At 49.7% G+C, this 57671-nt stretch carries 54 protein-coding genes and 1 pseudogene (2 of these 55 running past the window's edge); 18 read left to right on the top strand and 37 right to left on the bottom strand.

Annotated elements, in window-relative coordinates:
* A protein-coding gene (locus MJ611_RS03540; protein WP_250428041.1) for a T9SS type A sorting domain-containing protein crosses the window boundary here: on the top strand, positions 1 to 268 show its 3' end. Its footprint begins 1235 nt before the window's first position; 268 of the gene's 1503 nt are visible here — the last part of the coding sequence; its start codon lies beyond the left edge, outside the window; its stop codon occupies positions 266 to 268.
* Positions 269 to 336: 68 nt separating this feature from the next.
* Here the strand turns inward: MJ611_RS03540 and MJ611_RS03535 are convergent, their stop codons facing one another.
* From MJ611_RS03535 to MJ611_RS03445, 19 genes and pseudogenes are all read right to left on the bottom strand, one after another.
* A complete protein-coding gene (locus MJ611_RS03535) occupies positions 337 to 1182 on the bottom strand; it encodes a geranylgeranylglycerol-phosphate geranylgeranyltransferase (RefSeq protein WP_250428040.1) in 846 nt (281 codons plus the stop codon).
* A gap of 79 nt (positions 1183 to 1261) precedes the next feature.
* Positions 1262 to 1939: a hypothetical protein gene (locus MJ611_RS03530; protein WP_250428039.1), complete on the bottom strand. Its 678-nt coding sequence runs from the start codon at positions 1937 to 1939 to the stop codon at positions 1262 to 1264.
* 129 nt (positions 1940 to 2068) lie between these two features.
* Positions 2069 to 2263 carry a cold-shock protein gene (locus MJ611_RS03525; protein ID WP_250428038.1) on the bottom strand — a complete coding sequence of 65 codons (195 nt, stop codon included), beginning with the start codon at positions 2261 to 2263 and terminating at the stop codon, positions 2069 to 2071.
* A 115-nt stretch (positions 2264 to 2378) separates the two neighbouring features.
* Positions 2379 to 2876 (bottom strand): KdsC family phosphatase, encoded by a 498-nt coding sequence (locus tag MJ611_RS03520; RefSeq protein WP_250428037.1) that lies wholly within the window; start codon positions 2874 to 2876, stop codon positions 2379 to 2381.
* A 92-nt stretch (positions 2877 to 2968) separates the two neighbouring features.
* The gene (gene iscX / locus MJ611_RS03515) at positions 2969 to 3211 is read right to left on the bottom strand and encodes a Fe-S cluster assembly protein IscX (protein WP_250428036.1); all 243 of its coding nucleotides are present in this window, start codon (positions 3209 to 3211) and stop codon (positions 2969 to 2971) included.
* A gap of 123 nt (positions 3212 to 3334) precedes the next feature.
* Positions 3335 to 3664 carry a 2Fe-2S iron-sulfur cluster-binding protein gene (locus MJ611_RS03510; RefSeq protein WP_250428035.1) on the bottom strand — a complete coding sequence of 110 codons (330 nt, stop codon included), beginning with the start codon at positions 3662 to 3664 and terminating at the stop codon, positions 3335 to 3337.
* A gap of 91 nt (positions 3665 to 3755) precedes the next feature.
* Positions 3756 to 4583, bottom strand: a pseudogene (locus MJ611_RS20670) (Rossmann-like and DUF2520 domain-containing protein); the annotation flags it as partial.
* 103 nt (positions 4584 to 4686) lie between these two features.
* Entirely contained in the window at positions 4687 to 7278 is a 2592-nt protein-coding gene (gene ccsA, locus MJ611_RS03500; protein WP_250428033.1) for a cytochrome c biogenesis protein CcsA, read from the bottom strand.
* Positions 7279 to 7349: 71 nt separating this feature from the next.
* A complete protein-coding gene (locus tag MJ611_RS03495; RefSeq protein ID WP_250428032.1) occupies positions 7350 to 7787 on the bottom strand; it encodes a cytochrome c maturation protein CcmE domain-containing protein in 438 nt (145 codons plus the stop codon).
* 171 nt (positions 7788 to 7958) lie between these two features.
* Positions 7959 to 8243 carry a CcmD family protein gene (locus MJ611_RS03490; RefSeq protein ID WP_250428031.1) on the bottom strand — a complete coding sequence of 95 codons (285 nt, stop codon included), beginning with the start codon at positions 8241 to 8243 and terminating at the stop codon, positions 7959 to 7961.
* Entirely contained in the window at positions 8230 to 8895 is a 666-nt protein-coding gene (gene ccsA, locus MJ611_RS03485) for a cytochrome c biogenesis protein CcsA (protein WP_250428030.1), read from the bottom strand. The genes MJ611_RS03490 and ccsA (MJ611_RS03485) overlap by 14 nt, the downstream gene beginning before the upstream one ends.
* Before the next feature lie 195 nt (positions 8896 to 9090).
* Positions 9091 to 9732: a heme exporter protein CcmB gene (locus MJ611_RS03480; RefSeq protein ID WP_250428029.1), complete on the bottom strand. Its 642-nt coding sequence runs from the start codon at positions 9730 to 9732 to the stop codon at positions 9091 to 9093.
* Between the two features lie 726 nt (positions 9733 to 10458).
* Positions 10459 to 11193 carry a phosphate signaling complex protein PhoU gene (phoU, locus tag MJ611_RS03475; protein ID WP_250428028.1) on the bottom strand — a complete coding sequence of 245 codons (735 nt, stop codon included), beginning with the start codon at positions 11191 to 11193 and terminating at the stop codon, positions 10459 to 10461.
* 61 nt (positions 11194 to 11254) lie between these two features.
* On the bottom strand, positions 11255 to 12019 hold the full coding sequence (pstB, locus tag MJ611_RS03470; protein ID WP_250428027.1) for a phosphate ABC transporter ATP-binding protein PstB: 765 nt from the start codon (positions 12017 to 12019) through the stop codon (positions 11255 to 11257).
* A gap of 6 nt (positions 12020 to 12025) precedes the next feature.
* On the bottom strand, positions 12026 to 12883 hold the full coding sequence (pstA, locus tag MJ611_RS03465) for a phosphate ABC transporter permease PstA (RefSeq protein WP_250428026.1): 858 nt from the start codon (positions 12881 to 12883) through the stop codon (positions 12026 to 12028).
* The gene (gene pstC, locus MJ611_RS03460) at positions 12876 to 13751 is read right to left on the bottom strand and encodes a phosphate ABC transporter permease subunit PstC (RefSeq protein WP_250428025.1); all 876 of its coding nucleotides are present in this window, start codon (positions 13749 to 13751) and stop codon (positions 12876 to 12878) included. The genes pstA and pstC overlap by 8 nt, the downstream gene beginning before the upstream one ends.
* Before the next feature lie 77 nt (positions 13752 to 13828).
* Positions 13829 to 14836 carry a PstS family phosphate ABC transporter substrate-binding protein gene (locus tag MJ611_RS03455; RefSeq protein WP_250428024.1) on the bottom strand — a complete coding sequence of 336 codons (1008 nt, stop codon included), beginning with the start codon at positions 14834 to 14836 and terminating at the stop codon, positions 13829 to 13831.
* Positions 14837 to 15053: 217 nt separating this feature from the next.
* Entirely contained in the window at positions 15054 to 16238 is a 1185-nt protein-coding gene (locus tag MJ611_RS03450; RefSeq protein ID WP_250428023.1) for a porin, read from the bottom strand.
* 355 nt (positions 16239 to 16593) lie between these two features.
* The gene (locus tag MJ611_RS03445) at positions 16594 to 17880 is read right to left on the bottom strand and encodes a porin (RefSeq protein ID WP_250428022.1); all 1287 of its coding nucleotides are present in this window, start codon (positions 17878 to 17880) and stop codon (positions 16594 to 16596) included.
* Positions 17881 to 18262: 382 nt separating this feature from the next.
* Here MJ611_RS03445 and MJ611_RS03440 point away from each other — a divergent pair, with 382 nt between their 5' ends.
* Positions 18263 to 21067, top strand: a complete 2805-nt coding sequence (locus MJ611_RS03440; protein WP_250428020.1) for a TonB-dependent receptor — start codon at positions 18263 to 18265, stop codon at positions 21065 to 21067.
* A gap of 39 nt (positions 21068 to 21106) precedes the next feature.
* Positions 21107 to 22456, top strand: coding sequence for a T9SS C-terminal target domain-containing protein (locus tag MJ611_RS03435; RefSeq protein WP_250428019.1), 1350 nt, complete (start codon positions 21107 to 21109; stop codon positions 22454 to 22456).
* A 145-nt stretch (positions 22457 to 22601) separates the two neighbouring features.
* Here MJ611_RS03435 and MJ611_RS03430 read toward each other — a convergent pair whose 3' ends face one another.
* The 5 genes from MJ611_RS03430 to MJ611_RS03410 all read right to left on the bottom strand — a co-directional run bounded on the left by MJ611_RS03430 (position 22602) and on the right by MJ611_RS03410 (position 26644).
* Positions 22602 to 22772 carry a hypothetical protein gene (locus MJ611_RS03430; protein ID WP_250428018.1) on the bottom strand — a complete coding sequence of 57 codons (171 nt, stop codon included), beginning with the start codon at positions 22770 to 22772 and terminating at the stop codon, positions 22602 to 22604.
* 144 nt (positions 22773 to 22916) lie between these two features.
* Positions 22917 to 23909, bottom strand: coding sequence for an AAA family ATPase (locus tag MJ611_RS03425; RefSeq protein ID WP_250428017.1), 993 nt, complete (start codon positions 23907 to 23909; stop codon positions 22917 to 22919).
* Between the two features lie 159 nt (positions 23910 to 24068).
* On the bottom strand, positions 24069 to 24506 hold the full coding sequence (locus tag MJ611_RS03420; protein ID WP_250428016.1) for a hypothetical protein: 438 nt from the start codon (positions 24504 to 24506) through the stop codon (positions 24069 to 24071).
* A 332-nt stretch (positions 24507 to 24838) separates the two neighbouring features.
* Positions 24839 to 25225 carry a hypothetical protein gene (locus MJ611_RS03415; RefSeq protein WP_250428015.1) on the bottom strand — a complete coding sequence of 129 codons (387 nt, stop codon included), beginning with the start codon at positions 25223 to 25225 and terminating at the stop codon, positions 24839 to 24841.
* A 324-nt stretch (positions 25226 to 25549) separates the two neighbouring features.
* Positions 25550 to 26644: a hypothetical protein gene (locus MJ611_RS03410; protein WP_250428014.1), complete on the bottom strand. Its 1095-nt coding sequence runs from the start codon at positions 26642 to 26644 to the stop codon at positions 25550 to 25552.
* Between the two features lie 35 nt (positions 26645 to 26679).
* Between MJ611_RS03410 and MJ611_RS03405 the strand changes: the two genes are divergently transcribed.
* From MJ611_RS03405 to recO, 4 genes are all read left to right on the top strand, one after another.
* Positions 26680 to 27012, top strand: a complete 333-nt coding sequence (locus MJ611_RS03405; RefSeq protein WP_250428013.1) for a 2Fe-2S iron-sulfur cluster-binding protein — start codon at positions 26680 to 26682, stop codon at positions 27010 to 27012.
* Positions 27013 to 27180: 168 nt separating this feature from the next.
* Positions 27181 to 27774, top strand: a complete 594-nt coding sequence (locus MJ611_RS03400; protein ID WP_250428012.1) for a thymidine kinase — start codon at positions 27181 to 27183, stop codon at positions 27772 to 27774.
* Positions 27775 to 27793: 19 nt separating this feature from the next.
* On the top strand, positions 27794 to 30133 hold the full coding sequence (porZ, locus tag MJ611_RS03395) for a type IX secretion system anionic LPS delivery protein PorZ (RefSeq protein ID WP_250428011.1): 2340 nt from the start codon (positions 27794 to 27796) through the stop codon (positions 30131 to 30133).
* On the top strand, positions 30134 to 30844 hold the full coding sequence (recO, locus tag MJ611_RS03390; RefSeq protein WP_250428010.1) for a DNA repair protein RecO: 711 nt from the start codon (positions 30134 to 30136) through the stop codon (positions 30842 to 30844).
* A 71-nt stretch (positions 30845 to 30915) separates the two neighbouring features.
* Here recO and MJ611_RS03385 read toward each other — a convergent pair whose 3' ends face one another.
* Genes MJ611_RS03385 through MJ611_RS03375 form a run of 3 tightly spaced genes read right to left on the bottom strand, consistent with a single transcriptional unit; the run spans position 30916 to position 33492 of the window.
* Entirely contained in the window at positions 30916 to 31458 is a 543-nt protein-coding gene (locus tag MJ611_RS03385) for an FKBP-type peptidyl-prolyl cis-trans isomerase (protein WP_250428009.1), read from the bottom strand.
* Positions 31459 to 31489: 31 nt separating this feature from the next.
* Positions 31490 to 32446 (bottom strand): FKBP-type peptidyl-prolyl cis-trans isomerase, encoded by a 957-nt coding sequence (locus MJ611_RS03380; protein WP_250428007.1) that lies wholly within the window; start codon positions 32444 to 32446, stop codon positions 31490 to 31492.
* 23 nt (positions 32447 to 32469) lie between these two features.
* Positions 32470 to 33492: a DHH family phosphoesterase gene (locus MJ611_RS03375; protein ID WP_250428006.1), complete on the bottom strand. Its 1023-nt coding sequence runs from the start codon at positions 33490 to 33492 to the stop codon at positions 32470 to 32472.
* A gap of 259 nt (positions 33493 to 33751) precedes the next feature.
* Here MJ611_RS03375 and MJ611_RS03370 point away from each other — a divergent pair, with 259 nt between their 5' ends.
* On the top strand, positions 33752 to 34171 hold the full coding sequence (locus MJ611_RS03370) for a nucleoside-diphosphate kinase (protein ID WP_250428005.1): 420 nt from the start codon (positions 33752 to 33754) through the stop codon (positions 34169 to 34171).
* 99 nt (positions 34172 to 34270) lie between these two features.
* The gene (locus MJ611_RS03365; RefSeq protein ID WP_250428004.1) at positions 34271 to 35533 is read left to right on the top strand and encodes an energy transducer TonB; all 1263 of its coding nucleotides are present in this window, start codon (positions 34271 to 34273) and stop codon (positions 35531 to 35533) included.
* 73 nt (positions 35534 to 35606) lie between these two features.
* Here the strand turns inward: MJ611_RS03365 and MJ611_RS03360 are convergent, their stop codons facing one another.
* Complete coding sequence (locus MJ611_RS03360; RefSeq protein WP_250428003.1) at positions 35607 to 35915, bottom strand: LysM peptidoglycan-binding domain-containing protein; 309 nt, start codon at positions 35913 to 35915, stop codon at positions 35607 to 35609.
* Between the two features lie 224 nt (positions 35916 to 36139).
* Here MJ611_RS03360 and MJ611_RS03355 point away from each other — a divergent pair, with 224 nt between their 5' ends.
* The gene (locus tag MJ611_RS03355; protein WP_250428002.1) at positions 36140 to 36559 is read left to right on the top strand and encodes a lipocalin family protein; all 420 of its coding nucleotides are present in this window, start codon (positions 36140 to 36142) and stop codon (positions 36557 to 36559) included.
* A gap of 76 nt (positions 36560 to 36635) precedes the next feature.
* Here the strand turns inward: MJ611_RS03355 and MJ611_RS03350 are convergent, their stop codons facing one another.
* The 3 genes from MJ611_RS03350 to dxs all read right to left on the bottom strand — a co-directional run bounded on the left by MJ611_RS03350 (position 36636) and on the right by dxs (position 41351).
* A complete protein-coding gene (locus MJ611_RS03350; protein WP_250428001.1) occupies positions 36636 to 37799 on the bottom strand; it encodes an MFS transporter in 1164 nt (387 codons plus the stop codon).
* Positions 37800 to 37963: 164 nt separating this feature from the next.
* Positions 37964 to 38749 carry an alpha/beta fold hydrolase gene (locus tag MJ611_RS03345; protein WP_250428000.1) on the bottom strand — a complete coding sequence of 262 codons (786 nt, stop codon included), beginning with the start codon at positions 38747 to 38749 and terminating at the stop codon, positions 37964 to 37966.
* A 685-nt stretch (positions 38750 to 39434) separates the two neighbouring features.
* Positions 39435 to 41351 carry a 1-deoxy-D-xylulose-5-phosphate synthase gene (gene dxs / locus MJ611_RS03340; protein ID WP_250427999.1) on the bottom strand — a complete coding sequence of 639 codons (1917 nt, stop codon included), beginning with the start codon at positions 41349 to 41351 and terminating at the stop codon, positions 39435 to 39437.
* Positions 41352 to 41746: 395 nt separating this feature from the next.
* Between dxs and MJ611_RS03335 the strand changes: the two genes are divergently transcribed.
* The 6 genes from MJ611_RS03335 (at position 41747) to chrA (ending at position 47729) form a co-directional block, all read left to right on the top strand.
* Positions 41747 to 42517: a segregation and condensation protein A gene (locus tag MJ611_RS03335; protein WP_250427998.1), complete on the top strand. Its 771-nt coding sequence runs from the start codon at positions 41747 to 41749 to the stop codon at positions 42515 to 42517.
* 112 nt (positions 42518 to 42629) lie between these two features.
* Positions 42630 to 43700 carry a lysylphosphatidylglycerol synthase transmembrane domain-containing protein gene (locus MJ611_RS03330; protein ID WP_250427997.1) on the top strand — a complete coding sequence of 357 codons (1071 nt, stop codon included), beginning with the start codon at positions 42630 to 42632 and terminating at the stop codon, positions 43698 to 43700.
* Positions 43701 to 44141: 441 nt separating this feature from the next.
* Positions 44142 to 44267: a hypothetical protein gene (locus MJ611_RS20525; RefSeq protein ID WP_262921581.1), complete on the top strand. Its 126-nt coding sequence runs from the start codon at positions 44142 to 44144 to the stop codon at positions 44265 to 44267.
* A gap of 172 nt (positions 44268 to 44439) precedes the next feature.
* Positions 44440 to 44922: a hypothetical protein gene (locus MJ611_RS03325; RefSeq protein WP_250427995.1), complete on the top strand. Its 483-nt coding sequence runs from the start codon at positions 44440 to 44442 to the stop codon at positions 44920 to 44922.
* A 195-nt stretch (positions 44923 to 45117) separates the two neighbouring features.
* Positions 45118 to 46260 (top strand): FAD-dependent monooxygenase, encoded by a 1143-nt coding sequence (locus MJ611_RS03320; RefSeq protein WP_250427993.1) that lies wholly within the window; start codon positions 45118 to 45120, stop codon positions 46258 to 46260.
* A 116-nt stretch (positions 46261 to 46376) separates the two neighbouring features.
* Positions 46377 to 47729 (top strand): chromate efflux transporter, encoded by a 1353-nt coding sequence (gene chrA / locus MJ611_RS03315; RefSeq protein ID WP_250427991.1) that lies wholly within the window; start codon positions 46377 to 46379, stop codon positions 47727 to 47729.
* A 95-nt stretch (positions 47730 to 47824) separates the two neighbouring features.
* On the opposite strand, the gene MJ611_RS03310 is transcribed toward chrA, so the two are convergent.
* The 4 genes from MJ611_RS03310 to MJ611_RS03295 form a co-directional block, all read right to left on the bottom strand.
* The gene (locus MJ611_RS03310) at positions 47825 to 48517 is read right to left on the bottom strand and encodes an SH3 domain-containing protein (protein WP_250427990.1); all 693 of its coding nucleotides are present in this window, start codon (positions 48515 to 48517) and stop codon (positions 47825 to 47827) included.
* Between the two features lie 85 nt (positions 48518 to 48602).
* On the bottom strand, positions 48603 to 49232 hold the full coding sequence (locus MJ611_RS03305) for a hypothetical protein (RefSeq protein ID WP_250427989.1): 630 nt from the start codon (positions 49230 to 49232) through the stop codon (positions 48603 to 48605).
* Between the two features lie 423 nt (positions 49233 to 49655).
* On the bottom strand, positions 49656 to 50645 hold the full coding sequence (locus MJ611_RS03300; protein WP_250427988.1) for an aspartate-semialdehyde dehydrogenase: 990 nt from the start codon (positions 50643 to 50645) through the stop codon (positions 49656 to 49658).
* Positions 50646 to 50776: 131 nt separating this feature from the next.
* Positions 50777 to 50986 carry a hypothetical protein gene (locus MJ611_RS03295; RefSeq protein ID WP_250427987.1) on the bottom strand — a complete coding sequence of 70 codons (210 nt, stop codon included), beginning with the start codon at positions 50984 to 50986 and terminating at the stop codon, positions 50777 to 50779.
* Positions 50987 to 50997: 11 nt separating this feature from the next.
* On the opposite strand from MJ611_RS03295, the gene MJ611_RS03290 reads away from it, so the two are divergent.
* Positions 50998 to 53685, top strand: a complete 2688-nt coding sequence (locus tag MJ611_RS03290; protein WP_250427986.1) for a lamin tail domain-containing protein — start codon at positions 50998 to 51000, stop codon at positions 53683 to 53685.
* A 162-nt stretch (positions 53686 to 53847) separates the two neighbouring features.
* Here MJ611_RS03290 and MJ611_RS03285 read toward each other — a convergent pair whose 3' ends face one another.
* The gene (locus MJ611_RS03285) at positions 53848 to 55050 is read right to left on the bottom strand and encodes a lipase family protein (protein WP_250427985.1); all 1203 of its coding nucleotides are present in this window, start codon (positions 55048 to 55050) and stop codon (positions 53848 to 53850) included.
* Between the two features lie 351 nt (positions 55051 to 55401).
* Between MJ611_RS03285 and MJ611_RS03280 the strand changes: the two genes are divergently transcribed.
* The gene (locus tag MJ611_RS03280; protein ID WP_250427984.1) at positions 55402 to 56220 is read left to right on the top strand and encodes a sulfite exporter TauE/SafE family protein; all 819 of its coding nucleotides are present in this window, start codon (positions 55402 to 55404) and stop codon (positions 56218 to 56220) included.
* An 827-nt stretch (positions 56221 to 57047) separates the two neighbouring features.
* Here MJ611_RS03280 and MJ611_RS03275 read toward each other — a convergent pair.
* Positions 57048 to 57671, bottom strand: partial view of a TolC family protein gene (locus MJ611_RS03275; RefSeq protein ID WP_250427983.1) — the 3' portion only. The gene runs 798 nt beyond the window's last position; the window shows 624 of its 1422 coding nt (coding positions 799-1422); its start codon lies beyond the right edge, outside the window; the stop codon is at positions 57048 to 57050.

Genomic DNA, 57671 nt, shown 5'->3' with positions numbered 1-57671 from the left:
AACCGGGGTTACAGCCGTGAAAGATGAGATCGAGAACACGCGCATCAGAGTATACCCTACCCTAGCTAACGGTGCAGTAACCGTAGACCTGGGCACGGTGCGCAACGCGCAGGTAACGGTGGTAGATGCCTTAGGCAGAACAATGGTAGCGCTTGATAAAGTAGATGAGAAGGCTGAGATCAACACGACTGCCTTTGCGAAAGGCTTATACTTTGTCAGAATAGTAAAAGGAGGCGAAGTGGCCATCAGCAGATTTATCGTCAGGTAACAAGTATACTTTTATACCTTTTGGAAGAGGCCTGGGCAAATGCAGTTCAGGCCTCTTTCTTTTTATACTTACCCGATCAGCAGCATCGAAAGTATACCAAACAGCATGATGACCTTGCACACGTTGCTCAGGTACGTAAAGTCGCGTTTACGGTCGGCACGTACCAGTTTAACGACAAGGTATATACTGGGCAGCAGCACCAGCAGCAGCATGTATACATCGAACAGGAGGGAGGTACGCGGATGCGCCACCACTACCAGCAGAAATGCCTGAAAAGCAGCAATGATCGGGTAGAGTACGTACTTGGTGCGACGCAGTCCGGCCACGATCGGCAGCGTGCGGCAGTCAAAAGACTCATCGCCTTTTACATCTTCTATGTCCTTGATGATCTCCCGGATCAGTGAAATGAGGAAGGCAAAAACAGCATACCCCAGCGTAATGTTGTTCAGCACATCGGCGTAAACCGCTACCACTAGCAACATGGAGGCAGAAAGTAGTGCGATGGTTACGTTGCCCACCAGCAGCATCTTTTTAAACCGTGCCGAGTAGCCCCACAGCAACAATACAGCCCCTAAATTGATCAGCCCTACCGGTATCGAAAGCAGCAAGCCTATGGCCACACCCAGAAAGGAGAGCAGCAGATGCGACACCATGGCCGGGCGGCGGCGTATGGCTTTGCCCACCACCACGCGGTGCGGCTTGTTGATGGCGTCGATCTTGATATCGTAGTAGTCGTTGATGATGTAGCCTGCGGCGGCCACGCAAACCGTAGAGAAAGTTAGCGCCAGAAAGCGCGGCTCCAGCACACTGCTCCAGTCGATGCCTGCAGCCAACAGGCATGCCTGCACCAGCGCCTGACAAACAACGATCAGGAGCAGGTTAGGAAAGCGTATGAGGTTTAAAAAGTCTTTCACAGTGAGAACGGATTGGTGTATACCCTGTGCGAGGCGTAGCCGAAGCATAAGGTATAATCTGTATTGAGTATAGTTGTTTTTATTTCAGTCTATACTTCTTTGACCACTCTTCCACGCTTAGCGGCTTTGACTCGTTATTCGGGAAAGTGAGTTTTATATACTGGTACTGTTCCTGCGTTAGGAAAACCGCTTCTCCTTCATTACCGCCTGACATGAGGTAGAGCCGTTCTGGTGATTTACTTCTTTTCAATATGTCATTCACCATTTCAGCGTACCGTTTTGCTGCCACGCCCCAAGAGTTAGCACTTCCTTGGTCATTTCTGAAGATGACATACTCTTTGCCGTTCACCCAAATGATGTGGTTTAATCCCCCGTTCTGAGTGTATTCTTCTATTTCATTCTCTATCTTCAGATTTACATTTAGCTTTTTAAAGGTCCTGTCCATATCAGACAGGTAACTTCTAAAACCACCTTCTTCATACAAGGTCTCTCCGTCAAGCCCATACAGCCTATAATCGGATGATTCAAACCTAGGCATTTCATAAGAGGTCACAAGTGCGCCATGTGTGGCGTAGCCTTCGGCAAGTGCTTTTTTTAGTTCAGCTATTTTGCTTGAATGGGCATACTTGAAATAACCAAGCGTCTCAAGTTTTTGAACAACTTCTTTGCCTGAAGGCTTTTTCTGGAAAATGTTCTTGAAACTAAACAGCATAACTATCGAAGAAAGGCATAGGGTGAAAAGTAGGACCTTTTTCATTGATTACAATTTTACTCAACAGCTGGCTAACGCAAAGTTACGGAGGGCAGGTATGAGGCGCAATGTAAATAGCAGGCATAAAAAAGCCCCTGCAGGGAGGGGCTTTTTTATGTAACGGTAAAGTATAACTTAGATTCTTTGCACGTTAACAGCGTTGATTCCTTTTTTACCTTCTTGTGTGTCGAAAGCTACACGATCGTTCTGCTGGATCTGCAGTCCGTTCAGGCCGGTTACGTGTACAAAGAAATCTTCATTTGTCTCGTCTTCAGTGATAAAGCCGAAACCTTTAGACTCGATAAAGAACTTTACTTTTCCTGTTTTCATAAATTATGAATAATTAATAATAATAAATTTGATTGAAATGTAATAACTAATTTATATATATGCAAGAATTATTTAAGAGAAATTTACTATTTGATTGAAGAAAAATATAATAAGATTACCAGGTATCCTGGGCCTTCATAATTTTCTCAATCAGCTCACGCACAGCACCCCTGCCCCCATCTTTGGTAGAAACAAACGTGCAGATCTCCTTTACATCATCGGCAGCGTCGGCAGGGCAGGCGCGCAGGCCGCAACGCTGCATCACTTCCAGGTCGGGCATGTCGTCGCCCATGTAGGCCACGGTAGCCGGGTGTACTCCCTGCATGTAAATGTAGTCCTCAAAAACATCCACCTTGTCGTCGGCTCCCAGGAAAATGTCTTCTATATCGAGCTGCTCCAGGCGCAGGCGCACGCCCGGTTCGTTTTTGCCTGAAATGATTGCAACGCGGTAGCCCTGCCGGATGGCATGTTTGATAGCGAAACCATCCTTTATGTTGAAGGCGCGTACCTGCTCGCCGTCTGCAAAACAATAAAGCAGGCCGTCGGTAAGTACACCGTCCACGTCGAATACAAACGTGTTGATGCGGGTAAGATCTGGTTGAGTAATTGACATGCTGTAAAAAAGAAAAAGGTTCTTTACGAGAAAGAACCTTTAAAAGTATATAATATCTTTAATATTTAAAGCAACAAAGGCAGGAAAATACGTTAGTCCTGGTTGTCGCGCCACTCGTACACCCAGGCAGCCTGTATCTGCTCCAGGTGGCCCTCGTTGGCCTGTTCGCGGGTGCCTTCAAAGTTCGGAAGAGAGAGTACCCACTCCAGCAGGTCCGTGAAACGGATGCGGTATATCTTTGATTCGGAGAAATCGTCGCCAAACTTCTCGTAAAGCGCCATTGCTATATCTTCGTAATCGCCCCAGTGTATCGGCGGCTCATAGTTATTGCTCATATCTCATACAGTTAACAGTAATCAGTAAACAGTTTTATCAGTAAACAATGATCAGTTAACAGTAAGCATTTATACTTGTATCAGAAAACTGATTACTGTTTACTGGCAACTGATCACTGAAAATTAGTGGCCCAGGAAGTCCTGTTCCGGAATTGTTACAACGATGTCTTCGTTGCCCTGCACCACGCACTGGCAGCCCAGTCTGGAGTTGATGCGCGGATCTACAGCACGGTCGATGTAATCTTCTTCTTTATCAGAGATCTCCGGCAGGTCGTCCATGCCGGCCTCGATGTATACGTGGCACGTGCTGCAGCCGCATACGCCACCGCAGTTGTGCTGTAACTTTATATCGTTGTTGAGCGCCACATCCAGTACAGATTCTCCTTCTACAGCGGGGAGTACCTGATCAGGCGAGCCGTCAGCAAACTTAAAGGTTATATTTACAACTTTCATAAGTCAAATAGTATTTTGGGTGCAAAGTTATGAAACCAGCGACCCGATTCCAACCTGCTGGCCGTTTTGCACCTGCTAATCATAACAACACTCACCCTGCGTTGTTTTCTTCAGCTTTTTTGTGCGGACCAGAGGCAGCCTGTATGCTTCGTGTCAGTTTCAGGTATAGCTCCTGGTAAAGCGGCTCTGGCTGCAGCATGCGCAGGTGTTCCTGCACCACATTTTCGTCGTGGCGGATAGCCGGGCCTGTTTGCACGTTAAACGGATGTTGTTGCAAGGCCTTGGCAATGGTTTCCTGGATAAGCGGCTGTAGCAGATCGGCGGGTAGCTTTGCCTGTTGCAGCAACTCCTGGGTAATGCCGAGCAGATGATTAGTAAAATTGCAGGCAAAAACGGCAGCCAGGTGCAGCTGCTTGCGGCTGCCGGAGGTAACGTGGTGTACCTGTTGGCTGATGCTGTTGGCTACAAGTTCCAGTTCGGCAACTGTCTGTTCGTCCTGCGCCTCCACCAGTATGGGTATGGTTTTAAAATCAACAGGCTTGGTTTTGGAGAAGGTCTGGAGCGGGTAGAAAACACCTGCCCGAGCGCCTTTAACAGTGCCTAATAAAGAAAGCGGCTGAGACCCGGAAGTATGGGCAACCAGGGTTCCTTCGTTTACCTGCAGCTGCGTTGCCACGGCCTCCAGTGCGGCATCCGGTACAGCGATCAGCACCAGGTCTGCATCCAGTGATCTGAAGTCGGGAGTGGCAAGCGGGGTAGCGTGGGGTAAGCGGCTGGCCAGTGCTTCCCGCTGCTCAGGGGTGCGGCTGTAAATGGCTACCACCTGGTGTTCAGCTGCTGTCAGGGCAGGGGCAAGATGCCAGGCAACGTTTCCGGCACCCACAAGTATCACACGCTTCGACCTGTTCTCCTGCATGGTTTTCTGTTTTAGGTTGTGCTACTGCAAGTATAGCAGTTTTATACCTGATATAAAGCAAAAGCCCCTGCCGTTTGGCAAGGGCTTTTGTAAGTGGTTTTATACGTTAGGCAACCTGTGCCTTTGTTGCTTTTTTAGCTGGTTTTGCGTCTGGAGTACCACCTTCTTTGTTGCGGCGCACAATGGCCATCACAAAGCCAACAGACATGATGATGGTACCGATCCAGAGTATATTCACAAACGGTTTTTCCATCGCCTTCAGGATCACATAGTCCTTCTGTGTTACGTTCACACCGATTTTGAACTTGTTGTTCTGCGTGTCGATGTTCATGAAGGTGAGTCGGATGCCTAGGTCTTCGATCACTTCCGGAACACGTCCCATCATCTGGTCTTTGATCATGAGCACCGGGTGGGCATGGTAGTTTTTGCGCTCACCCATGATCTTCATGTCTGCCTGCACGGCCACGTCACCGTTTTTCATGGAAACGCCTGGTACGTTGTTGATGCGCTCAATGCCGTTGAATACTGCTACATAATCGTTCAGGATGATGGTGTCGCCGGCAGAAAGCTCATACTCCTTCAGTTCGCCCCAGTCTTTCTCCTCGTTCGGATCCGGAACCGTAGAAACGTGCGTGTACAGGTCTTTGTTAACGAAGTGCTTGATGTCCGGAGAAGCCAGCAGGCCCATGTTCGGGTTTACCTGAGCACGCGGATACAGTACAAACTGCTCTTCGTCGCTCTTATACTCCACCTCGTAGTAGGTGTTCTCCGGAGAAACAATCTCCAGCGTATCGCCGGTTTTGTAGTATACTTTATCTTTTACCTTGATGTCGCCGCGGGCAATAGCCGTGTATTCATCCGCCGTTTGGAACAGGAGTTCTTTGCTCACATACTCCGGCACGTCTTTCACTTCCAGGAACTGGCCCCGGTAGCTTACTTTATACTTGTCCATCTGCACCGGAGTGTTGCGCCACAGCAGCACGTTGTCGCGGTTTATCTCATCCGGAAACTCACGAGAGTAAAGCATACCCGAATTGTTTACCGAGATGATGTTGGAGTAGCCCGAAGAGAACAGGATACCGATCAGCATCAGGGCAATACCGATGTGTGCTACTGCGCCACCTGACAGCGATACCTTTTTCTGCAGCAGGCCAAGTATGATGCTGAAGTTGGCAAATACGGCAAACAGCGAGGTAACAAACAAGGTAATGTAAACCGGGTTATCCAGCTTAAATGGCAGGAAGTCGAACTTGTTCGAAAGTATGATCACTAAGCTGGCAAACAGCAGCGTAAGCATGAGCGGCATTGTGATGGCATCTTTGAAGCTGTTTTTGTTCGCTTTTTTCCACCACAGCAGCTGTCCGATACCGGTAAGGATGGCTACGCCTACACCTGCCCACAGCTGGAACTTGGTATAGTGGGCGATCTGGTCGGCAGGTAGCGCCGCGTTAGACTCAATTCCGATAAAGCCCAGGAAAGAGTTGTAAACCGGGATAGAGGTGGTTACCAGTACCTGGAAACCTGCCAGGCATAGTACAGCCGATCCTACAAACACCCAGAATTCAGCGCTGTAAGTAGACAGTTCTTTCTCCGTGGATGGAATCTGCTTCCAGCGGTACACCAGCAGTGCAACCGACAGCACCATAAAGGCTGCCATGTAGGTAAACAGCTGACCGGACAAACCTAAGTCGGTGAAGGAGTGTACGGACGCATTGCCCAGAATACCACTACGGGTAAGGAAGGTAGCGTATAGAATCAGCAGGAAAGACGTGATAACAAGTATAAACGAGGCAGCCAGGCCCTGCTTGCTGCGGCGGTAGGCCAGCATGGTATGGATAGCGCCAACCAGCACCAGCCACGGAATGTAAACGGCGTTTTCCACCGGGTCCCAGTTCCAGTAGCCACCGAAGTTCAAGGTTTCGTAAGCCCAGTAAGCACCCATCATGATGCCAATACCCAGCGTAACGGCTGCAAAGTGCGACCATGGCAGCGCAGGTTTAACCCACTCAGTGAATTTTTCTTTCCAGAGGCCGGCAATGGCAAAGGCAAACGGAACAAGCGTAGCAGCAAAACCCAGGAACAGGGTAGGAGGGTGAATCACCATCCAGTAGTTCTGCAACAGCGGGTTCAGGCCGGTACCATCCTGCGGCACAAAGTTGGGGTCCATCTTGAACACAGGGGCATCCGCCATGAAGTCACGCATGAGGATGAATGGAGAGGAGCCCAGCTTGAAGTTGCCGATCACCACACCCAGAATCATGGAGGTAAGGAAAAGCTGCACAAACGAGAAGGTCGCCATCACAGGCGCTTCCCAGGTCTTGTTCTTCTTACCAAAGTTGATCAGGGCTATTCCCAGCAGCACGTGCCAGAAGATCCACAGCAGGAAAGAGCCTTCCTGGCCTTCCCAGAAGCAGGAGATCATGTAATGCACGGCCAGGTGATTGGAAGAGTGGCTCCAGGCGTAATAATACTCGTAGCGGTGCTCGTAAATAATATTGAAAAGAGCAAAGATTACGACCATAACAGCCAGGCCGTGCACATAAAAAGCACCACGGGCAAAGTTGCGCCAGCTGGTATCACCACTGGCTTCGGTCTTCTGACGCGCCGCCATGAAATAGGCATAGGAGGCTACAATGGCCGCAACAAAAGCCACAATCACACTTGCATGGCCAACGTCCCCGATCAGCGTATTTATCATTTTGTTAAATTAGAAAGTTAAAAAGTTGGAGAGTTTGAGAGTTGAGCAATCGTCCCGACTCTAAACTGTAATTAAAGCTTTGCAGCTGTTCCGGGTGTATTAGCAGACACCTCTTTTTCTGTATACTTGGATGGGCACTTGAGAAGGATCTTGTCAGCCACGAACACATCCTGCTGCATGTTGCCTGTGATCACTACCTGCTCCGAGCGCTCAAAGTCCTGTGGTTTCGGGTTGTAGTATACCACACGCTGCTCCATACGGTTTGTATCTACCAGCGTAAAGGCAAAGTAGTTCGGGTCGATCGTCGGGTCGTATTGCATGCCCACGATATGTCCTTTGTCATCTTTTTTCAGGCGGCCTACTACGTGTACCTTGGTTGTGCTACCATCTGCTGCCAGTTCTTTAGCCTCTCCAAAGGAAACGTAAGTGCTGGCGTCGCCGGCAGTAGACATGATGATGCCAATAGCCAGGGCGATCACGATAATCCCGATGATGTGTGACTTTTTCATCTTTTATGAAAGTATATGTGCTCTTTTTCTGTTAGCCTAACACGCTTCGGATCGTTTTAAATCCATTGCGGGAGGCTATTTTTATACTTGGGCAAAAGGGGCAAAAAACTGTTGTTTTGATGATGCTCCTGTTCCCTGTTGCGTCTTTACCTGAGGAACCGACCCTGCTTGTTACCGGTTCACAAAGTCGTCTTTCAGCTGCTTTTCCAGTCGGCTTACCTTGCGGTCCACGGACACGAGGTAGATGATCAGGCCCACCAGTATGGTAAGCAGCACCGCTACCACCACGTAAATTTTGCCATCCTGGCGCAGGGTATCAGCCATTTCAATCTCGGGCTGTGGCGCCGACGAAAATTCTACCTCCGTTGTTTGGGCAGGCTGTGCCTGTACCGGCTGCAGACCTAGTGCAGCACCCAGCATAAAGCACCACATGGCCAGTATTCTAAACATTTTCATATATGCGTTGTCTCAGTAATTCTAATCTTGATTTCACGTTCACGATCCAGATGCCCAGCAGCGTCCAGCCCAGTACGGCAGGGTAAAACACCATGCGCAGGCGGTTGTCCAGGTCGTAGGCGTTAAAGCCGGGGTTGCCACCGTTGCCCGGGTGCAGCGAATCGGTCAGGCGCGGAAGTATGAACAGCAGCGGGATAAGGGCGGCAAAGGCGAAGATGTTGTACACGGCACTGATGCGGGCGCGCTGCTGCTGCTCGGCAAAAGAGCTGCGCAGTACCAGGTAAGCGAAATAGATCAGCAGGCCAATGGCGGCGCCGTTCTGTTTCGGGTCGTTGCTCCAGTACTCGCCCCAGGTAAAGCGGGCCCATTCCATGCCGGTAACAATACCCAGTACCCCAAACAGGATGCCAACCTTTGCCGCCTCATGAGCAACAATGTCGTTCTTAACTGTTGGGTTCTTGAGGTATTTGATCGAGTAAACCACCGATACCAGCAGGATCAGGATCATGCCAAACCACATCGGCACGTGGAAGTACAGGTTGCGGATCGTTTCGTTGAGGATAGCCAGCCGGGGAACCTCCGTCAGCATGCCGGCTACTACCGTAAACACCAGCAGCAGCACAGTTAGTATTTTCCACCAGTTCTTCTTCATGTTCCTTTTTAATCTTATACTTGAGGTGCAGGTTATTTAAGCTAATCCCGCACCAGTCACTTTATACTTTATCTAACAGTTCTTGAGGTGCAATTGTCACCAAACCAGCTGCTTATATTGCAATTTCTTCCCAAATCCTTTCCTTCTGCACGTTGTTTTTGCTGGTAATTACAGGCTTGTTTTCGCGCCACAAGCTTACGAACGCCAAAGGTACGGGAACAAAATATAAGAAACAGTGATAACGATCATGTTTATGGCAAGCAAAGTAAGCAGTTCGTCGAGGCTGGCGCTACGATCCAGACCATCCAGGGCGTTTTTCGACATCTTGATGAGCATGAGCAGCATGGGCACAATTACCGGGAAGCTGAGCACCGCCATCAGGGTGCTGCTGTTGGCTGCTTTGGAAGCAATGCCTGAGATCATGGTAAGGGACGTGGCAAAGCCTATGGCGCCCAGCAGGATAGAGAGCAGGAACATCGGCACGTCCTGCACAGGGTTGCCCAGCACAAAGGCATAGAACACAAAGCAGATCAGTGCCAGCACCAGCATCAGGCAGGCGTTGTAAAGGATCTTGGAAAGTATAACCCCCTGCGGACTGACGATGGAATAGAAGTAGAGCAGCCGCCCACGGTTTTCCTGCATAAAGCTTTTGGCAATGGCATTAACCGACGTGAACAGCAGAATGATCCAGAGGACGGCGTTCCAGACCGGTACTGTAAGCACATTGGATCGCAGCCCGAAACTGAGGTAGCACACAAACACCGTGCTGCTGACGTAGAGCAACATGCCATTGAAGGCATACTTCTGCCGCCATTCCAGCACGAAGTCCTTCTGCATCAGGTATAAAACTTCTTTTAACAGCACCTTTTCAAATTTGCTGCAAAGTTACGACACAAAAGATTGGAAAAGTAGTGTTTATGTTAAATGATGACCAGGATCAGTTTAACGCCGGATGCAGAACGCTGATTTATACTTTATACTTTATTCAGGCAAGCCTCTGCTTCGTAGCAGCTTTTCTTCCCCAGTCCTACTTGCCCATACTTTCATTTCTAGCTTTGGTGCGCTCAGGGCCGCGGGGCCTCGTCCTCGGGCATCGCGCTGGGAGCTTTTCCTTTGCTCCTGCGTCGCAATGTTGCTCACGCAACACCGGAAAAACTCGCATAGGCGCTCAACCCAAGGACTGGAAATGACACTGCTTCGTGAGCGGCTATGCAACTTCAACCATGTCCCCCTTTGAAGGGGGTAGGGGGATGACCTGCAGCAGCTATGAAACTTATACTTTGCACATAGCAGTAGCGGAGATTCCCCCTCTTGAGGGGGCAGGGGGGACCAGTAAACCTCTATCATAGCGTGAGCGTCTTCGCGCTTGACCTGCTAACGTGTGGGCCTCCGGCCCAGTCGAGTCACAGACTCGACATTATACTATGACACGGGTTGCAAACCCGCGCCGTCAATAGGAGAGTGAAGTGGCCATACCTGCTATCCAGCTAGTTAACCAATAAAAAAAGCACGAACCTTAGCCCGTGCTCTTGTTATACTTTGCTGCAGTTAATCTATCAGCAATCAGCTTATAGCATTACCGTTATTGTTGCCATTACCATTACCATTACCATTTTCTTTGCCGTTCTCTTTATCCTTCTTCTTCGACTTGTGCTTCACTACTTTGGCATCCTGGTAGAAGATGATCTCCTCGGCAATGTTGGTTACCTGATCGCCTACTCGTTCCAGCTTTTTGATGATAGAGAGCAGGATCAGTCCTTCTTCAATGCTGTCCGGGTTTGCACGCAGGTACTGGGCAATGATACGGTCGGATTTACGGTAGATCTTGTTGAGCATTTTGTCGCGGCGGAGCAGCGCGCGTGCCTGGTCGGTGTTGTTTGCTTTGTAGGCAATGCGGCAATCATGAAACATTGCCAGAGCTTCGTCGAACATGGCCACTGCTCTGGTTATTTCAAGCATCTCAGGGTTGAAGGGAACCTCCCGTTTCTGGACGAACATCGAAATGCCTTCCGCTGTATCGCCGATACGTTCCAGGTTTGCGTTGATCTTGAGCGTAGCAAGTACCAGGCGCAGGTCTACGGCAACGGGCGTGTACAGGGCCAGCAGGTTTTCGCACATGCGGTCTATTTTCACGTCGAAGTTGTTTACCTTCTTGCCGAGCTTCACCACTTTACGGGCAAGTTCCTGGTCAGCGTTCAGCATCGCATCGCGGCCGCTTTGCAACTGATACTCTACCAGATCCCACATTTCCATTAGTTTAACCTTGAGGTTACTCAGTTCTACATCTATATGGTTCATTCGTTGATCTCTCTGTTTTTAAATGAAAACTAATTTTATACTTTGAGGCAAAGTATAAAACTTACCCGAAACGGCCCGTAATATAGTTCTGCGTACGCTCGTGTTTCGGGCTTGTGAACATGGTTCTGGTTTTGGCAAATTCCACCAGTTCGCCCATGTAGAAGAACGCCGTATAGTCGCTCACCCGGCCGGCCTGCTGCATGTTGTGCGTCACGATCACGATGGTGTAATCGTTCTTCAGTTTAAAGATCAGCTCCTCAATCTTGGCAGTCGAGATCGGGTCCAGGGCCGATGTAGGTTCGTCCATCAGGATAACCGAAGGCGAAATGGCAAGCGCGCGTGCAATGCAAAGGCGTTGCTGCTGCCCACCGGATAAGGCCAGGGCCGATTTGTCTAGCTTGTCTTTTACCTCATCCCAAAGCGCAGTCTGGCGCAGCGATTTTTCAGCAGTTTCTGCCAGTACCCGTTTGTCTTTGAGGCCCTGTATTTTCAGGCCATACACCACATTCTCAAAGATGGTTTTCGGGAACGGGTTAGGCTTCTGGAACACCATGCCCACTTCCTTGCGAAGTTCATCTACACGAACGTCTTTCGCGTAAATGTCGCGGCCGTCCAGCAGGATGTCGCCTTCCACCCGGAAGCCCTCGATGTAGTCGTTCATGCGGTTAAGGGTACGCAGGAACGTAGACTTGCCGCAGCCCGAAGGCCCGATAAAGGCTGTAACAGCCTTTTCTTCCATGGCAATGTTGATGTTTTTGAGCGCATGAAAGCTGCCGTAATAGGCATTCAGATCCTTCGCCTCTAATTTATAGTTCTTCTTACTCATAAGTTCTTACCACTTAACACGCTTCTGCCACTTGTTTCGCAAGTATACAGCGATACCGTTAAGTATAAATGTAATTAAAAGTAGTATAATAATTGCAGCGGCAGCATTTACTAAAAAGTCTGCCTGTGGTCTGGACGTCCAGTTAAAGATCTGGATAGGCAATACGGTAAACTCATCTGTAGGGGAGGTTGGTACAAAAGGAACGTACGCCAGCGCACCAATTACGATCAGCGGAGCTGCTTCGCCTACTGCCCTGGAGAGCGCAAGTATAACGCCTGTTAATATACCCCCGAACGAAGCAGGCAGTACCTGGTTCCAGGTGGTTTGCCACTTAGATGCACCCAAGGCATAAGAGGCGTCTCGGATGCTGCGCGGCACTGCTTTGATCGCCTCACGGGTAGTTACGATAATGATCGGAAGTACAAGCAACGATAACGTTAGCGCACCTGCCAGAATGCTGCCTCCTAAACCCATTACGCGCCCGAACATTTCCATGCCCAGCAAACCATAGATGATGGAAGGCACACCGGCAAGATTCGCAATATTAACTTCGAGGAAATTAGCCAGCCTGGTTTTTTTGCTATACTCTTCTAAGTATACGCCTGCTGCAATGCCCAGCGGGAAAGCAATTACGGAGGTCAGTACCAGAATCCAGAGCGTGCCTGCCCAGGCAGTAAGTATACCTGCACGGCTTGCTCTTCTGGATGGTAAGCTTGTTATAAAATCCCAGTCAATGCGTGCTAAGCCTTCTATCAGGATGTCGATGAGGAATATGGCAAGTATAACCAGACCAATAAAGGTGCAGAACACCCCAAATACCTGGAAAGCCTTATCTTTCAGTCTGTTCTTTTCTGCGTTAGTCATATTTTTCCTGGTATTTCTTTTTGATCCAGAAGCTGAGGTTGTTCAGCGCGAACGTGAAAACAAACAACGTGATACCTGCAGCAAAAATGGTACGATATTCCAGTGAGCCGTGCGGCACGTCGCCAAGGCTTACCTGTACAATGTAAGTGGTTATCGTTTCTATAGGTACTGTTGGGTCCAGTGTAAGGCGCGGCTGCTGACCGGCGGCAATGGCCACGATCATGGTTTCGCCTACTGCCCTGGAAATGGCAAGTATAACCGACACTACAATGCCTGAAGAAGCGGCTGGTACCATTACTCCGAAAGCTGTTTGCAAACGTGTAGATCCCATGCCATAAGCAGCCTCGCGCAAAGAACGTGGCACGGCACTGATGGCATCCTCGCTCAGCGACGAGATCATCGGGATGATCATGATCCCCATTACAATACCCGCTGAAAGTGCATTGAAACCTGCCAGTGACGGGATCAGTTTCTGCAGGAACGGAGTAACGACGGTAAGTGCAAAGAAACCATAGACAACAGTCGGGATACTGGCTAAGATCTCGAGCAGCGGCTTAATTGTTTGTCTGAATCGTCCGGGTGAGTATTCGTTCAGATACACGGCAATGGTCAGGCCAATTGGTAGTGCTACCGCAATGGCAACAGCTGTAGTTAGCAGGGTGCCGGCTACCAACGGGAGTATACCAAAGTGTTTTTCAGCAAATAATGGTGTCCATTGTTTATCTGTCAGGAAATCAATAATGGATACTTCGCTGAAAAAGCGTACCGATTCTGACAGCAATACCCAAACAATGGCTGCTGTGATGAGGATGGTTATAACAGCGGATAACCATAGTAACCCTTCTATAATTCGCTCTTGTACTCTCAAAGTGTGAACTTATTTACACACCAAATGCGGTACCTGCCGGAACCGCATTTGGTGTTGTTTTATACCTTTGAATCCAATTATTTTTTTGCACTACCAGATGCAAACTGCTGGAATTTTGCTTTCTGTTCTTTGTACTGTTCTTCCGGCATTGGAATGTAACCAACTTCTTGACTCAGTGTAGCAGCATTATCCAGGTAAAAGTTAACAAACTCTACTACTTCGGGGCGAGCTGTTGCCTTTGAGTTTACATAGATGAACAGAGGACGGGAAAGCGGCGCATAGGAACCATCTTTTACTGTCTCCATGCTTGGCAGGATTGCACCCTTACCGTTTGCATCGTTTTGATCGTCTACCGGTACTGCTTTTAATTTGCTTTGGTTTTCTTCGTAGTAAGCATAGCCAAAGAAACCAAGGGCAAGCGGGTCTGTCGATACGCCCTGTACCAGCACGTTATCATCCTCGCTGGCAGTATAGTCACCGCGGCTAGAATGGCTTTTGCCAACTATAGCTTCAGTAAAGTAATCGTAGGTCCCAGACTCAACACCGGCTCCATACAAGTGAATTTCCTTGTCAGGCCATTCCGGACGTATCTGGTTCCACTTTTTGATTTTGCCTTGTGCAGCAGGCTCCCAGATCTTCTTCAGTTCTGCTACCGTAATTTCTTTTACCCAATTGTTTTCCGGGTGCACCACAACGGTCAGGCCATCAAAAGCTACCGATAGCTCTACGAAACTAATGTTGTTCTCTTTAGCCGCATCAGCTTCTTCAGGCTTAATGGAACGGGAGGCATTAGCCAAATCAATTTCTCCACGTGAGAATTTCTTGAATCCGCCGCCGCTACCCGATACACCTACGGTAACTTTCACATCCGGAGCCTCAGCACGAAACTCTTCAGCTACAGCCTCTGTGATCGGATATACTGTAGAAGAACCATCTATCTGTATACTTCCGGTAAGGTTTTCAGAAACTGTACCATTGGTACCTTCTTCGGTTTTGTTATTTCCACCGCAAGCACCTAAAAGTAAGCTTCCACCTAAAAGAATTGCAAAATTCAGTTTTGTGTAAGTAAGCCTAACGTTTGACATAAGCTTTGATTTTTGAATTGGTTTATATGTTTTCTTGGAATAAACTTCGAATAACTGCCTGAGGTTACTTTAAAATAAAGATATATAAATCAGGAGGTTGTGTTTGCTGCTTTAACCTTGTTTATATTCAGATTATCCAGTTCTATTTGGACTGCAAATAGATGGACTAAATACCGGATTAGGAACAGCACAATGTTAAGTAATTGTTAAGAATTGATTAGAAGGCCAGCTCCATTTGCAGCCTGAACTGGTAGCGGTCGTCGCGGTTTTGCTCCTGCTGCAGCGTAAAGTCGCTTTGCACTTTCAGGGAGTGCCCCACAAGGTATTTGGAAAGGCCAAGGGTGTACTGTTGCTGCTCGCGCTGACCGATGCCGGCTGTCGGTTCATAGTTGGTATAGCGGCCTGCAATTTCCCAGTTTGCCGGGAACAGGTAGCCTGCCTGTATGTTGAAAGCATTACCGGTCGTAAAAGCTTCCTCCACGTTGCCAAGCGAATCCAGGGCAACTACGGCTCCGTCCGGCGCCTTGCGGTTGGCGTACTCCGCCATACTTGAGAAGCCTCTGTACTTGAACATGGCATCCACAAACACGGTGCGCAGGTCGCGTTGTGCGCTCAGAAAGTCGCCCAGCTGGCCCTGCTCTCTGGCAGCATTGTCGTTGTAATCGTACGTAGCTGCGATGGCCAGTTTGGGTGTTTGCTCTCTTTCCAGGTCGCCGCCTACGTAGTCGCCATCCCCTTTAAAAGCACCCAAAGGCAGAATTTCGAAACGGGCAGTATAATCATACCCGCCGGAATTGTTAACCGTGATATCGCGGCCTTCCCCCATGGATATAGAGCCAATCTCACGAAGTATAACAGTGCCTACCTGGTGCTCGTTGTGTAGCTGCAGGCCGGCATCGCGGTCCAGGTTAAAGCGGGAGTTGAGCAGGCTTCGGTCTACAAACTGCATTTTCTGTGACGAAACCACACGCTCGCGGTTACCAGGCAGTTTTGTCTGGCCTGCCCAGAGCGATAAGGTTGGGGTCATCTGCCATCTTGCAACGGCATCCAGGATGATATTATCTGCGTTGTTGGTCTGCTCCGGCGTGTCGTTGCCAATGTCGCTGTTGCTCAGGCCAAGCTCTATTTTATACTCCAGCTTGGGCGAGTAGGCAAAGCCATCGAACTTAAGGCGTGCTCTGCGGATCAGGAAACGGTCGTCCCACTCTTTGGTAGCCGGGTTACTGCTGCCCTGGTATAGTGTCTGGAAACGTGCGCCTATTTTAACGCTGAAAGAGGAATCTGCTGCAACGAATTGGATGCCTTTCCCGAATTTTGTCTTGTTTTCTGATTGGGCCTGCACGTTGCCAAGTGCAGCGGTAGCGAAGAGTGCAATTAGTACTCCTTTTACTTTGTTACGCACGATACTTTATACTTTTAGGTGAGAGATACTTATAAAGTTGTGCCACTATACGTATTCCAGTCAGAAATTATACATCTGCAGTAGCCTAAGCTGTAGCTGTATGACTGGAGTTTCAGGGCACTTCACCAGGCTGCTAGTCAGGCTGCTTAATGAATTCTTTATTCTACGCTGCAAAATAACCGCTCTAGTATTACCCCTCCGTTATGCCAATGTTACCTTAATGTTAAGGTTTGCAGGTATACGTAACAGAAGGCCGTTCTTTTTGTACTATGGTAAGCTGCGTTTAAGAGCACTAAAAAAGAAACGTCTGCAGGGTACGGGGCTGCAGACGTTTCAGGGAAGTATGGGAGTGCTGCTAGAAGTTGAACTGCGCCTGTAATCTTAAGCGGCTGCCGTGTTGCCTGTTGTCGGGATTTGCAGCATTCCGGGTTGTTCTGTCGCCAATGCTGTAGTCGGCAGTCAGCTCCAGGTTCTTGAAGGCCAGCCACTCCAAGCCAATTTCTGTTTCGTACACGGTGTGGCTGGTCGCGTCGCGCTCATGCTTTTTGCCGCCATCGTAGTGCTGTACTTTCACGAAGGGGATCAGTACCTGCTCATTCAACTTCATGCGATACATCGCCTGAGCATAGCCGCCGTGCAGCCGTTTTACTTTGATAGACGACGTTGCCGGGTCAAACTCCGGTCCGCGTCCCAGGTTATACTCTGTCTGGAAACCAAACGGCTGAGGGTATACTACCAGCGAGGCAGCAATGCGCTGATCGGTGAAGCCTTTTTTGAGCAAATCTTCTGAAGCCACCGTTACACCCGAAGAAATCTGATCGGCAGTGATCACATACTTGCCGGTATAGGCCTGCAGTCCTGGTTCTATTATCTGCTTGCTGCCCACCTGCAGCGGGTAAGAAACGCGGGCTACCACGTGCTGTGTATTATTGGCTTCCGGCTTGTTGGCAGTCTGCCCGTTAAAAATGCCTATGCCAACTACGCCATAGTCGCCGGAGCCTTTCAGGCCTTCGTCTGTCAGCATCGAAAAGCGTTCTCTTATTTTTTCCGGAGCCCAGTAAAACATCACACCCAGGTCGCGCTCATTGGCAATGGCGCTGTTCAGCGCGTCAGCTCGGTCCAGCGTCAGGCGGTTGCTGCTTGATTGCAGGTTCTCAAAGCCGTACGGTATCTTGCTCTGCCCTATCCGGAAGCGGAATTCCTTCTGCTTGTCCAGCGCTACATCAAAATAAGCGTCGCGCAGCTGAAAGAAGTTAAGGGCCGACGAAGAGGCAGAAGAAGCAAAGTCTGGCTGGATGTAGAAGTATAAACGGTCGCTTACGTTGCCGCTAAAGATCAGGCGCCCGCGCCTGATAAAAAGGCCGCCGTTCTCACCCAGCGATCGGTCGCACTGCTCGCACTTGAGTTGGTCGTTTGTTTCGAGCAGGCGGTTGTATCTGACCTGCGCATAACCACGGATCGAGATGAGCTCGTACCAGGATTTTTTCTTTGGCTTTTCGGCTACGGATGCCTGCTGCACAACAGGCTGGGCAGCAGGGGCTACCTCTGTGGTGTCTGTGGTCTGTGCCTGGGCTGTTGTTGCAAAGCCAAAGCACAAAGCTGTTCCTAATGCCAGGGCAGCGTTGATGATCTTCTTCAACATTGTTTTGGGTGAGATAAGGTAAACTAACTGCTGTTTCCTGTGGCGGGGTCCGGCCGCAGCAGGAAGGCAACCACCGGAGAGCCTGAGTGCAAAAGTATAAATTAGTTACAAGTGCACCCTGGCCTCCGGCAATACAAAGTTCGCCTGCGCATGTTACCTCTAAATTATGCCAGTATTAAGTTAATGTTAACAAAAAAGATGGAAGTACAGCCTGGAAATGCCGATAGTATACGTGCCCCTATATAACCAAGGTGTGGCTGAAAGCACATTTAACCGAGAGGTAATATTGGCCCTTGATCTTTAACAAACTCATAACCGTGCGGTGATTTTAAGGTAAAACGCCCGATCTACTTTTGCAGCGAGACTAAACAACAGTAGATCAATGAAAGCATTATTTACCATTCTCACCATGCTAGCCACCACTGTTTATGGGTTTGCTCAACAGGGCACACTCGCCGGCAAGGTAACTGACAAAACCACAGGAGAAGCCATCATCGGGGCCGTTGTTTTTATCAAAGGAACATCCAGGGGAATAACCACCGATCACGAAGGGAACTATACCTTGCCGCTGGATGCGGGCACGCACAATGTATCGGTTACCTTTTTGTCTTATAAGCCTTTTGAGAAAACAGGGGTAACGGTAAATGCAGGGCAATCTGCCATACTTAACATTCAGCTTGAGGAAAATACGACGCAGATCCAGATGGTAGAGATTGTCGGAACCCGCCAGACCAACACAGAGACGGCGGTGCTGGCAACCATGCGCCAAAGCGAAGTAGTGGTGAGTGGTATGGGAGGTGAGCAAATTGCCAAGTCGATGGACCGCGACGCTGCCGAAACGGTAAAGCGCATACCCGGCGTGACCATCCTGAATGACCGCTATGTAGTGATCAGGGGGATGAACCAGCGCTACAATACCGTAACCCTGAATGATGCGCTGACGCCAAGCACCGAGCCGGATCAGAAAGCCTTTTCATTCGATATCCTGCCAACCAGCGTTATTGACCGCATCATGATCTATAAGAACGGTTCGCCGGAGCTACCTGGCGAATTTGGGGGCGGGGTGATCAAGATCTATACGAAAAACGCCAGCGAGCACCTTACCACGCTTGGCGTATCAGGCTCATACCGTGCCGGCACTACTTTTAATAACTTCCTGACAGATCACAAAAGCAGCACCGATTTCTTGGGGTTTGATGATGGCAAACGCGCCATACCTGCCGGCGTGCCTGCTAACCTGAGCGATGTAAGAGGGCAGGAGCAGTACGCTAATCTGGGCCGCGTATTTCCGAATGCATGGGCTCCAAGGTCTGTGACAGCGCTCCCTGACCTTAGGATGTCATTAGGACTCAACCGCCTCTTTGACCTGGGAGATATGCGGGTGAGTACCGTTTCAGCTATCTCTTACAGCAACACGCAAACTACTACGGAAGGCACCCGAAACTCCTACGGGGCGTTTGACGCGGTTGCCGGTGCCAGCACACCTTACCTCAGCTTTAAGGATGATGTGTACACCAACAACGTGCGGGTTGGTGTTGTGAGCAACTGGTCGGCCCGCCTTAACAACAATAACAAGATCGAATTCCGCAACCTGTTCAACCAGCTGGGCAGCAACGAAGTACTGGAGCGCGAAGGTACAGACTTTACAAACGGCGAGCAGCAGCAAAAGAACTACTCGCTGCGTTACGAGAGCCGCACCATTTACTCAGGCCAGCTGCAAGGCACACACGATTTCCACGATAACAGATCGACTGTAACCTGGACAGGCGGGTACAACTACACGAACAGGAACGAACCAGACTACCGTAGATTAAGAACTGTTTATGATGGCGAAAAGCAAGCCTATAAAGTGCAGTTTCAGCCGGAGTCAAACCCAAGTCTTCAGGATGCGGGTCGCTTCTACTCCGACCTGAACGAGCATGCGCTGATGGCCAGTGGCCAGTACGAGTATCGCTTTAACCCTGCCGATTCCACGTCGGAGAACGCTCCAAAGATCAGAACCGGTTTTTATGTGGAGCGCAAAAAAAGAGATTATACTTCCCGTTACTTCTCGTTCGGTTATACCCAGAGCGGTATTTTTAATGACGCTATTGCTTACCAGCCGCTTGATCAGGTGTTCAGACCGGAAAATATCAGCAAAGACAGCGGTCTGGTGCTGGTGGAAGATGCTAACCCACAGAACAACTACGAAGCCTCAAACACAAACGTAGCCGGATATATAAGCAGCTCTGCACCGCTATCTGAAAAGCTATCAGCCTCGGGTGGCCTGCGTGTAGAGTATAACAATCAGGCGCTTTCCTCAAAAGGCTTTGACGGCAGCACGATCAACAAAGACAACCCGGTGCTCAGCCTGCTGCCCTCAGCAAACTTCACGTATGCCCTTACCCCGCGTGCCATGCTGCGTGCCGGTGGCAGCATCAGCGTAAACCGACCGGAGTTCCGTGAAATTGCGCCGGCGCCATACTTTGATTTTGTGAACCTGCTGGAAGTAATCGGCAACCCTGACCTGGACATTGCTACCATCTACAACGGCGATGTGCGCTACGAATTCTACCCGAATTCATCCGAAGTCCTGTCTTTCGGAGCGTTCTACAAATACTTCAACAAGCCCATAGAGTCTGTGTTTGAAAACACGCCGGGGGGCAACACCATCACCTTCGAAAACGCCAAGAACGCTTACAGCTATGGCGTGGAGGCCGAGGTAAGAAAGTCGCTGCTGGACCTGTCGGCGTCACGTTTTGTGCAAAATCTTACTCTGGTACTGAACGCCGCGCTGGTACAAAGCCAGGTAGAGCTTCAGGCTAAAAGAGCAGCGTTTCAGCCAGGCAAGCGAGCCATGGTAGGGCAGTCTCCTTATGTGGTAAACACAGGTGTTTATTACCAGGATGATGACCGCAAGCTACAGGTTAACCTGCTCTACAACGTGATTGGCAAGCGCATTTTCGCGGCGGGCAGCAACCAGCGCCAGGCGGTTTATGAAATGCCGCGCCACCAGCTGGACCTTTCCATAACAAAGGGTATAGGCGAGCATTTTGAGATCAAGGCTGGCGTACAAGACCTGCTAAACCAGAAGACCCGCCTGATCCAGGATTCTAACGAAGATCAGAAAATCACCGGCGTAGACGAGTCTTTCAGAGAGTTCCGCAAGGGCCAATACTCCACGCTGGGCATCACTTACAAGTTCTAAAATATCAACTTCTAAACCTTTTAAAATTTGACAATAATTATGAAAAAGCTATTTAATCTGGTATTGGTAGCATTGTTCTCGGTAGCAGTGTTTGCCTGCGACGATAACGAAGAAACAACAACACCAACACCAACCGGCGAACAGTTTGCTATTGCTCAGGAAAGTGGCATGATGGCTGTATCAGGCTCAACAGAAGAGAATTATACTTTCAAGGCTGATACCAAGTATTTACTGAAGGGCTTTGTTTATGTAAAAGAGGGTGCTACGCTCACCATAGAGCCGGGTACCATCATCAAAGGCGATAAAGCAACAAAAGGAACGTTGATCATAGAGCGTGGCGCGAAGATCATGGCAAATGGTACAGCTGCCAAGCCAATCGTGTTCACCTCGGCACAACCTGCCGGCTCACGTGCTGCCGGCGATTGGGGTGGTCTGATTATCCTAGGGAAAGCTCCGGTTAACTTAGGTACCGCAGCCAAAATTGAAGGTGGCGTAGACAGAGAGTTTGGTGGCACTGACGCGGCTGACAACTCAGGTGTGCTGAAGTATGTGCGCATCGAGTTTCCTGGTATTGCGTTCCAGCCGGATAATGAGATCAACGGTCTTACAATGGGTGGCGTTGGTTCAGGTACTACACTAGACTACATCCAGGTATCTTATTGCGGCGACGACTCTTATGAGTGGTTTGGCGGTACGGTTAATGCAAAGCACCTGATCGCTTATAAAACTGTGGATGATATGTTCGATACAGACAACGGCTATTCTGGCAAGCTTCAGTACCTGGTTGGTATTTCTGACCCGAACGTGGCGGATGCCTCCGGCTCAAACGGCTTTGAGTCTGACAACGATGCGCAGGGTTCTGCTGCTACACCGGTTATTGCGCCAACCTATTCTAATGTGACGCTGTTTGGCCCGCTGGGAGCGTCGGCTACCATCAACTCTAACTTTAAGCGTGGCCTGCACCTGCGCCGCAACAATCAAACTAAACTGCACAACTCTATCGTAACGGGCTGGCCTGTAGGTTTACTGCTGGATGGTAGCGCAACTGAGACAAATGCTACAAACAATGCCTTTAAGATTCAGAACACAATCATTGCGGGTGCTCCTTCTGGTAAAGCGCTTACCCTGGCATCTGGCAGCACCTTCGATATTGCTGGCTGGTTTAACGCCTCAGGCAAGGGTAATGCTGTAGTAGACGATGCTGCTACGCTGGGCATTAATGGTGCCTATAATGCGACGCCAAACTTTGTAAAGGCTACCACCACAGTAGCTCCAAGCTTCTCCGGCCTCGACAGCTTCTTTGAGCAGACTGATTATATAGGTGCATTTGGTGCAACAGACTGGACGGCAGGCTGGGCTAACTTCAATCCTCAGAACACTGCCTACTAAGGAAGTTTAAAATACGGGTTGCAAATGTATGGGTGAGAGCATAAGTTGCAGCCTGAGCAAAGCGGCTTAGTCTCCCGGTTTGCGCAGAACCCGCCAGGTATGGCGGGTTCTTTTTTATTGAGCCAAAGTTATACCTTCAGAGACTTTAACTGCCTGCAAACCCGCTGAGCAGGAAGACCAGCAGCAGTATAACAAGTATAACTGCCAGGCAGCCGGCACCAAGGCCGCAGCCGCCACGTCTTCTTCTTCGGGAGCCACCATCGTTGCCCCCAAACAATCTGCGCAGCAACCAGAACCTGAACAAGCCTCTCAGCATACAACCCAAAAGTTAAAAGATCGAACAAAACGCCTGCTGATGCTGCAGGAGCGTTCAGCGGAAACAATACTCAACCTTACGGCGCTGCTGAAAAGGATGTTTTTAGGGAAAGTGGCGGATGTAAGTACAGGTTATACTTTATACTTAGCTGATCGGCACCTTGCGAAGTATGGCTTCGATAAAATCTTTTGTACGAATGCCGTCGGCCTCAGCTTCGTAATTGAGGATGATGCGGTGATTCATCACATCGTGCGCTACCTCCTTTATGTCTTCCGGCAGCACGTAGTCGCGCTCGTCGAAGTAGGCTACGGCTTTGGCGGCACGGTTCAGGGCTATACTTGCTCTGGGCGATACCCCAAACTGGATGTAGTTGGCATACTCGTTCAGGTCGTATTCGGCTGGGCGGCGCGAGGCAAATACCAGTTCGATGATGTACTTCTCCAGCGTTTCAGATATCTGCACCTGGTTGATCTCGTTGCGGATGGCAAAAATATCTTCCTTGGACAGCACTTTGGCTACCGTATCGTTAAACGACATGTTGGCCATGCGGCGCATGATCTCCAGCTCGTCTGACTTCTTGGGATAGTCGATGTATACTTTCATCATAAAGCGGTCTACCTGTGCTTCGGGCAGCGGATAGGTACCTTCGTGCTCCACAGGGTTTTGGGTAGCCAGCACCAGGAAGGGGAGGTCGAGGTTGTAGGTGGTCTCGCCAATGGTCACCTGCTTTTCCTGCATGGCCTCCAGCAGCGCCGACTGTACTTTGGCCGGAGATCGGTTTACCTCATCGGCAAGTATAAGGTTGGCAAAGATCGGCCCCTTCTTCACCTCAAAAATGGAAGCATTCTGGTTGTAGATCATCGTTCCGATCAGGTCGGAGGGGAGCAGGTCGGGTGTGAACTGGATGCGCTGAAAATCGAGGCGCAAGGCTTTGGAAAGCGTGTTGATGGTAAGGGTTTTTGCAAGGCCCGGTACGCCCTCCAGCAGAATGTGGCCGCCTGTAAACAAACCGATCAGCAACCGGTTTACCATGTAGGTCTGGCCGACTACTACTTTGCCAACTTCTTTTAAAACCTGCTTTATTTTTTGTTGATTGGTTTTCACCCGATCCTGGTATATCAGTTCATCTGCTGCCATGCTGGTAATAAGGCTTTGTAAAACCGCTAAATATAGTCATAATAGGGCATTACTGCTAATTAAAAGCATTGGCAGCGGGTTTATACCTGAGTGGGCGCCACTTGCCGGAAATAAAAAAAGCGCCGAAAGGGCGCTTGGTATGCAAAGCAAAGCCTGCTGTCAGGCAGCTACTTTTTCCGGGAGCTGTTGCTCGAGTCGTTCCATCCGCACTTTTATGGCCTGCCTGAAAATTTCCACGAGGCTGTTCAGGCCGGTTTCATCCACCTCAAGCGGCAGCACGATCACTGCGTTCTGAGAAATGATGTGGATGCGGTTCTGGCGTGTCATCAAAAACAGCAGCAGAAAAAAAGCTCCCAGAAAAGCCCAGGAGTCGTTGAGGTAAATGAAAGGAAGCGAGGCAACGCTCAAGCCCATATACCACATATTTCCGGTTGCCTTTATTTGCCAGGATTCGATGTCCTCCAGCATGATGGAGGTACAACCACGTAAGTGTCGTAATCGCTTTCTTTGAATAACACGGTGTGTAGTGAGCGCCAGCTTCTTATCAACAGTCTGTATAAGGTACTGCTCCTCATTCAATAGCCTCATCGTAGCCATAAAAAATGAAGTATTAAGTTTGTTAGATTTTGGGTCGAACTATTGCCACCAGGGCAACGCCTTTCCATCCTTTTACTTTAAGATTCCCAAAGGCGCCAAATGGTTGCATGCAAAGTTTGTAAAAATTAACGGAATAAATGTGAACAGGAATATAAATGGTGTAAAATACTCTAAATAGTTTTCCACAATCTGCCATAAAAGCGGTATAAGGCACCTTTTGGTGGTTACTCAGCAAGCCAGGGCAAAGGCTAACAAAAGGGGTGCCAAATAAAAAAACCACCCTTTTTCGGAGGGTGGTCTTAGGTGTTGCTGCCCGGGTTAATGTTCAGAAATTATTCTGACAGGTAATACTCGCCTTCGAAACCGTGTGCACGCTGGTTCTTGAAGCGGGCAATGTCTGTCTGCATGTTTTCGTAGATCTCCAGTACCTCTTCTGACTCTTCTGTCAAAGGCTTGATGTGCTCGCTCAGCAGTTTTGCTGCCAGCGGGTAAAACTTGGAGTCGTCTGTGTTTTTAGCGTTGATTTTAAAAGAGCTGACAGCGCTTTCCAATTTTCTTATAGCAGGATACTGCGCCTTATACTCCTGAATGGTATCGCGAAGCTTTTCCCGTATCATCAGGTACAAGTCCTCCTCAAACGTCATCCCGAAGTCGTCATCCTCTTCTTCGTCATCGAAACTATAATCTAAATCATCTTCGTAGTCGAAATCGTCTCTCATGGCTGATAATAAGGTTATTTAAAGTTGATAGTACGCGCTTATATTTTCTTTGTGTCGGTTGAGTCCTGTTTTTTTAGGCAAAACCAGAATGCTTCAAAATCGGTTCCGGATAGCCCGACAGCATAAAAGTAAATGCATAATTAGTACTTCATTCAAAGATTTGCAAAACCTTTACCCGCTCTTTTTAACTATTTTTGTACCCGTACAGCTGTTTCAGGCAAACTTTTTATACTCTGTCCTGGGCCTCAGGTACACACAGGGGTCCTAAAAAACAAAAGGCGCCTCTTCCTGCAGAGGAGCCTTTTGTGCTACGCAAAAGCGGGCTTATGCAAACTTGCGCTCAATGAGCTTGAGTAATTTGCTTACATGCTCCTGCTTTTTGCTCCAGTCAAACCTGCCGGCGATCTCATGCGTTACGTATCGCTTTGCTTCTTCCGGATCGTTGTATTCGTCCAGAGTCTTGATGGTTTGGTAATACGCCAGGTTGTCGCCTTCGAACAGCTCGTTGATGAAGCTGAAACGCTGGTTGATGGAGATCGAATTTTTAAGCGACTCGATCCTGCGGTTGCTGTGGGCATCAGCAAGCGAAGAGGAAGACTCCCGGAACCGTTCGTTCAGGGTAGGGCGCTCTGCCGTGCGGAAGCGCTCGTTCAGGTTGTGCTGCTCTGCAACTGGTGCCGGACGCGGTGCAGCCGGTACGGCATACTCGCGCTGTGCCGTATGGATGGGTGCTACAATGTCTTTTTCCACAATTGGCGCTACCAGTGCCGGCTTGGCTACCACAGGAGCTACAGGGGCCTGCTGCAACAACTCCTGCTCGCTGATCGGCAGCAGGCTATTAAAGCGGGCAATCACATCCTGCAGGGGCGTTCTGCTGGCCTGGTTTGCATTCACGTACAGCCCGAAACGGCTCAGGATGTACTCGCGGTCGCGGCTGGATGGTGAAAGCGTCTCCACAAAGCCGGCAAAGAGCGGCTTGTCCAGGTCAATGTACTTCAGGTTTTCCTGCAGTTTCGGGAGCGTGATCTCTTCCTGTATGCGCAGAAACTTCTCTTCGAAAGTAGCTACCGGGTTCAGAGCCACCAGGAAGGTGTCGTAGATGGCTTTCTCCAGCAGGGGTTCGAAGGCATTGCGTTTCATGAGGATCTTGCGAGAAAGCACGTTCATAAAGTTGAGCAATGCTTCTTTCACATCTTCGTGCTCATAATCGAAGTAGGGGCTGCGCAGGTTGGCCATTTCGTGGTGCCACTTCAGCAGGAGCTCCTTTATGGCAAAAAGATTAACCTGCTTTATCGGCGTAAAACCAATAAGCTGAGGCCCGTTGATGGTATCGTGGGTGGCAAAGTGGCGGTCGCAGAGGAGATTTGCCAGCGCTTTGCTGTAACGTTCCAGGTGTAATTGATTATATTTGTCTTCCATTGAGAGATACTTTCTTCTGTAAAGTTAAAGATAATATGCCAAAGTTAGTTGTGCAAAACCTTGCCGGCCGCCAGGTGGCAGTTGTGCAGGGACAAACGCTGCTGAAGGCGCTGCAGGCAGAAGGTATCGACTGGATGCACGCCTGCGGAGGCAAAGGACGCTGCACCACCTGCCGCATTATAGTACAACAGGGGCTGGAGCATTTCAGCCCGCTTACAGCCGCCGAGCTACGCTACCGCGAGAAAGGTCGCCTGAAGGGTAACGAACGATTGACGTGCCAGTGTACATTGGAAAGCGGGGATGCCACAGGCAGGGTACCAAAGCAAACGCAATTACCGCATATGCAGTATTCGGAGTTGGAAAGTTAAAAAGTTAGAGGGTTGGAGAGTTTGGGAGGTAGAAAGGTAAAGAAGTATAAAAGTATAAATTGAATAGCCCGTAATCCTGAGTATCCTTAAATTCTGGAAATCCTGATTCTGACAATTTAACAACCAACAATTCAACCATTAAGCCAATTATCAATTAGTTATAATTAAATGTTTATAGAGCCACGCGTAGGCAGCGAAAGCCACGCACACAGGAGAGGATGGATAGAAGTGATCTGCGGATCGATGTTTTCAGGAAAGACAGAAGAGCTGATCCGGAGGCTGAACCGTGCCAAGATTGCCAAACAAAAGGTAGAAATTTTCAAGCCTACCGTGGACAAACGGTACCACGAAGAAGATGTGGTATCGCATAATGCCAATGCCATTCGCTCTACGCCCATAGACTTTGCCCAGGATATGTTGCTGCTGGGCGGCAGCTGCGACGTGGTTGGCATCGACGAGGCGCAGTTTTTTGACGAAGGCCTGGCAGAGGTTTGCGTAAAGCTGGCCAATAGCGGCGTGCGTGTAATTGCTGCCGGACTGGACATGGATTACCTGGGAAATCCGTTCGGGCCAATGCCTGCCCTGATGGCCGTTGCCGAGTACGTAACAAAAGTGCATGCCATCTGTGTGCAGTGCGGCGATATTGCAACGTACTCTTTCCGGAGCGCTGCTTCTGAACAGCAGGTGCTGCTCGGTGAAACCGATTCGTATGAAGCCCGCTGCCGCCACTGCTTTCTGGAAGGTATGAAAGAGAAAAAATAGAAAGTATAACCACCAGCCTATGTGCCACCCGAACAAGCGGCAGCAATCCATACCTTCCCTGCTTCGCTGGCTGGTAGGGTGCTGCTGCCTGTTGATCACACTACCGGGTATGGCACAGAGCAAAGTAGGCATTGGCGGCTGGCAACTGCACATCCCTTACACGCAGGGCAAATCCGTGGCAGAGGCCGGCGATAGGGTATACGCTGCCGCAGAACAGGGGCTTTTCTACTACGACAAGGAATTCAACAACACCCAGGCCATCACCAAAGTAGATGGGCTGAGCGAGCAGCGTATCAGCACCATCCGCTACGAGGAAGCCTCCGGCACGCTGGTAATTGCCTATGCCAACTCCAACATCGACCTGCTGCAAGGCGATAAGATTACCAACATCAGCGATATTCTCCGAAGGCAGCTGACAGGCGATAAACGTATACACCACATCCTGACCCGGAACAAAATAGCTTACCTGGCTACTGGCTTTGGCGTGGTGGTGCTGGACCTGGCAAAGCAGGAGATAAAAGATACGTATACCAACCTGGGGCCCAACGGGGCAGCTGTGCAGGTGCGTAGCACCGCCATACTTGGCGACAGCATGTACCTGGCAACCAACATCGGCATACTTGCAGCACACCGCATCAGCAGCAACTTGAAGGATTTCCGGAGCTGGCACCAGCGCAATGCAGGTTTTCCTGAAAGCGCAACCCTTACTTCTCTTGCCGATTTTAACGGGCAGCTTTATGCCGGCACAACAGAACACGGCCTGTTTATACTTGGCAACGGCACCTGGCAATCTTCCCTTATACCTGCCGGCACAGCGGTTAGTAGTCTTACCCCATCTGCTGATTTTCTAAGTATAACCACACCGGCTGCTGTTATCCTAATCAACAAACAGGGGCAGGCCACAACCATAACAAACAACCTGCTGAAACAACCCCGCGAAGCAACAGTAGGAGCAGGTAACATACTTTGGGTGGCCGACGCGCAACGCGGACTGGTACGGATCAATCTGAACAACAACGAAACTGCTGCCTTTGCTCCGGAAGGTCCTGCCTCCAGCAACAGCTTCCGGGTGTATGCAGCCAACGGCATGGTGTATGTGCTGAGCGGCGGCTACAACGAGAACTACGAACCCCTGAACAGGACCGACGGTTACTCTACTTTCCAGAACGGCGATTGGACAAGCAACAACGGCTTTCAGGTGCAGGGCGGCACAGTGCCTGTGGTGCTAAAAGATATGACCGATGCCGTGTATAACCCATTGACAGGACACGTGTACATGGCCAGCTACGGCAACGGTGTGCTGGCTTGGCTGGGGCAGGAGCAACCTATACTTTATAACTCCACCAACAGCACGCTCGTTAGCAGCCAACCTGCTACTGATAAGACCGAGCAGGTGCGCGTGACAGATTTGGCCGTGGATAGCAAAGGCAATGTATGGGCGGTAAACCGAAGCCAGATCCACAATGCGCCGGGCCTGCATGTGCTGCAGCCGGACGGGCAATGGCAGGGATTTATACTTCCGGGCGTAGCTGACAACAGCAACCTCGACCGACTGGTGATCGATGAAAACGATTATAAGTGGCTAAGTATAAGCTGGAACGGCAACGTGCGCAATGGCCTGGTGGTGTTAAACGAAGAAAAGCAGGAGGTGCGGCAGCTCTCTTCAGAAGCCGGCAACGGTGGCTTGCCCAGCGGCACCGTGTATAGTATGGCCAAAGACCTGAACGGCGACATCTGGGTAGGAACGGCTGCCGGGGTGGCGGTATACTATAACACAGCTGCCGTGTTCACTTCGCAGCAATACGACGCCCGCCTTCCTATCATTGATAAAAGACCCTTGCTGGACGGGCAGGTGGTGCGCGACATTGCCGTAGACGGTGCCAACCGCAAATGGATGGCTACTGACAACGGCCTCTGGTTGTTTGGCCCGGACGGCGACGAATTGATTCACCATTTTACGACACAAAACAGCCCGCTTCCTTCAGATAAAGTGCTCTCAGTAACCGTGGAGCACCAGACAGGGGAGGTGTTTGTAGCGACCGAAGCCGGCCTGGCTTCGTACCGTGCCGGGGCGACCATCACCGAGGGCAAACCCGACTGCGCGACGGTGTTTCCGAATCCGGTGCGCCCCAGCTATACCGGCCTGATCGGTGTTTCCGGCTTGCCCAACAACGCGCAGGTGCGCATCACCGACATCAGCGGCACCCTGGTGTACAAGACCATAGCCGCCGGCGGCACCGTTACCTGGGATGCCCGGGGCTACAACGGCAAGCGCGTGAAAGGCGGCGTATACTTAGTAATGGCCTCCGACGACGAGGGCAAGCAAACCTGCATCAGTAAAATAGCCGTATTGGAGTAAATGCTAGTTAAAACAAGAGGCATCGTGCTGAACTACATGAAGTTCCGCGAAACGTCCATCATCACCAAGATCTATACCGAGCAACTCGGCCTGCAGTCGTACATCGTAAACAGTGTGCGTAAGAAGGGCCCTGGCTCGCGCATGGCGCTGTTCCAGCCCTTCACCTTGCTCGATATGGTGGTGTATACTTCGCACAGAGGCGGGCTCACGCGCATGTCGGAGTATAAAATTGCCTATCCTTTTGCTACCATACCGTTCGATATCCGGAAGAGCAGCATGCTGTTGTTTTTGTCGGAGATAGTAGCCCGCACGGTAAAGGAAGAGGAGGAGAACCCGGCGCTGTTCCACTTTCTGTACAACGCCATGATTGAGTTTGATGAGCAGGAGGAACATTTTGAGAACTTCCATTTGATGTTTCTGCTACACCTGAGTCACCACCTGGGCTTTGGGCCAAGCTCCGGAACCGAGATCGTGGAACAAGTGGCCTTCTCGCCGAATGCACAGGCGCTGACCTCTGCGCCGCCGGTGCTCACGCTGCAGGCCTACGAAGTATACTTTGATCAGCTGCTGCGCACGCCGGAGCAGGCCAACATCCCGAACGGGAAGATACGCCGCGAGCTGCTGGGCATCCTCATCCGCTACTACCAGCTGCACGTAGACCACCTGGGCGAGATAAAGTCGCTGGCTATACTTTCGGAAGTGCTGTCTTAAAGTATAAAAAGAAAAGGGGGCGTTGCTAACAGCAACGCCCCCTTTTGTATCAGGTCGTTTATAGTTCGTTCCTAACGGACTTTTACCAACTCAATTTCAAAGACCAATACTGCACTTGGTGGTATTGTCGGGTAAGATCCCTGAGGTCCATAACCCAGGTGGGAAGGTATGAATAATGTTGCTTCTTCCCCTTCTTTCATTAATTGCAGACCTTCGTCCCAACCTTTAATTACCCTTCCGGCACCCACCTGAAAAGAAAATACATCACCTCTATCATAGGAAGAATCAAACTTCTGACCATTAGTAAGTCTGCCAATATACTTCACATCAACAAACTTACCCATTTCTGCCTGGGGGCCGGTACCTTCTTTTGTTTTGAGATAGTATAACCCGGTAGCAGTTCTGACTACCTGCGTCGTGTCGACGTTGTTGGTGCGGAAATACTTCCGGATCACTTCCTCGTCTATCTTTTTCTGTCCTTCGTAGTCGAAGTAATAATCATCCAGACTTTTGTCGTCGCAGGCAGAAAAAGTAGCAAGCGTTAGCAGGAAGAGCGCCACCTTCAGCAGGGTGCTTCCTTTTGCCAGTTGGTTTTTAAAGGTATGTAAGCTCATGGGTAAAGGGAATTAGGTGCTGTTGCTTTTATTATTTGATGTCTACCAGCTCCACATCGAAGCGCAGGATAGAGTTGGCCGGCATCTGCTCGCCGCGTGCCTGCTCGCCATAAGCCAACGGAGACGGGATCAGCAATATTGCTTTGCTGCCTTCTTTCAGTTGGGCAATGCCTTCATCCCAGCCACGGATCACCTGGCCCTGGCCCAGCGGGAACTGGAACGGCTGACCACCAGACATTGGGTTGTTGTAAGAAGAGTCAAATTCTTTGCCATCCAGGAAGGTGCCTTTGTAGTGCACCGATACCATGTCGCCGGCTTTGGCTTGTGCGCCTTTGCCTTGCTGCGTTACTACATAGTATACGCCAGACTCGGTCTTCTGTACGTTCTGCAGGTTGTTGGCCTTGATGTACTCCTGAATTTTAGCGTCGTCTACTTTAATCTGCTTTTCAGCACGCTCCTGAGCGCCTTTCATCTGCTCTTCCATCATTTTCTGCTGGTCGGCAATGGCAGCCTCTTTCGATTGTACTTTCTCAGCTTTGATAAAGAACGTCAGGTCAGTACCGGATTTGATGAACGGAGGAAGCGGCTGGCCAAATGTTTTGGTGAACAGGGAGTCGGCGTTGATCTTGAAGATACCGCTGTCGCCAGGTGCCATCATAGTAAGGGCTTCTTCCAGGCTGCCTTTGAATGTTGGCTCCATCACCGGGATCATGATCGGTTGCTTCTGGTCGCGTGAGTTGAACAGCACAGAGTCGTTGGCATTGCGGTAAGACATGTGCATGGTTACTACCTGGCCAATACGGGCACCGGTTGTATCGTTGGCAGCTACTTCGCCTTTTGGCTCATACTTGCCATCTTCGTTCTGCTTATAAATTTTATAAGTCAGGCCATTAGCCGTCGTATGGAATTCGTCTTTTTTGCCGCAAGACTGCAGCAACAGTGCACCGGCCAGTACCGGCAACAAAAACTTAGTTGTTTTAGAGAACATGGATTATAGATTGGTGTTATTTATTACTTATTAACAGAATTGGCCAGCTGCTCTTTGTACTGCGGCAACAGGCTTTCGAATTTGGCTACAACGGCATCCAGCGGCTCCAGCGACATGCCGCCGGCTGCATTGCGGTGTCCGCCGCCGTTGAAGTGCTGGCGGGCAAACTCATTTACCGAGAAGTCGCCTACCGAGCGGAACGACATCTTCACGGCCTGTGTGCGATCGATGATCACGGCTGCAAAAACAATGCCTTCAATCGATAGGGCAAAGTTAACCAGGCCTTCGGTATCGCCTGTTTTCGAATCGTAGGCCTTCAGCTCATCTGCCGTGATGGCAATATAAGCCGTATGATACTCCGGCAGCACCACCAGTTTATCTTTCAGTGCATACCCCAGGAAGCGCAGGCGCAGTTCTGAAGAGCTGTCGTAGATCAGGCGGTGAATGTTGGAAGTGTTCACCCCGATGTGCAGCAGGTCTGCAATGATCAGGTGCACGTTCTTCGAAGTACTCGGATGGCGGAAAGAACCGGTATCGGTCATAATGCCGGCATACAGGCACTCCCCGATGTTTGTATCGATCAGGTCGCCGTCGCCCATCGCTTTGATCAGGTCATACACCAGCTCGGCGGTAGCGGCAGCATTGGTGTTGGAGTAGTTCAGGTCAGCAAAGCTTTCCGGCTGCAGGTGGTGGTCAACAAGTACCTTGGTGCCTTTGGCCTGGCGGATGTACTCGCCCATCTCGTTGATGCGGGAGAGGTTGTTGAAGTCGAGGCAAAAGATCACCTGCGATTCGTTGATGATCCGTTGTACCAGCGCGTCGTTGTTATCCGAGTACACGATCACATCCTCGTTGCCCGGCATCCACGCCAGGAAGTTCGGATAGTCGGACGGCGTGATCACGGTTACACGGTGGCCTTTCTTTTTAAGGTAGCCTGCCAAACCCAGAGAAGAACCCAGCGCATCGGCGTCCGGCTTGTGGTGTGTGGTGATCATCACCTCTTTAGGTTCCTGCAGAAGCTCTTTCAGAGCGTTGATATCGTGCATACTAAGTATAAATCCTCTGATTAATAAGGATATAAGGCGCGAATTTCTGAAGAAATAACTTCTAAAGCAATAAAATACAGTTTTAGACGCTTTCAGAAGCTGTGTTAGCAGCACACAGATAGGCTTTATTTAAGCCGCAAGAGCCAGCGCAGACCAGGAGCCGATGAGAAAGTATAAACAAAAAATGTAAGATTTAACCTAAATGCGCTACTTTTGCAGCTTCTAAAGGAAGAACTATAAACAAATAAATAAAACAGACATGGCTGGAAACATCACATTCACTATGATTAAGCCGGATGCAGTGGCTGAAAACCACATTGGCGGCATTACTAAGATGATCGAAGAGGGCGGCTTCCGCATTGTGGCGATGAAGAAAACTAGACTGACTGAGGAGCGTGCCGGTAAGTTCTACGAAGTACACAAGGAGCGTCCTTTTTACGGAGACCTGGTAAAATATATGTCATCCGGCCCGATCGTGGCGATGATCCTGGAGAAAAACAACGCTGTTGAAGATTTCCGTAAGCTGATCGGTGCTACCAACCCTGCTCAGGCAGAAGAAGGCACTATCCGTAAAGTATACGCCAAGTCTATCGAGGCAAACGCGGTACACGGTTCTGACTCTGACGAGAACGCGCAGATCGAAGGCGATTTCTTCTTCTCTGCTGACGAGCGTTTCTAAGCCGTAGCAAAGTATACTTATTGATTAAAAGCCCGCCGGACTTTTGTAGTCCGGCGGGCTTTTTTGTTTATTTTTGGTGCTTTGATTTCAATTGCATTTATGAAACACTTTTTACTCTTTCTTTTCTTCATTTCACAGTCCTCTTTTGCGCAGCTAAATGGGTATGAGTCTTATAAACCTGTGTTGATAACTTATAATGCAAAATGGGAGATAACTAAACCAGAGGCTGCGGTTTACAAACGGGTAGCTTACTTCCCTGATTCCTTAAGGAGTATTGAAAATCTGAGCAGGCCGCTTTTTAACGGTAAAGTAAAAGATTACTATGCCAACAATGTGGTGCTTGCGGAGGGAGCTTACGCCCAGGGCAAAAAGTGGGGAACCTGGAGCTTCTATTATCCAAACGGGCAATTGGACTGCCGAGGAAGATTTGATGGCAGGAATCACGTTGAGCAATGGGAGTTTTGGTGGCCTGATGGCAAACCGCTTATGGTGGTTGATTTTGAAGAAAAAAATAACCGGCTACTAAGCTTCTGGAACGAAAAAGGCGAGCAGACCATAAAAGACGGGAACGGTATCTATACAGCTGTAACTCTTGGTGAGAAAGGGCAGAAAATGATCATGCAGGGCCTTTATAAAGACGGACTCCAGGCAGGAGAGTGGACGTATGGGCCCGTTGGTGGTGAAGTGCAGGCGCGTCAGACGTTTAACGAAGCAGGTATAATGGTGGAGGGAACAATTTATGAACAAGGTAAGAAGAAAGAGCGGTATACGTTTGGGAATAGATTTGTTGTCGAGCCGGAACCCAAGCATTTGACAAATATGGAAGCCTGGCATCCGGACCGGGCTTATTATCAACAGGGATATCCTGTTATTGCTGACATCATCAAAAGTGAAGTGCAAAAAGTGGAAGTAGATAAGAAGCTGAAGACTACCACAAAACATTACTATAAAATCGTGCAGAAATTTGAAGCCGGCGCAGATACATTAGAGTATGGTTTGCCCACGATACAACCTGTTTTCAAGCGAAACATGGAGAGCTATATACAGGCAAATCTGAAGTTCCCCGAACGACTCGGTAACCAGAAGTTAGAAGGTACGGTTGTGGTATCCTTTACCGTAGATGCGCATGGGAAAGCCGTAAAACCCTCTATCATGAAAGGCCTGGATCCTATACTGGATGAAAACGTTTTGAAAATGATCCACAAGATGCCTGCTTGGGATCCTGCAACTTATAAGGGGAAACCTGTTGAGGCAAGGGTGGTGATACCAATACGAGTTAAGAACCACTACTTTATGCCTGAACAAGAGGATGAGTTCAATGCGCAGCGTTATCAGTACAGGCCTCAGTTACCAACCCATTAACAGATAAAAGCTAATACAAAAACAGCCGGCCTCAACGCAGAAGCCGGCTGTTTTCTTTTCTTTTTATACTTACCTATCTCGGAATCACCAGGCGCTGTCCAGGGCGGATCAGGTCCGGGTTGTCGCCGATGGTTTGCTTGTTAGCGTCATAAATTCTTCTCCAGGAGTTCCTGTCGCCATAGTGCTTCTTAGCAATTTTGGACAGCGAATCGCCGCTTTGTACGGTGTACACATCCTGGTGTACGTTAGGGTCTGTAACCTGCTGCTCGTCCTTCTTTGTAAAAAAAGAATGGTCGGCAGACTGTCCGGCTGTGGTCTTAACCTGGTCGGTGCCTTTTACTGGCTCCTCTTTGCCTTTTTTAAAGAAATCGCGCAATCCCATATCAGTATCTTTTTAAGTCAAACTTCGTGTAAAACAGCAGCCAAAGTAAGGGCTTGCTGCATAAGATAATACGCCGCATAGTGCAGTTAGTTGTGCCCGTGATGAAGGGGGCTAAGCCGAACTGCAGGAACCAACTCTTAAGAAGTTTTTGCCGTAATCACTCAAACTCGGCGCAGTAACAAGCGCTATGAAAATGCGATGTACAACTTAAAACTATGATGAATATGAACCTGAATCTAAAGAGGCAATTGGCTTCGTGGCAGGCCGTGATGGCGCTGTTGCTGGTGTTTGTGATGGCAAGCTGTGGCGGGAAAGATAAAGTAGGCACCGAGAACATGATCTCCGGCTCCAGCAGCAAGACCTGGGTGGCTAAGAAAGAGCTAACGGCAAGCGGCGAAAAAGACAAGCTGACAGAGCAGGAGAAAGAAGAGACCATGCAGTTTTACTCGGATGGCCGTTTTGCCATGGGCGGTGGCGGCTCCCTGGAGACGGGTACCTGGTCTTTCGATCAGGCAGCGAAAAAGCTGACATTGCGCTTTGAAGGTCAGGACGTAACCGAAAACTTCGATGTGGTGCAGTTGACAGATAAAGAAATGCGCCTGAAAGATGCAACCGGAGGCGAAATGCAGCTGAAAGCTCAATAGAAAAACAAGCTTTGAACAGGAAGGGCGGCCCGTAAAGAGCCGCCCTTCCTGTTTATACTTAGTTACCAAGTATAAATCATTTACCGAGCAGGCGCCGCAATGAAAGCAGGCCCAGTACAGGGCCCGGCGTGAGCAGCACAAATACATAAGGAGCAGGCAGCACCTGTAGCAAATAGGAAGTCAGCTGTATGCTTACCACCGTAATGGCAAAGCCAATGGAAGTAACAACGGTAAGCGCGGTGCCTACTAATTGCGGAGGTGCGGTTTTAGCAGTAAGCGTAGAAAGCTGCGGCGAATCGCCGGCCACCACCACACCCCAGAACAGCAGGAATGGCAGCAATAAAAGAGGTTCCCGCACCTGTAGCACCACCACTGAGAGCAGGCAGCACACACCCGAGCACAGCAACTGCCAGAATGCTACTTTGCCACTGCCATACTTTTGCGAGAGATAACCTCCGCCAATACAGCCCACGGCACCGGCCGCTATCACCCAAAATGCCCACACCGATACCTGCTTGCTTTGCAGCTGTGGAGCAGCCAGGGCAAGTATAAAAGGTACAAAGGCCCAAAACGTATAGAGCTCCCACATGTGGCCAAAGTACCCGAACGTCGCTGATCTGAACTCTTTTGCACGGAACACCTGCAGCATGTTGCTGAAATGGAATTTTGCACCCTTGCTTAAGTATGGCCCATCAGGCACGAGCAGGTAAAGGAGAACGCCACCAGTGGCGGCAAGCACACTAACAGCCAGCAGGATCTGTTGCCAGGGCAGCGAAGCCTCCAGCCCGCGGAGCAAGTGTGGGAAAGCTGTGCCCAATACCAGTGCCCCTACCAGGTAGCCAATGGCCTTGCCCAGTCCGCTGCTGTACCAACTGGCCGCTATTTTCATGCCTACCGGGTAAATGCCTGCCAATAAAAAGCCCGTAAGGCCACGCAGCAACAGTACGCTTGTGAGGCTATGGGGTACAAATGCCACCAATGCATTTGTGCCTGCACCGAGCAATGCGCACAGCAGAAAAAGCAGTCGCGGCGATACACGGTCGGCAAGGGAGAGGAAGGCAAATACCAGCGTGCCGGAGATAAAACCCAACTGCACAGCCGAAGTAAGTAAGCCAAGTGCTCCGCTTTGTAAGTGCAATGCCTGTTGCAGCTCAGGCAGCACCGCGTTGCCGGCAAACCACAGCGAGGTACCTGCAAACTGTGCAAACACAATAGTAGGAAGTATGCGGGCAGGAGGCATGGGGGAGTTAGAGAGTTTATGGAGTTAGAAGGTTAGAGAGTTGGGGAGGTAGAAAGGTAGAGAAGTAAAAAAGTAGAAAATACGTGTTTCGCCATACTGCAGCTGTGGCAGGGAGTAGCTGTACTTATTCCCTTTTCTACCTTTCTACTTCTTTACTTTTATACTTATCCAAAGATCGTTTCGGCGAATTTTTCCAGGGCTTTGCGGGTCTCATAGGCGCGCTCGAACATGGCCATGTGTCCTGTCTCGGCAAGGAAGTAGGCCATGCTGTTGCCTGGCAAATGGCATTGCTGCAGGGCAGCTTCGAGCGGCACTGCCGGGTCATCTTTGCCGAAGATAAAAAGCAGCGGGAAGTTTGCGTCTTTTAATATGTGGGTGCGGTCGGGCCTGTCACGCATGGCGGCCAGCCCTCCGCTAACGCTTTGCTGCGGAGTGGCTTTCCCAAGCTGCTTCATCATTTCGATTTCCTGCTGCAGGCGCTCCCTGTTGCCGCTGTAGAAGAGCGGTTCCACAAACGACTGTATGAATTTCTCCACACCGTTGCGCTCCACAAAGTCGATGGTCTTTTCGCGGTTCTCTTTTTTTTCCTGCGAATCGGGCAGGGCAGAGGACTGGAACAGGCAAAGGCCCCGCAGCAGGTTACCATACTTTTCGGCAAAGGCCATACTCACGTATCCACCCATGGAATGGCCCACCAATATGCATTTCCGCACATCAAGCTCTTCCAGTGCGTCCTTCACGTAGTCGGCCATACTTTCCATACTATAGTCGCTTCTTTCGGCGGTGTTGTTGCCGAAGCCAGGCAGGTCTAAGGTGATGGTGTTAAACTTCTGTTGCAGCGGCCTTACAAAGTTAGTCCACACCTCTTTGCTCTCGCAGAAGCCGTGCAGGAAAACCAATGTATCGCCGGAGCCTTGTGTTTCTATAGAAAGATGATGTGCTTTTGCCATAGCTGTTAAATGTAGCGAAGTATAAAGATAAGAAAATGTCAGGAACAGTGGCTAACCTGCAAACCAGGACTGAATTACCTTTGCTCCTCCTTGTCTTTTAAAGAGGGCACCTACCCCCAGGAGGGGAGCTTTTCTTGTCACCTCGCTTGCTGTTCCGGATTTCCTTATCTAGAACTTTCACTGCTGCGGATTTCCTGATCCGCGTGTGACCTCCCCATGCCGCAAGTTTAGCGCCAGCGCAACTTGTGGCTCACCTTGAGGCCAGTTTGTAACTGGCAGTATGAGTGGTATTCTATTTTCTGGCGCGGGAATCATTCCCGTGTCATAGTATAATGTCGAGTCTGTGACTCGACTGGGCCAGAGGCCCACACGATAGCAGGTCACGAGCGAGGACGCTCGCGCCATGGAACGGCGGGAGCCAAGAAGAAATACCACAGTTGAGAGAGAGCTGGTTCGATCAAAGTATAAACCCACCCCTGCACCCCTCCCGAGAGGTGAATTCCGCTTTTCTATAATTCAGCTTATACTTTCATAGTTTCTGTATCAGGGTTTTCATGGCCTTATAGAGTCAACCTGAAAGTGCTGATCCCGACAAAGAAAAAGCCCCTACAACTTAAAGCTGTAGGGGCTATGTTATTTATCTGAAGGTCTTTTGTACTCTGTTAGATAAACCTTTATCCATTAATTATACTTTCACAGGCACACCGATCATTTCGCGTACGGTGCGCTCGATGTCTTCCGGGGCGAAGCCTGCCTCGCGGTGCAGTTCCAGCTGAGAACCGTGCTCGTAGATCTTGTCAGCCATGCCCAGGCGTTTTACCTGCGAAGTATAGCCATTGTCTACCATAAACTCGAGCACTGCGCTACCGAAACCACCCTGCAGACAGCCGTCTTCTACGGTAATCACTTTGTCATACTTGCTGAAGATGTGGTGCAGCAGCTCTTCGTCGAGTGGCTTGGCATAGCGCATGTCGTAGTGGCCCGGCATAATGCCATCGTAAGCAATTTTCTTGCATACATCCACTGCATAATTACCGATGTGACCAAACGTAAGTATCGCTACCTCTTCGCCTTCCTGAATGGTGCGGCCTTTGCCCACTTGCTGCAGCTCCAGCGGCGTACGCCAGTTCGGCATAACACCTTCGCCACGTGGGTAACGGATCGTGAACGGGCCCATGTCATCCTGCGAAGCAGTATACATCATGTTGCGCAACTCCTGCTCGTTCATCGGGGCAGCTACCACCATGTTCGGGATGCAGCGCATGTAGGCAATGTCGTAAGCACCGTGGTGTGTCGGGCCATCGGCTCCGGCAAAACCGGCTCTGTCGAGGCAGAAGACCACGTTCAGGTTCTGCAAACACACATCGTGCACCACCTGGTCGTAGCCGCGCTGCATAAACGTACTGTAGATGTTACAGAACGGGATCATGCCCTGCGTAGCCAAACCTGCCGAGAACGTAACAGCATGCTGTTCGGCAATGCCCACGTCAAAAGCACGCTCCGGCATGGCAGCCATCATAATATTAAGCGAGCAGCCCGAAGGCATGGCCGGCGTCACACCCATGATCTTTGGGTTCTTTTCAGCCAGTTCTACCATGGTATGGCCGAACACATCCTGGTACTTAGGCGGCTGCGGCTTCTCGTGGTGTGTTTTATAAATTTCGCCTGTAATCTTGTCGAACAGGCCAGGGGCGTGCCATTTGGTTTGGTCTTTTTCCGCCAGGGCAAAACCTTTGCCTTTGGTCGTAACGCAGTGCAGGATCTTCGGGCCCGGAATGCGCTTCAGGTCTTTCATCACCGACACCAGATGATTGATGTCGTGGCCGTCGATAGGGCCAAAGTAGCGGAAATTTAGGCTTTCAAACAGGTTGCTCTGCTTCAGCAGGGTAGCCTTGATGCCACTCTCGATCTTAGAGGCAATGAGCTGTGCATTCGGGCCAAACTTGCTGATCTTGCCCAAGATGTTCCAGATCTCGTCGCGCACCTTGTTATAGGTGCGGGAAGTTGTGATATCGGTCAGGTATTCTTTCAGCGCGCCTACATTCGGGTCGATGCTCATGCAGTTGTCGTTGAGCACCACCAGCAGGTTGGCATTGGTAGCACCACCGTGGTTCAGCGCCTCGAAAGCCATACCACCGGTCATGGCCCCATCACCAATCACGGCAATGTGCTGGCGATCTTCTTCATGCTTGTACTGCGAGGCTACCGCCATACCCAACGCCGCCGAAATAGACGTGCTGGAGTGGCCTACGCCAAACGTATCGTATTCGCTTTCTTTTCTTTTAGGGAAACCCGAAATGCCGCCATACTTGCGGTTGGTATGGAATATGTCGCGGCGGCCGGTTAGTATCTTATGCCCGTAAGCCTGGTGCCCTACGTCCCACACCAACTGGTCGTACGGTGTGTTGAACACGTAGTGCAGCGCCGTCGTGAGCTCCACCACCCCTAAACTGGCACCAAAATGCCCGCCATGGATCGAGACCACATCAATGATATATTGCCTCAGCTCCTGGCAAACCTGCAGTAATTGCTCTTCCTTCAGGTTCCGAAGGTCAGCAGGTGTGTCGATGGAGGCGAGCAGCTCTCCGGGTTTAATGATCATATACTTGTCTTTATAGACCCTTAACAAAATATTCCGGCAAAAGTTTGCAATGGTAAAAATGCATTTTGGCGGACAAAACGTAAAGTTAATAAATTTAAAAACACCTACAGCCCCATCATCTTTCGCGTGGGCCTTAAGAATGGCTAAATCAGGTATTTACATTCACTAAAAAACTTAATTGCTGCCGGAAAGCTGCCGGGCAGGCACAAAACAGGGTGGTATTTTGTTCCCTCTCAGGCAAAGGATTTCGTGTTATACCATATTATGCGCTAAGTTGTTCAGCTACAAAGCAAAAGTGCAATCCTGTTTAGGTGTTTATGGTGCTTCCAATCTGCTGAAAATAATTACTTTTGTGCTACAAATAGCGCCTTTGCGCTTTAAACCAGAGATAAAAGGTGAGTTTCGAAATTAAGTTACCGTTGTTCGAGGGGCCGTTCGATTTGTTGCTCTTTTTTATTGAGCGCGACGAGCTGGACATTCATGACATTCCGATCTTCCAGATCACAAATGAATTTATGGGGTACCTGCAGGAGCTGGAGCAACTCAACATAGAAGTGGCCAGCGATTTTATACTTACGGCGGCTACCCTGATGCGCATAAAAGCTAAAATGCTGCTGCCCCGTGTAGAGAAAGACGAAGAAGGTAACGAAATTGATCCGCGCCAGGAACTGGTGCAGCACCTGCTGGAATACAAAAAATACAAGAGCGTGGTGGGCGATCTTGCCGTAATGGAGGAGACGCGCCTGGCACAGGAGAACCGGGGCAACATCAACGAGGAACTGCAGCAGATCGCCAATGCCAATCATTTTGAGTACGAGCTGCAGGATTTGAGCCTTTACAAGCTCATGCGCGTCTTTGATAAGGTAATGAACCGCTACGAAGAGGAGCAGAACCGCCCGAAGCATACCGTACTTACCTATCCTTATACCATTGAAGAGCAGAAAGATTATATTCTGCGTGTCGTAACGCAACGCAGAAGTATGGCTTTTTCAGAAGTGATAGCCGAGTTTCCGGATAAGATAGGTATGATCTTTAACTTCCTGGCCATTCTGGACATGCTGCAGCTCAACCTTATCGGCGTAGAAGTAGGTGAAGGCTTCAACGATTTTACCATTACGGTTGCAGAAGGACAGGCAACGCAGGTTACACAACTGCTCGTACAATAAGTTCGCTTTAACTTGCTGCAGCATGTAGAGCTTTGTCATTTTTAAATAGTTACAGGCTGTATTGTGGCGGAGAGCATACGCAAAGCGGGGCAGGTAGCCATAAATTACCTACATGGATCAGAACAAACAAACCATACTTAAGAGCTTTAGCCCGGTAAAAGTCCTGATTCCGGTACTGCTGGGATTAGCGGCAACGGCGTGGCTTTTTATCAAGGACGACAAACTGGGCGACCTGAAAGGAATTGCCGAGGCCAACATGTGGTGGTTGCTGGCATCTGTGGCGGTGCTCTTAATCCGGGATTTTGGCTACATCTACCGTATCCGGGCGCTTACCGATAAATTCCTGACCTGGCGCAACAGCCTGGATGTGATCATGCTCTGGGAGTTTGCTTCTGCCGTTACGCCTTCGGTTGTGGGGGGCACCACGGTAGCAACCATCATCCTGAACAAAGAAGGTATACCGCTGGGCAAGTCGCTGGCGTATGTTATGCTGACGGCTGTGCTGGATAACATGTTTTTTATACTTGCTGCCCCTGTTGCCCTGCTAGCCACGCAAGGCGAGGTGTTCCCTACCTTTGGGCTGGAGGCAGCAGATGTAATGAAGCTAAAGACTGCCTTTTACATCAGCTACGGCCTGATCGCGGTTTATACTTTACTGATGATCTATGCCTTGTTCGTGAACCCACGGGCCTTCAAATGGCTGCTGCTGAAGATCACTTCGATTGCTTTTATGCGCAAATGGCGGGTTAATGCCTTCCAGCATGGCAATGAAATTGTGTGGGCATCGCAGCAACTTAAAGGCAAGGAAGCTGCTTACTGGATAAAGGCCATTCTCTCGACAGTGTTTGTGTGGAGTGCCCGTTATTTCCTGCTCAACTGCCTGATCGCAGCCTTTACCGATGTTACACTAGGCGAGCACCTGCTCATTATTTCCCGTAACCTGATTTTCTGGATCGTAATGCTGATCGCTATCACGCCAGGTGGCGCAGGCATCGTGGAAATGGCTTTCCCGAGCTTCTTTGGCCTGTTTCTGGGCAACTTCAGCAACATCGTGGTGGTGTTATATCGCCTAATCACCTACTATCCGTACCTGATACTTGGCTCGATCTTCCTGCCAAAATGGATCGCCAAGGTGTTTGGCCGGCAAGCGGTGGAGGATGAAGTTACTGTGCAGGGGAGATAACTTCTTTTTTATCTATACTGTATCTATACTGTCATTTCGAGCAGAGCGAGAAATCTTATACTAGTTTTAGCTGAAGTTTATACTTGTAGCTGGCAAGCCTATTGCTATCGTAGTTACTTCTGTTCCTCAGTTTTATTCATTTATACTTTCATCGTTAGCTTTGGTGCGCTCACGGCCGCGGGGCCTCGTCCTCGGGTATCGCGCTGTCTAGCTTTCCTGCCTAACGGCTGCCACTCGCGTGGCACCGGAAACCCAGAAGGCGCTCAACCCAAGGACTGGAAACGACACTGCTTCGTTAGCCACTATGCAACAGGAGCCTTGTGTAGGGACAGGTCGCGACCTGTCCGCGCTTTACCAGCAGCTATAGAAATCATAATTAAATCATTGCAAAAGCAGCGATTCCCCTCTTGAGAGGGGCAGGGGTGTGTTTATACTTGTGCGATGAAACTTATACTTCCAAGTATAGCAAGAACAGAGCTCCCCTCCTTAGACTACCGAGAACGCGAGTTCGAAGGTAGCGAGCGCAGCTCTGAGGGCAGGGGTGGTTGGGTAACAGAAAAGGTATAACTCTACCCATTCCAACGGCAGGGCGCAGGAGCAGTTTAAACCTTACCGATTTACAAACCCGACCCACAACCACATCAGCCTGTTTGTGAGGAAAAGCAGAAAGGCGTATCTTCCGCGAAGAATAAATGAAGCAGACATCTACAGGTTAATGAAGAACTTTATACTTTTTGCTGTGCTACTGATACTGGCAAGTTGCTCAGGCGGTAACAGGCAGTTACGCGAGAAAATAATGGATGCTGTCACTTCTGAGAAAGCCACGGCAGCAGGCTATCAGGTAATTCCGCTCGCAACCATGACAGATTTTGAATGGGAAAAGCTCTATTTTTTCGATGAGGGAACAGACAACGACTTTATCAACAATGAAATAGGTTTTAAGTGGGACGGGTCAACAGTGCCTGGTCAGCATAGGAGGCTGCTTTTTGTAAATAAGGGGCAGGTAGCATCTTACCTTGACTATGACTACACAGAGTTTCCTTTAACAGTCTATGGCTGCGAACAGGACCGCTGGGTATACCCGCGAAACCGGGCTCAGTTTGCCAGCTTTAAGTACTGCCAGGACGATAAGGAAATCTATACTTTTATACCCGTGCAGTGCATCGATAACCTGCGCGATTTAATGCAGCTGAAATGCCCTGAAAATCCAGAAACAAAATAAAAGCAGAGCCGGCTAATTACCGGCTCTGCTTTTTACATATTTATTACTGTCGCCAAAAGCCATAGAAAATAAGTACGAACCTGCTTAGGTGCTTTACACCTGCTGAATAGGTGTTTTGGGAGGTTTTATACTTTGGTTGAAGTCCGGCAGGTAAACTAGTTATGCAATACTTTTGTCTTTTTAAAAAGTGAAGCCATGAAAGCCATCGTGATAGGGGGCGGTATCGGGGGCTTGTGTGCAGCCCTGGCCCTTCAGAAAATAGGTGTAACAACAACTGTGTACGAGGCAGCACCCAAAATAAAAGGACTCGGTGCCGGAGTAGCCCTGGCTGCCAATGCCATACAGGGGCTTGCACGGTTGGGTGTGGCCGATGAGGTAATAGCCCGGGGAAAGCAGCTGGAAGCACTTGTTATATTTGATGAGAACGGAAAGGTGATCAGCAACATGGACACGCGCCCGCTAAGCAACAAGTATGGCATCAACAACTTTGTCATCCATCGGGCTGATCTACACGAGGTGCTCTGCAAACACCTGCAGGCTGATTCCCTGGTGTTAGGTAAACGCTGCGAAGAAGTAACGCAGACGGGAGAGCAGGTACGGGTCATGTTTACAGATGGCAGCATTGAAACTGCTGATCTGCTCATCGCCGCAGATGGCATCAGTTCGGTGGTGCGGCAGCAACTGGTACCGCAAAGCGTACCGCGTTATGCCGGCTATACTTGCTGGCGCGCCGTGATCGATAATCCCGGAGTTGAGATCAACAACATGATATCGGCAGAAACCTGGGCACCCGAGGGGCGTGTAGGAATTGCGCCGCTCCAGGGAGATAAGATCTACTGGTACGCCTGCATCAATGCGCCCCAGCGCGACGAGAAAATGCGCCGCATGACACCTGAAAAACTTGCCCGCCATTTCGAGAAAGTGCATTCGCCTGTAGAAGCTGTACTTGCCTCTACTGCGCCGGAACAGCTGATCTGGAACGATATTGCCGACCTGAAGCCGCTGAAGCACTTTGTGTATGGCCGAGTTGTGCTGCTGGGCGATGCGGCACACGCCACCACACCTAACATGGGCCAGGGAGCTTGCCAGGCCATTGAGGATGCCGTAGTGCTGGCACAATGCCTGCAGCAGGAACCTGTACTTGCCGCGGCATTAAGCAAGTATGAAAAGCGGAGAATGCCGCGAACAGCCAAGGTAATTCAGATGTCGCGGTTGATGGGGCGGGTAGCGCACTGGCGCCATCCACTGCTGGGCCGTTTACGCAACACAATCTTCCGCACCATACCTCGGTTTATTACCGAGCGCCAGATGGAAGACCTCTACCGGGTTGATTTCTGAAGTCTAAAGCAGGCAGCTGAAGTATAAACAAACTGTACTTATGACACGCAGGTAAAGTACACATGTTTATACTTTATCTTTCCAATTCGATATTAGCTAAACACTTTTACTATACTATGCAATCCGATCCAGGTGCTACTTCTGCCACGGCCATTCAAAAGCCCAGTTTTAAAGAAGCTTTCCTCTTCTGGCTGAAGCTAGGCTTTATAAGTTTTGGTGGGCCTGCCGGACAGATCGGTATCATGCATGAGTTTATAGTGGAGCAGAAAAAATGGGTTTCAGATTCCCGGTTTCTGCATGCGCTCAACTACTGTATGCTTTTGCCAGGGCCGGAAGCACAGCAGCTGGCAACCTATATTGGCTGGCTGCTGCATGGCGTAAGGGGAGGCCTGGTGGCCGGCATTTTGTTTGTGCTGCCTTCCGTGTTCATCCTGCTGGGGCTGAGTATGGTGTACGTCACGTATGGCACCATACCCTGGGTAGCAGCCTTGTTTTATGGTTTAAAGCCTGCCGTAGTGGCTATTGTTGCCTTGGCATTGATCAAGATAGGAAAAAAAGCACTGGTAAACTGGCTGCACTATGTGCTGGCCCTGTTAAGCTTTATTTTAATCTACTTTCTGGATGTGCCGTTCCCGCTCATTATACTGGGTGCTATGGTAGTGGCTGTAGTTATGCTAAAGTTTTCTCCCGGTTCCTTGCAGCATCGCAACGCTGAAGAAAAAGAGGCATCCGATGAGTCAGGTTATTATATAAATGCTGCCACCGTAGCGCCCGAAACAGGGTTCAGCTGGAAAAGAATAGCGACACAGATAGCAGCAGCGCTTTTGCTTTGGGCGCTGCCCTTCCTCTTGTTTTATACTTTGCTGCAGGATTTCAGCTTCTGGAATAAGTTAACGATGTTCTTCACGAAGGCCGCTTTGGTTACGTTTGGTGGCGCCTATGCCGTTCTGCCCTATGTGGCCCAGGTAACCGTAGAGAAGTTTAACTGGCTCAGCAACTACCAGATGATCGATGGCCTGGCACTGGGCGAAACCACTCCCGGCCCGCTGATCATGGTGCTGGCTTTTGTTGGCTTTATGGCAGGCTACAACCATTTCGCCGGATCACTGCTGATGGGTACGGTGGGGCTGCTAACCACTACTTACTATACTTTCCTGCCTTGTTTCCTGTTTATACTTGCAGGGGCTCCCATCATAGAAAGAACGCACAGCAACGCCAGCATAAAGGCAGTGCTAAGTATCGTTACCGCGGCTGTAGTTGGCGTGATCCTGAACCTGACGGTATACTTCGGGCAGGCTGTGGTACTGGGAAAAGCAGGAGGAATGTTGTCCGTAGACTACTTCAGTCTTGCCTGGATCATCGTGTCTATCTTTGCTATGTATCGTTTTAAAGTAGGTATGATTCCGTGGATAGGCGTAAGTGCGCTGGCCGGTTTGGTGATGTACTTGTTTGGGTATTACCAGCCTTAGGGCAAATTATAAGTTGGGTAGGAAAGCTATGATATCAGCTAACGCGAGCTAATGGAGCATGAACTGGGTGCTTGGAGATAGATAAGTGCTCCTCGCTACGTAGAGCTATAAAAGGTGAGTACCGTCTCTGTACCCTTTTTTGAGATTTTAACATCCTGTACAGCATCGGCACCAACCATCATCCGGTTTATAAGCCAGTAAGCTTCGTTGAAGGAGAACTTAAAAGTATAGGTCAGGTCGGGGCAGTCGTCAAAGACTGTAAGTTCCTCTACTAATCCTTTGGGATAAGTGTTGATGACGGTTTCATACTTTACAGTATGGCCCTGCACAACCTCGCTTCTAGGAATGCTCTTCGTGGCAGGTTTGCCAAATGTAGCAGCATAATAAGCGTCTTCCTGGTGGTTACCCAACTCAAGCCCTTTATACTTAGACAGCATCCCATCAAATACATAGCCTGTTGTAGTACCTGTTTTCACTTTTACCCAATGCCCCTGCATGTTCAAGAAGCCATTGTTAAAATCAGGTACAGTTATTTGCAGGGGCTGGGCCGGAAGCGTGTCAGCCGCAACAGTTACAACATTGTTATACTTTAGCTTAGTCACCACAGAGGCTTGCAGGGATGGTGCGGTTCTGATATTAGCCCCTGTAGTTGGTGCTACATAAAGCTTGTCGCCAGCCTGGTAGTTCTCGGCTGCAAAAGTGGACAGCGGCAGGAGGCTGATAAAAAGGAGAAGAAGAGCAGCAAACAGTTTGGGTACTGCTGTTAAATAGAACTTAAAGGGCTTCATGGAGGTGAAAAGATTAAAGGTGTCTTTTAGGTGTATTGTTTCGGCCTAAACAGTTGGTACAATCTCAAAGCCCGCTTTGGCAAGTTTATTTAAATACGCCGCTAAATTTTCCGTTTTTAATTTTGTAAACTTCCCAGTATTCTCCTGTCGGATCGTACCAGCCGTAGGCTGTACCGGCAAAATTGATTGTGACAACATTTTGCTCTCTATTGTTGATCACAGCTTTATCTACCTTGATTCTGAAGTTATCATTGATGGCATCATTAAAAATAACGTTCGAGTTGTTAACCAAAACCCTAGCCCCATCAAAATCACGATAAAAGTTGTCCGCCTCAAGCTTTGCCGAAGTATACTGCCATCTTCTGTTCCAGTGAAGCGAATCCTGATCCTGTAATATCAGTAATCCGGGATTTGTCTCATTTTTATAAAAATGCAACCCTAATTGAAGGGTATCCCCATTTTCCAGTTTCACATCAAAGGTAATTCCGCGCGACAACTGTATTTCCCCATTCCCCATTAGTTGCCACCCAGACTCTGCATGTGAAATGGTAGCCTGCTTTGTAGAAGTGGAGTAGTTCTTAGTTGAATTTGTACGTTCTATTTCAAACGAAATATCACCATTGTCTTCTAAAGTAGGGCTTACTTCGTTTTCATTGCACCCGGATAGCCCAATGATGGTCAATAAGATTACGAGTAGTCTGTGTGGGGTTCTCATGTAAAAGGCTTTATCTTATGTATACTTGAACATTCTACTTGCTATGACCCATAATATGCCTCTGTAGTTGCATGCTTACTTTTAACAGTAGCTAACAAATACTGTCAGGTGGAATCAAAAGCCTTACAAGAATTATTTTAAACTTTTTTGTGATTAAATATCAGGGTAATTTTTATATAATATACTCTATATAAAAAAATTATCCCGAAACAAAAGAGCTGCCCTGTTCTCCAGGTCAGCTCATTACTTATTCATTTTAACAACATGCTACAGATTTCCTAATCCGCCTACACCATCGCTAAATATAAAACGGGGACTAAGAAGTCCCCGTCAGATAGCTTCCGGACTGGGAAGTCCGGAAGAGCAAATTTTACTATTTATCAGTCTTTTGTCCTTTGTCTAAAAATCTTTTGTCAAAGAAACCTACACCAGCGCGTGCTTCACCAGGTACTCGGCAATCTGCACGGCATTGGTAGCAGCACCTTTGCGGAGGTTATCCGCTACAATCCACATGTTCAGGGTGCGTGGCTGGGTCTCGTCTAAACGTACGCGTCCTACGAGTACTTCGTCTTTGCCGTGGGCGTCCTTCGGCATCGGGTACTGCAGGTTTTTTACGTCGTCTACCACTTTCACGCCTTCCGTCTCGCCAAGTATGCGGTATACTTCTTCCAGCGTAAAGTCCTTCTCAAACTCCACGTTCACCGACTCCGAGTGGCCACCCATCACAGGTATGCGCACCGCTGTGGCTGTAACCCGGATAGAGTCGTCGCCCATGATCTTCTTGGTTTCGAGGATCATCTTCATCTCCTCTTTGGTATAGCCGTTGTCCTGAAACACGTCGATGTGTGGCAGCACGTTCAGGTCGATAGTATAAGGGTACGCTTTCTCGCCCTCTTTGCCGGCACGCTCGTTCATCAGTTGCTCTACAGCCTTCACCCCTGTACCCGTTACCGACTGGTAGGTACTAACTACAATGCGCTTGGCCTTTAGCTCTTCGTGCAGCTTGTTCAGGGCCACCACCATCTGGATGGTAGAGCAGTTCGGGTTGGCAATGATCTTATCTTCTTTCGTCAGTTCTTTGGCATTGATCTCCGGTACTACCAGCTTTTTGGTAGGGTCCATACGCCAGGCTGATGAGTTATCAACTACCACCGTGCCTACTTCGGCAAACTTCGGAGCCCACTCTGTAGAGGTGCTGCCGCCGGCAGAGAAAATGGCAATTTGCGGGGCAGCCGCGATCGCGTCCTGCATCCCGATAACCTTTATCTGTTTACCCTTAAACTCCATCTGTTTACCAACAGACTTCTCAGAAGCAACCAACAATAACTCCGTTACCGGGAAGTCGCGCTCCGCCAGTACTTTCAAAATTTCGCCGCCTACCAAACCGGTAGCGCCTACTACTGCTACTTTCATTTAAGGTATATATTTAATTGTTTAATGGCTGATTGTTAAATTGTTGAACTGGACTTAGTAAGAAGCAAGGATTAACAAGCTTTCTTTTCCATTCACTCAATCAGTTATTCAGTTATTCAAAATTAGCTCCCCTAACTAACGCCACCGCCTCCCGTAATAGTTCTAAAATTTACAAAAGCGGCTGCGTTTGTTCCAGACCTCACAGCGTCTTTAAGACCTGTGAGTGTCTTATACTTTGGGCGTGCCGGCAAGCCGTCGGGCTTTCGCCTGTACTCCTCGCTGCGCTTCGGGGTGCCGGCTCTATCCCTCACGCGGCCGCGAAGTTCGTAAGTTTTCAGCACAATTTCAGCCTATGAAACAAACTTTACCAGAAGGACTTATCTATAAAGTAAAAGCTATACTTTCTAGCATTGAATGGTTTGCCAGCAGGTTAGTTCCCACTCCTGTTATTAGGAGGGGGTTAGGGGGAGGTCTTATACTTCTGCTACTTCCGCTGCTGTCGCTTGGCCAACTTAACGAAAGTTTCTCCGACGGCGACTTCACCCAAAGCCCCACATGGTCAGGCGACGCAAACAGTTTTATGGTAAATGCCATAGGGCAACTGCAAAGCAATGGGCCTGCTGTTACGGGTGCCACGATACAACTCGCCACACCTTCGCAGGCGGCAGTTGGGGTAGTATGGGAGTTCTGGGCAAATTTGCGGCTGGCAACCTCTTCCGGCAACTACACCGATGTATGGCTCATCGCCAACTCCGAAGATCTGAAGAACAGCAGCACCAGCGGCTATTTTGTGCGCATTGGCGGCACCGCTGACGAAGTAAGCCTTTTCCGGAAAGACGCCGGCAAGGGTCCTGTGTATGTTATCAACGGGCAGGACAAGACCATCGCCAGCAGCAACAATAACCTGGTGCGGGTGCGCGTAACCCGAAGTATAAACCACGAGTGGGAACTAAGTATAGACCTATCCGGCACAGGTGATAACTTCGTGAGCCAGGGTACCGCCACCGACGCTAACTATAAAACCTCCGCATACGTTGGCGTACTGCTGCGCTATACTTCGGCCAACAGTAAGAACTTCTATTTCGATGATTTCCTGATCACCGATACCCAGCCGCTGGTGCTGCAGGATGCACAACCCTTGAATGCACAGGAACTGGAGCTTCGGTTTAGCAAGCCACTGCTGCAAACGGAGGCTGAACGCGAAGAAAACTATACCCTGAATGGAAGTATAAAACCCATAGCTGCCGAGCTGACGGCACCCGGTACCGTTCAGCTTCGGTTTACACAAAACTTTAAAACAGGAGCCAACACCATAGCTGTTGCCAACCTGGTGGATGTATATGAGAACGCCCTGGCTGAACCTAAGGAGCTAACTTTTACTTACACGCCGCCTGCCGTGCTCCCCAACTACAACGAGTTGCTGATTTCCGAGATTATGGCCGATGAAGCGCCAGCGGTTGGTTTGCCGGCGCAGGAGTATATCGAGCTTTACAACCGAACAGAAAAGGTGCTCACTTTAAAAGGAATCCGCTACTCCGACGCTACCTCTACTACCACGCTGCCCGATGTGCAGCTGCTACCGAAAGAGTATGCCGTAGTGGTACCAAACACGCAGGTGCAGAACTTTACAAAGTATGGCAAAGTGATCGGGATCAGTAACTTTCCGAGCCTGAACAACAGCGGCGAACTGCTGCAACTGCGCCAGCCAAATGGCAAACTGATCTATGCGGTTAACTATGCCGATACCTGGTACAAAGATAACAGCAAACGCGAAGGTGGCTGGAGCCTGGAGATGATCGACATAAACAATGCTTGCGGCGGAATAGAAAACTGGACAGCCTCTGTGAATCCGCAAGGTGGTACGCCGGCACAAGCTAATTCTGTTTCAGCAGCCAACCCGGATAATACACCAGTCATACTTGTAGATATTACTGCTATTGCTCCGGATAAAGTGCTGCTCCGCTTCAACGAGCGGCTCGATAGTGTGCAGGCAGCTAATATTTCCAAGTATACTATTAGTGGAAGTATAGCAGTAACTAATGCGCAGGTGCAGGGGCCTCTGTTCACAGAAGTTATACTTACACTTGCCACTCCGCTGCAGGAGCGCCAGCTTTATACATTAACAGCTCAAAGTATAGCAGATTGCGCAGGCAACCTGAGCAGCCAGCCTCTAACCGCTACGTTTGCCCTACCATCCGTACCTGAGCCCGGCGATGTAGTTATCAACGAGATTCTCTTCAATCCACGCCCAAACGGGGTGGATTTTGTAGAACTGGTAAACCGCAGCGACAAGTATATCAATCTGCAAAACTGGCAACTGGCCAACACCAGCGGCGACACCATTAGCAATAGCAGAAGTATAACTGTTATTAACTATGTACTTGCGCCGGGGCAATACGTGGTGCTTACCTCCAACCCCGAAAACATCAAAACCAACTACCCGGCGGCGAAGCAGGAAACCTTTCTGCGCATGAGCTCCCTGCCCTCGTACTCCGATGACGCAGGCACAGTAGTAGTGCTGCAGCCAGACAAGCGCATTGCTGACCGGTTCAGTTATACTTCTGACATGCACTTTGAGCTGCTGGATGATGTGAACGGCGTGTCACTGGAGCGGATTCGGCTGGAGGGGCCAAGTATAGCCAACAACTTTCATTCGGCGGCCAGCGCCGTGCTGGCTACTCCGGGCTACCGAAATTCACAATTGCAGGAGGGGGTAATGGCGCAGCGCATGTTCCAGGTAAGTCCGCAGGTTTTCTCTCCTGATGGCGACGGTACCGACGATTTCACCACCATCAACTACAGCACTGATAAATCAGGATTTGTGGCTAACATCACGATTTTTGACACGCAGGGGCGGGAGGTGCGCAAGCTGGCGCGAAACGAACTGCTGGCAAGTAATGGCTTCTTTCAGTGGGATGGCCTGCGGCAGGATGGTACCAAGGCTGCTATAGGTTACTACCTGCTCTACATTGAGCTGTTTGGCTTAAATGGCGAGAAAAGTGTGCACAAAGAGAAGGTGGTAGTGGGAGGAAAGCTATGATTGCTGTCTATTACAGGAGGTGCTAAATAATTTAGAGGATCAGCTAAAAATGTTAGTAACTTAGGTTTTCCACAATAGTTATCCACATAATGGGTGTGTAATGTGCATAAAGAAGGCTGCCCCTGTAGGAGAGCAGCCTTTTTATAGCAAGTGATTTTAACCTTAAAATGATTTCATCCACGGAATAAGCGACTGCAGCATGGGCGTAATGGTAGAGCCGTGCGTGCCGCCATTTATCGCAATAAATTCCGTCTGGGGCGCTCCCTGCGCTTTGAATTTGTCATATGTCAGCTTCGAGTTTTCGAAAGGCACGATCGTATCGGAAGTGCCGTGGTAAAGGCGTGTCGGGCTCTTGGGTGCCCAGTCTGTCAGACTGTTTTTCTGCAGTGTTTGCTTCAGAACGGTTTCTTTTCCATTCGTTAACCCTTCGTAAAAGGAAGCCGCGAAAAGCTTCTTAGGGTCTGTCGTGAGTTGCCGGTTAATGGTGCCGCCACTGTGGGTGCCATCAAAAAGCGCTGGCAATTGCGAAGCATATGGCTCCTGAAACAACTCCGTGAGCGGACGGTTCCAGCTGTTGGTCTGATTGTAAGATTGCAGCACGTAGGCCAGGTACGCTGGGTAGGGGTACGGCTTGCCAGAGGTCACGTCACCCAGCATGGAGGTCAGGTCATACCCGCCAGCTCCAGCAGCCGAAGCTGTGATCTTCAACCCATGCGACGGATCTGTTTCGATCTCTTTCTGTGCAGCTAGTGTCACGTAGCCTCCTTCCGAGTAGCCCACCAGGAAAAGCTGGTCGTTTACCTCGATGTTATGCTTCTTGTAAAAACCTTTGCCTGCCTTGATCATATCCACCACCGCCAGTGCCGAATGTTCCTGGTCGTAGTAAGGATGAAAGATGTCTTTGGAAGCACCGAAGCCAACGTAATCAGGCAGGAGCGTTACGTAACCGCCTGCCGCAAACAGCTCCAGCCCGGAGAGACCTTTGAAGTTGGAAGGAGCCTCATCGTCTGTAAAGATAGTGCCGTGCTGGGCGCTGAGCACAGGTGCCGGTGTGGTCATGTTCTGGGGCACGCATACCAGCCCGGAGGCTTTGATCTCTTTGCCCTGGTAGGTGGTAACATACGTCATCCGGTACACCGACACGCCATACTTGATCTCGTTGCGGTACGTCTCAAAACCGTTCGACGCCACCATGGTCTGCAGCAGGTTCAGCGGCACCGAAGCCAGCAGCTCCGAAGACACATAATACTCTTTCTCCTTTTCAACTTCGGTTGCGGGTGCCGGGTCGGCGCTGCTTTTCTGGCAGCCGGAGTAGATCAGGGTATTGCTTAAAAGTAAGCTATAGATAAGAAGTTTTTTTAGCACGGTAAAGTGGTTTATAGATTGCCCTAAGGCAACATCAATTTCCTGCTCAGAGTGCCTTTTCTTATAAAATTATTGAGGATTCCCTGTTATAGACGCGGTAAAAAAGGCAAAGGAGAGAAGAGTCAACACTGCAAGTTGTCTCCTGTTATACTTTCTTGGATAAGGTATAAGTATGGGTAGGGCAGCTAAGTTTTAGACATTGAGAAGAGGGGTAAAACTTAGCTGATGTGCAAACGCCGGTAATTTGTAAAATCTACGCTGGCAGGCGCTACAACTTGTGTTGCAAACACTTAACTTGCGCAGCTTTTTCCGGTAGTGAAGGAGCCAGACGTGTTTTAAGCTTATACTTTAGTGGAAATAGTTTACCTGTGCCTGTTCGCTTTTCTGGCAGGCTTTATCGATTCGGTTGTAGGAGGGGGAGGATTGATACAACTGCCTGCCTTGCTGGTTTTTTTGCCGGGCGTACCGCTGCCCACCGCCTTTGGTACAGGTAAGTTTGCCGGCATAGCAGGCACTACCGCCGCTATGGTGAAGTATGTGCGCAGCGTCAAGATCAACTACCTGGCTATACTTCCGGCAGCAGCGGCGGCTTTTGTTTTCTCGTTTCTGGGTGCCCGTGCCCTGAGCCACATCGACGCCAGCCTGCTGAAGCCGCTCATCCTGGTGCTGCTGATTCTGGTGGCCATTTATACTTTCATCCGAAAAGACTTCGGCTCGCTGCACGCACCCAGGCTTACCGAGAACAAGGAAAGAATGTACGGCCTGCTGGTAGGTACGGCCATCGGTTTCTACGACGGCTTTTTCGGGCCCGGTACCGGCAGCTTCCTGATCTTTATTTTTATCGGTGTTTTCGGCTTCAACTTCCTGGCTGCCTCTGCAGCGGCTAAGGTGGTGAATGTGGCGACGAACCTTTCGGCGCTGCTATACTTTATCTGGAAAGGCCATGTAATCTACGAGGTTGCTATCCCCATGGCAATCTGCAGCATCATCGGCTCGCAGCTTGGCACCCGCACCGCCCTGAAACGCGGCACCGGCTTTGTACGCGTCCTTTTCCTGGTCGTCGTGACTGGCATCATCATCAAGTTTGCCTATGATACCTATGGCAACGGCGGCGGTGATTTCGTGAAACTGAGTTCTGCTGTGTTGGATTGGGTTGGTAAGAGAGGGTAAGGTGTCATTTCGAGTGGTAGTGAGAAATCTTATACTTAAAACTGAAATTTATACTTGTCCCTGGTAAGCCTTTGCTTCGTAGTTGCCTGTTTTTCCTCAGTCTTACTAGCTACTCGTTTTATCTATGGCTTTGGTGCGCTCAAGGCCGCGGGGCCTCGTCCTTGGTTTGAGCGCTGTCTATTGAAGCTGCCATCGGCTGCGCCTGTAGGCTGCCCTACGGGCACCGCAACAATAGAAGGCGCTCAACCCAAGGACTGGAAACAACACTGCTTCGTAAGCTGCTATAGAACAGGAAACCACTTGTAGGGACAGGTCGAGACCTGCCCGCGCTATACCTGTAGCAATGAAACTTATACTTTGAAAGTATAGCAACAGCCAAGTCCCCTCTCCTGTTTTTAGGAGAGGGCAGGGGGATGATTAACAGCAGCTATAGAACTTATACTTGATGTATAGCAAAACCAGAAATTCCCCTCTTGAGAGGGGTAGGGGTGTGTTCATACTTTCCCGAACCTAAATCCCATGGCGCGAGCGTCCTCGCCCGTGACCGGCTATCGTTGGGCCTCCGGCCTAGTCAAGTCAGAGATTCAATAGCATGGTTGAACACCGGAATAATTACTGCGCCAGAAAAGCGGTTAAAGCCAGTTACAAACTGGCACCAAAATAAGCCACAAGTTGCGCTGACGCTAAACTTGCGGCATGGGCGAAATGATCAGAAGAGTGGCAAAGATCCCTCCCCCTGTTCTTAGGGGATGGGTGAGTGAGGTTAATCTCCTGCTCCCATTCATAATTCATAATTTCTAATTCATAATTGTCAAACCCTCACCCCTCTACCGCTCCTGCATATTCCCTGCCGACCAGTAAAGCAGGGCTTTGGTTTTAGCATACTTGGTGCGGAGGTTAAAGAGCTTGAGCTCGGACTCCAGCAGCTTTTGCTCACGGGAGTTGATCAGGAATAAAGAGCTTTCGCCGCTTTGGAATTTGATCTGCTCCCCCTGCTGCAACGTGCGGGCATTGGCTACCATCTGTTCCTGCATGGCAATCTGTTCTTCCAGCGCTACCCATTCGTTGAAGGCGGTCTGCAGGGCGTTTTCTATTTCACGGGTTGTCTGTGTTACCTGCAGGCTGTTCTCCTGTTGCTTCAGCTTGGTGAGCTGCAGCTTGCCGCGTTCCTGGCGCAGGAAAATCGGCTGACTAAAACTCACCCCAAGCTTGTAGTTCTCGCGCATGTAAGGCGTTTGCAGCGCTTCCCGGTTCAGGTAAAAATCCTCCTGCAGCAGGTTGTACTCCAGGTTGAGCTTGGGCTTCAGCTTATCGGCAGCAAAGCGTCGTTCTACTTCCAGCTGTTGCCCTTTCAGGTCCAGTTTGATCAGCTCGGGGTGGTTGAGCTTGGCTTGCGCCAGCAGTTCCTGCAGTTGCTCCTGCGAAAGCGGGGCTATTTCAGTGCCGTTGGT

The organism is Pontibacter ruber (genome assembly GCF_023630205.1).
GTDB lineage: Bacteria > Bacteroidota > Bacteroidia > Cytophagales > Hymenobacteraceae > Pontibacter > Pontibacter ruber.
The sequence above is the reverse complement of the archived record's forward strand: the minus strand, read 5'-3'. Positions and strand labels throughout refer to the sequence as shown.

Excerpts from the sequence above, each read along its gene's own strand:
- MJ611_RS03530 (WP_250428039.1), bottom strand. The coding sequence starts at position 1,939 with ATGAAAAAGGTCCTACTTTTCACCCTATGCCTTTCTTCGATAGTTATG.
- MJ611_RS03525 (WP_250428038.1), bottom strand. The coding sequence starts at position 2,263 with ATGAAAACAGGAAAAGTAAAGTTCTTTATCGAGTCTAAAGGTTTCGGC.
- MJ611_RS03520 (WP_250428037.1), bottom strand. The coding sequence starts at position 2,876 with ATGTCAATTACTCAACCAGATCTTACCCGCATCAACACGTTTGTATTC.
- iscX (WP_250428036.1), bottom strand. The coding sequence starts at position 3,211 with ATGAGCAATAACTATGAGCCGCCGATACACTGGGGCGATTACGAAGAT.
- MJ611_RS03510 (WP_250428035.1), bottom strand. The coding sequence starts at position 3,664 with ATGAAAGTTGTAAATATAACCTTTAAGTTTGCTGACGGCTCGCCTGAT.
- ccsA (WP_250428033.1), bottom strand. The coding sequence starts at position 7,278 with ATGATAAATACGCTGATCGGGGACGTTGGCCATGCAAGTGTGATTGTG.
- MJ611_RS03495 (WP_250428032.1), bottom strand. The coding sequence starts at position 7,787 with ATGAAAAAGTCACACATCATCGGGATTATCGTGATCGCCCTGGCTATT.
- MJ611_RS03490 (WP_250428031.1), bottom strand. The coding sequence starts at position 8,243 with ATGAAAATGTTTAGAATACTGGCCATGTGGTGCTTTATGCTGGGTGCT.
- ccsA (WP_250428030.1), bottom strand. The coding sequence starts at position 8,895 with ATGAAGAAGAACTGGTGGAAAATACTAACTGTGCTGCTGCTGGTGTTT.
- MJ611_RS03480 (WP_250428029.1), bottom strand. The coding sequence starts at position 9,732 with ATGCAGAAGGACTTCGTGCTGGAATGGCGGCAGAAGTATGCCTTCAAT.
- phoU (WP_250428028.1), bottom strand. The coding sequence starts at position 11,193 with ATGAACCATATAGATGTAGAACTGAGTAACCTCAAGGTTAAACTAATG.
- pstB (WP_250428027.1), bottom strand. The coding sequence starts at position 12,019 with ATGAGTAAGAAGAACTATAAATTAGAGGCGAAGGATCTGAATGCCTAT.
- pstA (WP_250428026.1), bottom strand. The coding sequence starts at position 12,883 with ATGACTAACGCAGAAAAGAACAGACTGAAAGATAAGGCTTTCCAGGTA.
- MJ611_RS03455 (WP_250428024.1), bottom strand. The coding sequence starts at position 14,836 with ATGTCAAACGTTAGGCTTACTTACACAAAACTGAATTTTGCAATTCTT.
- MJ611_RS03445 (WP_250428022.1), bottom strand. The coding sequence starts at position 17,880 with ATGTTGAAGAAGATCATCAACGCTGCCCTGGCATTAGGAACAGCTTTG.
- MJ611_RS03440 (WP_250428020.1), top strand. The coding sequence starts at position 18,263 with ATGAAAGCATTATTTACCATTCTCACCATGCTAGCCACCACTGTTTAT.
- MJ611_RS03435 (WP_250428019.1), top strand. The coding sequence starts at position 21,107 with ATGAAAAAGCTATTTAATCTGGTATTGGTAGCATTGTTCTCGGTAGCA.
- MJ611_RS03430 (WP_250428018.1), bottom strand. The coding sequence starts at position 22,772 with ATGCTGAGAGGCTTGTTCAGGTTCTGGTTGCTGCGCAGATTGTTTGGG.
- MJ611_RS03425 (WP_250428017.1), bottom strand. The coding sequence starts at position 23,909 with ATGGCAGCAGATGAACTGATATACCAGGATCGGGTGAAAACCAATCAA.
- MJ611_RS03420 (WP_250428016.1), bottom strand. The coding sequence starts at position 24,506 with ATGGCTACGATGAGGCTATTGAATGAGGAGCAGTACCTTATACAGACT.
- MJ611_RS03415 (WP_250428015.1), bottom strand. The coding sequence starts at position 25,225 with ATGAGAGACGATTTCGACTACGAAGATGATTTAGATTATAGTTTCGAT.
- MJ611_RS03410 (WP_250428014.1), bottom strand. The coding sequence starts at position 26,644 with ATGGAAGACAAATATAATCAATTACACCTGGAACGTTACAGCAAAGCG.
- MJ611_RS03405 (WP_250428013.1), top strand. The coding sequence starts at position 26,680 with ATGCCAAAGTTAGTTGTGCAAAACCTTGCCGGCCGCCAGGTGGCAGTT.
- MJ611_RS03400 (WP_250428012.1), top strand. The coding sequence starts at position 27,181 with ATGTTTATAGAGCCACGCGTAGGCAGCGAAAGCCACGCACACAGGAGA.
- porZ (WP_250428011.1), top strand. The coding sequence starts at position 27,794 with ATGTGCCACCCGAACAAGCGGCAGCAATCCATACCTTCCCTGCTTCGC.
- recO (WP_250428010.1), top strand. The coding sequence starts at position 30,134 with ATGCTAGTTAAAACAAGAGGCATCGTGCTGAACTACATGAAGTTCCGC.
- MJ611_RS03385 (WP_250428009.1), bottom strand. The coding sequence starts at position 31,458 with ATGAGCTTACATACCTTTAAAAACCAACTGGCAAAAGGAAGCACCCTG.
- MJ611_RS03380 (WP_250428007.1), bottom strand. The coding sequence starts at position 32,446 with ATGTTCTCTAAAACAACTAAGTTTTTGTTGCCGGTACTGGCCGGTGCA.
- MJ611_RS03375 (WP_250428006.1), bottom strand. The coding sequence starts at position 33,492 with ATGCACGATATCAACGCTCTGAAAGAGCTTCTGCAGGAACCTAAAGAG.
- MJ611_RS03370 (WP_250428005.1), top strand. The coding sequence starts at position 33,752 with ATGGCTGGAAACATCACATTCACTATGATTAAGCCGGATGCAGTGGCT.
- MJ611_RS03365 (WP_250428004.1), top strand. The coding sequence starts at position 34,271 with ATGAAACACTTTTTACTCTTTCTTTTCTTCATTTCACAGTCCTCTTTT.
- MJ611_RS03360 (WP_250428003.1), bottom strand. The coding sequence starts at position 35,915 with ATGGGATTGCGCGATTTCTTTAAAAAAGGCAAAGAGGAGCCAGTAAAA.
- MJ611_RS03355 (WP_250428002.1), top strand. The coding sequence starts at position 36,140 with ATGAACCTGAATCTAAAGAGGCAATTGGCTTCGTGGCAGGCCGTGATG.
- MJ611_RS03350 (WP_250428001.1), bottom strand. The coding sequence starts at position 37,799 with ATGCCTCCTGCCCGCATACTTCCTACTATTGTGTTTGCACAGTTTGCA.
- MJ611_RS03345 (WP_250428000.1), bottom strand. The coding sequence starts at position 38,749 with ATGGCAAAAGCACATCATCTTTCTATAGAAACACAAGGCTCCGGCGAT.
- dxs (WP_250427999.1), bottom strand. The coding sequence starts at position 41,351 with ATGATCATTAAACCCGGAGAGCTGCTCGCCTCCATCGACACACCTGCT.
- MJ611_RS03330 (WP_250427997.1), top strand. The coding sequence starts at position 42,630 with ATGGATCAGAACAAACAAACCATACTTAAGAGCTTTAGCCCGGTAAAA.
- MJ611_RS20525 (WP_262921581.1), top strand. The coding sequence starts at position 44,142 with ATGAAACTTATACTTCCAAGTATAGCAAGAACAGAGCTCCCCTCCTTA.
- MJ611_RS03320 (WP_250427993.1), top strand. The coding sequence starts at position 45,118 with ATGAAAGCCATCGTGATAGGGGGCGGTATCGGGGGCTTGTGTGCAGCC.
- chrA (WP_250427991.1), top strand. The coding sequence starts at position 46,377 with ATGCAATCCGATCCAGGTGCTACTTCTGCCACGGCCATTCAAAAGCCC.
- MJ611_RS03310 (WP_250427990.1), bottom strand. The coding sequence starts at position 48,517 with ATGAAGCCCTTTAAGTTCTATTTAACAGCAGTACCCAAACTGTTTGCT.
- MJ611_RS03305 (WP_250427989.1), bottom strand. The coding sequence starts at position 49,232 with ATGAGAACCCCACACAGACTACTCGTAATCTTATTGACCATCATTGGG.
- MJ611_RS03300 (WP_250427988.1), bottom strand. The coding sequence starts at position 50,645 with ATGAAAGTAGCAGTAGTAGGCGCTACCGGTTTGGTAGGCGGCGAAATT.
- MJ611_RS03290 (WP_250427986.1), top strand. The coding sequence starts at position 50,998 with ATGAAACAAACTTTACCAGAAGGACTTATCTATAAAGTAAAAGCTATA.